This is a genomic window from Pseudomonas sp. GM24, assembly GCF_000282235.1.
GTDB lineage: Bacteria > Pseudomonadota > Gammaproteobacteria > Pseudomonadales > Pseudomonadaceae > Aquipseudomonas.
In genome coordinates, this window is the sequence record NZ_AKJR01000016.1 from 1 (window position 1) to 57,671 (window position 57,671).

General features: G+C 55.3%; 49 protein-coding genes, 1 other RNA gene and 3 pseudogenes (1 of these 53 running past the window's edge). 28 read left to right on the plus strand and 25 right to left on the minus strand.

What is annotated here, in order from left to right:
- Positions 1–129 precede the first annotated feature (129 nt).
- From PMI23_RS01730 to PMI23_RS01740, 3 genes are all read left to right on the plus strand, one after another.
- Complete coding sequence (locus tag PMI23_RS01730) at positions 130–1,503, plus strand: DUF1329 domain-containing protein (protein WP_007911539.1); 1,374 nt, start codon at positions 130–132, stop codon at positions 1,501–1,503.
- A 159-nt stretch (positions 1,504–1,662) separates the two neighbouring features.
- A complete protein-coding gene (locus PMI23_RS01735) occupies positions 1,663–2,016 on the plus strand; it encodes a type II toxin-antitoxin system HigB family toxin (RefSeq protein WP_228759094.1) in 354 nt (117 codons plus the stop codon).
- Positions 2,017–2,069: 53 nt separating this feature from the next.
- On the plus strand, positions 2,070–2,543 hold the full coding sequence (locus tag PMI23_RS01740; protein WP_007911534.1) for a helix-turn-helix domain-containing protein: 474 nt from the start codon (positions 2,070–2,072) through the stop codon (positions 2,541–2,543).
- Positions 2,544–2,688: 145 nt separating this feature from the next.
- Here PMI23_RS01740 and PMI23_RS30245 read toward each other — a convergent pair whose 3' ends face one another.
- A complete protein-coding gene (locus PMI23_RS30245; RefSeq protein ID WP_371748303.1) occupies positions 2,689–3,552 on the minus strand; it encodes a methyl-accepting chemotaxis protein in 864 nt (287 codons plus the stop codon).
- Positions 3,547–4,608 (minus strand): annotated as a pseudogene (locus PMI23_RS30250) (methyl-accepting chemotaxis protein); the annotation flags it as partial. The gene PMI23_RS30245 and the pseudogene PMI23_RS30250, both read right to left, overlap by 6 nt.
- 253 nt (positions 4,609–4,861) lie before the next feature.
- Here PMI23_RS30250 and PMI23_RS01750 point away from each other — a divergent pair.
- On the plus strand, positions 4,862–5,533 hold the full coding sequence (locus tag PMI23_RS01750) for a histidine phosphatase family protein (protein WP_042704871.1): 672 nt from the start codon (positions 4,862–4,864) through the stop codon (positions 5,531–5,533).
- Positions 5,530–6,351, plus strand: coding sequence for a phosphatase PAP2 family protein (locus PMI23_RS01755; RefSeq protein ID WP_007911528.1), 822 nt, complete (start codon positions 5,530–5,532; stop codon positions 6,349–6,351). The genes PMI23_RS01750 and PMI23_RS01755 overlap by 4 nt, the downstream gene beginning before the upstream one ends.
- Before the next feature lie 62 nt (positions 6,352–6,413).
- Here the strand turns inward: PMI23_RS01755 and PMI23_RS01760 are convergent, their stop codons facing one another.
- The 4 genes from PMI23_RS01760 to PMI23_RS01775 form a co-directional block, all read right to left on the minus strand.
- Positions 6,414–7,853 carry an ArnT family glycosyltransferase gene (locus tag PMI23_RS01760; protein ID WP_177321036.1) on the minus strand — a complete coding sequence of 480 codons (1,440 nt, stop codon included), beginning with the start codon at positions 7,851–7,853 and terminating at the stop codon, positions 6,414–6,416.
- 68 nt (positions 7,854–7,921) lie between these two features.
- Entirely contained in the window at positions 7,922–8,509 is a 588-nt protein-coding gene (rimJ, locus tag PMI23_RS01765) for a ribosomal protein S5-alanine N-acetyltransferase (RefSeq protein ID WP_007915144.1), read from the minus strand.
- 248 nt (positions 8,510–8,757) lie between these two features.
- The gene (locus tag PMI23_RS01770) at positions 8,758–9,132 is read right to left on the minus strand and encodes a DUF6124 family protein (protein ID WP_007915146.1); all 375 of its coding nucleotides are present in this window, start codon (positions 9,130–9,132) and stop codon (positions 8,758–8,760) included.
- A gap of 239 nt (positions 9,133–9,371) precedes the next feature.
- A complete protein-coding gene (locus PMI23_RS01775; RefSeq protein WP_007915148.1) occupies positions 9,372–10,295 on the minus strand; it encodes a hypothetical protein in 924 nt (307 codons plus the stop codon).
- Between the two features lie 216 nt (positions 10,296–10,511).
- Between PMI23_RS01775 and PMI23_RS01780 the strand changes: the two genes are divergently transcribed.
- The 6 genes from PMI23_RS01780 (at position 10,512) to PMI23_RS01800 (ending at position 17,539) form a co-directional block, all read left to right on the plus strand.
- Positions 10,512–11,552: a DMT family transporter gene (locus tag PMI23_RS01780; protein ID WP_042704870.1), complete on the plus strand. Its 1,041-nt coding sequence runs from the start codon at positions 10,512–10,514 to the stop codon at positions 11,550–11,552.
- 1,098 nt (positions 11,553–12,650) lie between these two features.
- Positions 12,651–12,860, plus strand: coding sequence for a hypothetical protein (locus tag PMI23_RS01785; RefSeq protein ID WP_007915155.1), 210 nt, complete (start codon positions 12,651–12,653; stop codon positions 12,858–12,860).
- On the plus strand, positions 12,853–14,928 hold the full coding sequence (locus PMI23_RS01790) for a DEAD/DEAH box helicase family protein (protein WP_007915156.1): 2,076 nt from the start codon (positions 12,853–12,855) through the stop codon (positions 14,926–14,928). Before PMI23_RS01785 ends, PMI23_RS01790 begins: the two co-directional genes overlap by 8 nt.
- A 1-nt stretch (position 14,929) precedes the next feature.
- Positions 14,930–15,103, plus strand: coding sequence for a hypothetical protein (locus PMI23_RS29830; protein WP_007915158.1), 174 nt, complete (start codon positions 14,930–14,932; stop codon positions 15,101–15,103).
- Positions 15,100–17,109 carry an AAA family ATPase gene (locus PMI23_RS01795; protein ID WP_007915160.1) on the plus strand — a complete coding sequence of 670 codons (2,010 nt, stop codon included), beginning with the start codon at positions 15,100–15,102 and terminating at the stop codon, positions 17,107–17,109. The genes PMI23_RS29830 and PMI23_RS01795 overlap by 4 nt, the downstream gene beginning before the upstream one ends.
- Complete coding sequence (locus tag PMI23_RS01800) at positions 17,102–17,539, plus strand: DNA phosphorothioation-associated protein 4 (protein WP_007915165.1); 438 nt, start codon at positions 17,102–17,104, stop codon at positions 17,537–17,539. The genes PMI23_RS01795 and PMI23_RS01800 overlap by 8 nt, the downstream gene beginning before the upstream one ends.
- Positions 17,540–17,815: 276 nt before the next feature.
- On the opposite strand, the gene PMI23_RS01805 is transcribed toward PMI23_RS01800, so the two are convergent.
- From PMI23_RS01805 to dndB, 4 genes are read right to left on the minus strand one after another with little or no spacing between them, the layout of a single operon-like run.
- Positions 17,816–18,181: a DndE family protein gene (locus PMI23_RS01805; protein WP_007915167.1), complete on the minus strand. Its 366-nt coding sequence runs from the start codon at positions 18,179–18,181 to the stop codon at positions 17,816–17,818.
- The gene (gene dndD, locus PMI23_RS01810; RefSeq protein WP_007915169.1) at positions 18,178–20,190 is read right to left on the minus strand and encodes a DNA sulfur modification protein DndD; all 2,013 of its coding nucleotides are present in this window, start codon (positions 20,188–20,190) and stop codon (positions 18,178–18,180) included. Before dndD ends, PMI23_RS01805 begins: the two co-directional genes overlap by 4 nt.
- A complete protein-coding gene (dndC, locus tag PMI23_RS01815) occupies positions 20,187–21,713 on the minus strand; it encodes a DNA phosphorothioation system sulfurtransferase DndC (protein ID WP_007915171.1) in 1,527 nt (508 codons plus the stop codon). The genes dndD and dndC overlap by 4 nt, the downstream gene beginning before the upstream one ends.
- Positions 21,710–22,792, minus strand: a complete 1,083-nt coding sequence (dndB, locus tag PMI23_RS01820; RefSeq protein WP_007915173.1) for a DNA sulfur modification protein DndB — start codon at positions 22,790–22,792, stop codon at positions 21,710–21,712. Before dndB ends, dndC begins: the two co-directional genes overlap by 4 nt.
- Before the next feature lie 750 nt (positions 22,793–23,542).
- Between dndB and PMI23_RS30255 the strand changes: the two genes are divergently transcribed.
- Entirely contained in the window at positions 23,543–23,785 is a 243-nt protein-coding gene (locus PMI23_RS30255) for an integrase core domain-containing protein (RefSeq protein WP_157279728.1), read from the plus strand.
- A gap of 66 nt (positions 23,786–23,851) precedes the next feature.
- Here the strand turns inward: PMI23_RS30255 and PMI23_RS01830 are convergent, their stop codons facing one another.
- The 4 genes and pseudogenes from PMI23_RS01830 to PMI23_RS29130 all read right to left on the minus strand — a co-directional run.
- Positions 23,852–25,447, minus strand: coding sequence for an ATP-dependent nuclease (locus PMI23_RS01830; protein WP_007915175.1), 1,596 nt, complete (start codon positions 25,445–25,447; stop codon positions 23,852–23,854).
- Complete coding sequence (locus PMI23_RS01835) at positions 25,444–26,643, minus strand: DUF262 domain-containing protein (protein ID WP_007915178.1); 1,200 nt, start codon at positions 26,641–26,643, stop codon at positions 25,444–25,446. The genes PMI23_RS01830 and PMI23_RS01835 overlap by 4 nt, the downstream gene beginning before the upstream one ends.
- A gap of 50 nt (positions 26,644–26,693) precedes the next feature.
- On the minus strand, positions 26,694–27,521 hold the full coding sequence (locus PMI23_RS01840) for a restriction endonuclease (protein WP_007915179.1): 828 nt from the start codon (positions 27,519–27,521) through the stop codon (positions 26,694–26,696).
- Positions 27,522–27,812: 291 nt separating this feature from the next.
- Positions 27,813–28,189 (minus strand): annotated as a pseudogene (locus PMI23_RS29130) (conjugal transfer nickase/helicase domain-containing protein); the annotation flags it as partial.
- A gap of 168 nt (positions 28,190–28,357) precedes the next feature.
- Between PMI23_RS29130 and PMI23_RS01845 the strand changes: the two are divergent.
- The 6 genes and pseudogenes from PMI23_RS01845 (at position 28,358) to PMI23_RS01870 (ending at position 35,117) form a co-directional block, all read left to right on the plus strand.
- A pseudogene (locus PMI23_RS01845) lies at positions 28,358–29,778 on the plus strand (IS1182 family transposase).
- A gap of 759 nt (positions 29,779–30,537) precedes the next feature.
- Complete coding sequence (locus tag PMI23_RS01850) at positions 30,538–31,074, plus strand: LasR-specific antiactivator QslA (RefSeq protein WP_007915182.1); 537 nt, start codon at positions 30,538–30,540, stop codon at positions 31,072–31,074.
- A 1,066-nt stretch (positions 31,075–32,140) separates the two neighbouring features.
- On the plus strand, positions 32,141–33,541 hold the full coding sequence (locus PMI23_RS01855; protein ID WP_007915183.1) for a YfjI family protein: 1,401 nt from the start codon (positions 32,141–32,143) through the stop codon (positions 33,539–33,541).
- Positions 33,534–33,887: a hypothetical protein gene (locus tag PMI23_RS01860; RefSeq protein WP_007915184.1), complete on the plus strand. Its 354-nt coding sequence runs from the start codon at positions 33,534–33,536 to the stop codon at positions 33,885–33,887. Before PMI23_RS01855 ends, PMI23_RS01860 begins: the two co-directional genes overlap by 8 nt.
- Positions 33,871–34,851: an integrase domain-containing protein gene (locus PMI23_RS01865; protein WP_007915186.1), complete on the plus strand. Its 981-nt coding sequence runs from the start codon at positions 33,871–33,873 to the stop codon at positions 34,849–34,851. Before PMI23_RS01860 ends, PMI23_RS01865 begins: the two co-directional genes overlap by 17 nt.
- Positions 34,848–35,117, plus strand: coding sequence for a hypothetical protein (locus tag PMI23_RS01870; RefSeq protein WP_007915187.1), 270 nt, complete (start codon positions 34,848–34,850; stop codon positions 35,115–35,117). Before PMI23_RS01865 ends, PMI23_RS01870 begins: the two co-directional genes overlap by 4 nt.
- A 146-nt stretch (positions 35,118–35,263) precedes the next feature.
- Here the strand turns inward: PMI23_RS01870 and PMI23_RS01875 are convergent, their stop codons facing one another.
- From PMI23_RS01875 to PMI23_RS01905, 8 genes are all read right to left on the minus strand, one after another.
- Entirely contained in the window at positions 35,264–36,520 is a 1,257-nt protein-coding gene (locus tag PMI23_RS01875; protein ID WP_007915189.1) for an integrase domain-containing protein, read from the minus strand.
- 187 nt (positions 36,521–36,707) lie between these two features.
- Positions 36,708–37,096, minus strand: a transfer-messenger RNA (tmRNA) gene (gene ssrA / locus PMI23_RS29140).
- Positions 37,097–37,191: 95 nt separating this feature from the next.
- The gene (locus tag PMI23_RS01880) at positions 37,192–37,470 is read right to left on the minus strand and encodes a hypothetical protein (protein ID WP_007915191.1); all 279 of its coding nucleotides are present in this window, start codon (positions 37,468–37,470) and stop codon (positions 37,192–37,194) included.
- Between the two features lie 130 nt (positions 37,471–37,600).
- The gene (locus PMI23_RS01885) at positions 37,601–40,411 is read right to left on the minus strand and encodes an FAD-binding and (Fe-S)-binding domain-containing protein (RefSeq protein WP_007915192.1); all 2,811 of its coding nucleotides are present in this window, start codon (positions 40,409–40,411) and stop codon (positions 37,601–37,603) included.
- Entirely contained in the window at positions 40,408–41,079 is a 672-nt protein-coding gene (locus PMI23_RS01890) for a LutC/YkgG family protein (RefSeq protein WP_007949611.1), read from the minus strand. Before PMI23_RS01890 ends, PMI23_RS01885 begins: the two co-directional genes overlap by 4 nt.
- The gene (locus PMI23_RS01895) at positions 41,079–42,533 is read right to left on the minus strand and encodes a LutB/LldF family L-lactate oxidation iron-sulfur protein (RefSeq protein WP_007915200.1); all 1,455 of its coding nucleotides are present in this window, start codon (positions 42,531–42,533) and stop codon (positions 41,079–41,081) included. Before PMI23_RS01895 ends, PMI23_RS01890 begins: the two co-directional genes overlap by 1 nt.
- Positions 42,530–43,354, minus strand: a complete 825-nt coding sequence (locus tag PMI23_RS01900; protein WP_007915202.1) for a (Fe-S)-binding protein — start codon at positions 43,352–43,354, stop codon at positions 42,530–42,532. The genes PMI23_RS01895 and PMI23_RS01900 overlap by 4 nt, the downstream gene beginning before the upstream one ends.
- Before the next feature lie 150 nt (positions 43,355–43,504).
- Positions 43,505–45,199 carry a lactate permease LctP family transporter gene (locus PMI23_RS01905; protein WP_007915204.1) on the minus strand — a complete coding sequence of 565 codons (1,695 nt, stop codon included), beginning with the start codon at positions 45,197–45,199 and terminating at the stop codon, positions 43,505–43,507.
- 262 nt (positions 45,200–45,461) lie between these two features.
- Here PMI23_RS01905 and PMI23_RS01910 point away from each other — a divergent pair, with 262 nt between their 5' ends.
- Positions 45,462–46,229 (plus strand): FCD domain-containing protein, encoded by a 768-nt coding sequence (locus PMI23_RS01910; RefSeq protein ID WP_007915207.1) that lies wholly within the window; start codon positions 45,462–45,464, stop codon positions 46,227–46,229.
- Between the two features lie 120 nt (positions 46,230–46,349).
- Here PMI23_RS01910 and smpB read toward each other — a convergent pair whose 3' ends face one another.
- Positions 46,350–46,832, minus strand: coding sequence for an SsrA-binding protein SmpB (smpB, locus tag PMI23_RS01915; RefSeq protein ID WP_007915208.1), 483 nt, complete (start codon positions 46,830–46,832; stop codon positions 46,350–46,352).
- Positions 46,833–46,951: 119 nt separating this feature from the next.
- Here smpB and PMI23_RS01920 point away from each other — a divergent pair, with 119 nt between their 5' ends.
- The 3 genes from PMI23_RS01920 to PMI23_RS01930 are packed head-to-tail and all read left to right on the plus strand — an operon-like array spanning position 46,952 to position 49,104.
- Complete coding sequence (locus PMI23_RS01920) at positions 46,952–48,355, plus strand: sodium-dependent transporter (RefSeq protein WP_007915211.1); 1,404 nt, start codon at positions 46,952–46,954, stop codon at positions 48,353–48,355.
- A gap of 7 nt (positions 48,356–48,362) precedes the next feature.
- Positions 48,363–48,797 carry a type II toxin-antitoxin system RatA family toxin gene (locus tag PMI23_RS01925; RefSeq protein ID WP_007915213.1) on the plus strand — a complete coding sequence of 145 codons (435 nt, stop codon included), beginning with the start codon at positions 48,363–48,365 and terminating at the stop codon, positions 48,795–48,797.
- Positions 48,790–49,104: an RnfH family protein gene (locus PMI23_RS01930; protein ID WP_007915214.1), complete on the plus strand. Its 315-nt coding sequence runs from the start codon at positions 48,790–48,792 to the stop codon at positions 49,102–49,104. The genes PMI23_RS01925 and PMI23_RS01930 overlap by 8 nt, the downstream gene beginning before the upstream one ends.
- Positions 49,105–49,164: 60 nt before the next feature.
- Here the strand turns inward: PMI23_RS01930 and PMI23_RS01935 are convergent, their stop codons facing one another.
- A complete protein-coding gene (locus PMI23_RS01935; protein ID WP_007915215.1) occupies positions 49,165–49,692 on the minus strand; it encodes an outer membrane protein assembly factor BamE in 528 nt (175 codons plus the stop codon).
- Positions 49,693–49,789: 97 nt separating this feature from the next.
- Here PMI23_RS01935 and fur point away from each other — a divergent pair, with 97 nt between their 5' ends.
- Positions 49,790–50,194 (plus strand): ferric iron uptake transcriptional regulator, encoded by a 405-nt coding sequence (fur, locus tag PMI23_RS01940; RefSeq protein WP_007915216.1) that lies wholly within the window; start codon positions 49,790–49,792, stop codon positions 50,192–50,194.
- Between the two features lie 75 nt (positions 50,195–50,269).
- On the opposite strand, the gene recN is transcribed toward fur, so the two are convergent.
- Positions 50,270–51,943, minus strand: coding sequence for a DNA repair protein RecN (gene recN, locus PMI23_RS01945; RefSeq protein WP_007915217.1), 1,674 nt, complete (start codon positions 51,941–51,943; stop codon positions 50,270–50,272).
- Positions 51,944–52,184: 241 nt separating this feature from the next.
- On the opposite strand from recN, the gene grpE reads away from it, so the two are divergent.
- The 5 genes from grpE to carA form a co-directional block, all read left to right on the plus strand.
- Positions 52,185–52,751, plus strand: coding sequence for a nucleotide exchange factor GrpE (grpE, locus tag PMI23_RS01950; protein ID WP_007915219.1), 567 nt, complete (start codon positions 52,185–52,187; stop codon positions 52,749–52,751).
- A 102-nt stretch (positions 52,752–52,853) separates the two neighbouring features.
- Positions 52,854–54,770, plus strand: coding sequence for a molecular chaperone DnaK (dnaK, locus tag PMI23_RS01955; protein WP_007915221.1), 1,917 nt, complete (start codon positions 52,854–52,856; stop codon positions 54,768–54,770).
- 297 nt (positions 54,771–55,067) lie between these two features.
- Positions 55,068–56,192: a molecular chaperone DnaJ gene (gene dnaJ, locus PMI23_RS01960; protein WP_007915222.1), complete on the plus strand. Its 1,125-nt coding sequence runs from the start codon at positions 55,068–55,070 to the stop codon at positions 56,190–56,192.
- A gap of 9 nt (positions 56,193–56,201) precedes the next feature.
- A complete protein-coding gene (gene dapB / locus PMI23_RS01965) occupies positions 56,202–57,008 on the plus strand; it encodes a 4-hydroxy-tetrahydrodipicolinate reductase (protein WP_007915223.1) in 807 nt (268 codons plus the stop codon).
- Between the two features lie 257 nt (positions 57,009–57,265).
- Positions 57,266–57,671, plus strand: partial view of a glutamine-hydrolyzing carbamoyl-phosphate synthase small subunit gene (gene carA, locus PMI23_RS01970; protein WP_007915228.1) — the beginning only. Its footprint extends 731 nt past the window's final position; 406 of the gene's 1,137 nt are visible here — the first part of the coding sequence; the start codon lies at positions 57,266–57,268; the stop codon falls past the right edge of the window.

The window sequence follows — 57,671 nt, forward strand, 5'->3', positions numbered from 1 at the left end:
AGCCTGCTCGCGATAGCGAATTTTCAGTCGCTGTAGGTGTTGTCTGACACACCGCTATCGCGAGCAGGCTCACTCCTACAGGGGATCTACGGTGATTTTCAGACCTCACTCCCGTTTCGGAGATCGATCATGTTTCACACTTCAAGATTGACCAAAGCTTCGCTAGGGCTTGTTTTAGGCCTTGCCGCCAGCACCGCTCTGGCCGCCATCACCCCACAACAAGCCGAACAACTGAAAACCACCCTGACTCCGATGGGCGCCGAGCGCGCGGGTAACGCCGCCGGCACTATTCCCGCGTGGACCGGCGGCATCACCCAGGTGCCTGCCGGCTACAAACCGGGCCAGCATCACCCCGATCCATACGCGGCCGACAAACCGCTGTTCACTATCACCAAAGCCAACCTCGACCAGTACAAGGCCCACCTCAGCCCCGGTCAGATCGCCCTGTTCAACAGCTACCCCGACACCTTTCAGATGCCGGTCTACCCGTCCCGCCGCTCCGGCTCAGCACCGCAATGGCTGTACGACAACACCCTGAAAAACGCCACCTCAGCAAAATTGCTCGAAGGCGGCAGCGGCTTCTCCGATGCCTACGGCGGCGTACCTTTTCCGGTGCCCAAGGATGGCGTTGAAGTGTTGTGGAACCACATCACTCGCTATCGCGGCATCTACGTCGTGCGCCGCGCCTCCGAAGCACCGGTGCAGCGCAATGGCAGCTTCGCGCTGGTGACGTCGCAGCAGGAAGCGCTGTTCAACTACTACCGCCCGAACGGCCAGTTCGCCGACCTGAAAAACATCCTGTTCTACTACCTCGCCTTCGTGAAAAGCCCGGCACGGCTGGCCGGCGGTGCCGCACTGGTGCACGAAACCCTCGATCAACTCAAGGACGCACGCCAGGCCTGGATCTACGACGCCGGCCAACGCCGCGTGCGCCGCGCACCGAACCTCGCTTACGACACGCCGATCGCTTCATCCGATGGCCTGCGCACCGCCGACGACACCGACCTGTTCAACGGCTCACCGGATCGCTACGAGTGGAAGCTCAAGGGCAAACAGGAAATCTACATCCCCTACAACAACTACAAAGTCGCCAGCCCCGAGGTGAAATACGCGCAGTTGCTGACCCCCGGCCACCTCAATCCGCAATACACCCGCTACGAGTTGCACCGGGTCTGGGTGGTGGAAGGCAACCTGAAACCCGGGTCGCGGCACATCTATTCCAAGCGTGTGCTGTTTCTCGATGAAGACAGCTGGGGCGCGGCACTGGTTGATCAATACGACGGGCGAGGGGAGTTGTGGCGGGTGTCGATGGCTTACCTGAAAAACTTTTATGACCTGCCGACGACGTGGAGTGCGCTGGATGTTTTCCACGATTTGCAGGCGCGGCGTTACTACGTGCAGAACCTTGATAACGAAGAAGCGGAGACTGTCGATTTCGCGCAACCGGTGCCGGAGGATGCGTATTTTATGCCGTCGGCGTTGCGGCAGCGTGGGACGCGGTGATGGCTGAAGTTTAAGTCCGCACCACTGACAGAAAAAAGCCCGAAGCCACTGATACATTTGGCTTCGGGTTTGTTCTGTGGAGCTAAATATATCTACTTTACAGATATCTGTATTTGAGATAATTTGGGCGCATGTAGGGATACCAGAACCGAAAATTGTATGAGAGTGATCACAAAAGCGGCGGTTGCGCGGGCCATTGAGACTCATGGCCAGTGGAGAGATCCTCTCACCTTGTGGCTAACCATCTTCGACAGAGCATCGCTGCGCTTCGAGTCGTTTGAGAAGCTTCGTCAAGACTGGGCCAGCGCCTCAGGTTGGAACGTTGATCGTATCCCTCACTCGAAGCTGAGGCTGACGAGCAAGAAAGGTCCGCTTGATATTTACGTTTTTGATATCAAGAAAAACGAGTGCCGTGTCATTACGTGGATCAACACGAAGACTGGCACTATCTATATCAAGGACATTCTTCCCCATGCCGGATATGACAAATGGTGGAAGGGTGATGTCAAGTAGTTGGCCAGAATGAAATACGCTATTTATGTTTAACGAAAATAAAGGTGATCTCAATGAAGCGTAATAAAGTCGAAGCGACAGGACTGGATTCCTTCATAGCCGATATTTCACCCATGCTTGAGGGGCTGGGCGATCAGCTAGCGACTTTGTCCAAGTTGTTGTCTGCCTGCCATGATCCGATAAAAAATGATGACGATCTGCAAGTGCGAATGGCCCTGATTGATGAGCTTTATTCCCACGCGAACACCGAGGATCATGCTGCGGCACGGTTTGCGGAGTTTGTGGCTGATCGGGTTTATGAGTACGAAAATGAAACGGTGTTGATTGCTTATTCGTCCCAATCTGAAGCGCTGGCGTTTCTGCTGTCGGAAAGAGGCGTTAAACAGAAGGACTTGTCTGAGATCGCAACTCAGAGTGCTGTTTCAGAGATATTGAATAACAAGCGAAAAATGACCGTTGCTCAGATAAAGGGATTCGCCGAGTTCTTTAAAGTGCCAGTCGAGTTTTTTATGCACGGTGTGGTTTGACGCTAAGCGGTGAAAGGCCTGACGCAATCGCGGGCAAGCCCGCTCCCACAGGTCATGAGTCGAACACAATATCTGTGAACGACCGAAAAATCTGTGGGAGCGGGCTTGCCCGCGATTGGTTTTTTGCTTCAACGCTGTACGAAGATCAAACGCGGAAGTGGCTGACCATCTGCTGCAACTGACCACCCAAACGCGCCAGTTCAACGCTCGACGCTGCCGTCTCATCACTCGCCGCTGCGGTCTGTTCCGACACGTCGCGTACGTTGATGATGCTGCGGCTGATCTCTTCGGCCACGGCGCTCTGCTGTTCAGCCGCTGCGGCGATCTGCTGGTTCATCGACTGGATGTTCGACACCGTGCGGGTGATGTTTTCCAGTGAGGCGCCAGCCTTGCGGGTCAGGGCCACGCTGCTGTCGGTCAGGGCGCGGCTGTTGCTCATTACCGCTGAAACCTGCTGGGTGCCGTTCTGCAGACCGGCGACCAGGCCTTCGATTTCCTCGGTGGATTTCTGCGTACGCTGCGCCAGGCCACGCACTTCATCGGCGACCACGGCGAAACCACGACCGGCTTCACCGGCACGCGCGGCTTCGATTGCAGCGTTGAGGGCCAGCAGGTTGGTCTGTTCGGCAACAGCCTTGATCACGTCCATGACGCTGCCGATCTTGTCGCTTTCCTGTTGCAGCACGCTCATGGCTTCGGTGGAACGCACCACTTCGCTGGCCAGACGTTCGATCTGCGCGATGGCTTCGTTGACCACTTTGTCACCTTCACGGGCTTCGCCGTCAGCGGCGGCGGCCGCTTGCGAGGCTTCTTCGGCGTTGCGCGCGACTTCCTGCACGGTGGCGGTCATCTCGTGCATGGCGGTGGCGACCTGATCGGTCTCGACTTTCTGGCTGTTTACACCGGCGCTGGTCTGCTCGGTGACGGCCGACAGTTCTTCAGCGGCGCTGGCAATCTGGGTGACGCCGTCGCGGATACCGCTGATCAAGTCACGCAGGGTCACACCCATGCGCGCGATGCCTTGTTGCAGCACGCCGAGTTCGTCGCGGCGGGTGACGGTGACGTTCTGGGTCAGGTCGCCGCTGGCGATGCGCTCGACCACGGCCAGGGTTTCCTGCAACGGACGGGTGATCTGACGGGTGATGATTACCGCAGCAATCACGCCAACCAGCAGGGCGAGCAGGGTGCTGATCAACTGGAAGGTACGCGCCTGGGCGCTTTCCGCGTCACGGCGATCGAGCTGGATCTGATACAGCTGCTCGCTCAGGGCGACGATGGTGGTGCCCTGGTCGGTCATTTCCTTACGCGCCTGCACGGCATCGGTGTTGGCGTTCTTGTACGCCATCAACGCGCTGCGATAGCTGGTCAACGCAGATTCCAATTGGCGCAAGGCATCCTGCTGAGTCGCAGCAAATTGCGCATTCAATGACTTGAGGCTGGCGATGGCCGCGTCGATCTGGCCGACGGCTTTCTGTTCGGTTTCGGCGTTGGTGGTGGCGGTGTAACCGCGCACTTCGTAGCGCGCGAGGATGAACGCTTCCTTGGCGGCGGTGATCGCCTGGAACTGTTCGAAACGCTGCTCGCTCATGTCCATCTGCTGCACGCGTTTGCTGATCGATTCGATCTGGTTGTATGCGGTCTCGGCACTCACGCTCATGCTGTCGCGGGCGCTGTTGCCGGTGCGATAGGCGTTACGCATTTTGTTCAGCGACGTCTGGTATTCAGCGATGGTCGCTGCCTGCTCCTTGAGCAGTTTGACGTTTTCCGGGCTCTTGAAGCTGTTGATCAGCTTCTGTTGCTGCGCGGCGAAGCTTTCGAGGGTGGTCTGCACATTCTGCGCGGCGGTTTCATCGCCATTGGTCAGCATGTACTGCAGGCGCACCACGCGTAGTTTGGTCAGACCGGCATTGAGCTGGGTGATATCGCTCATCCAGTTGCTGCGGTCGATCAGGCCACCGAGGCTGGTCCAGCCTGTCAGGGCCAGCACGCAGGTCAGGGCCAGCACCAGGCCGAAGCCCAGGCCTAATTTCATGTTCACGCTGATGTTGCCGAACCAGCTATTCATCAAAAATCCTCCAGAAACGTTGGGTTTCTTGTCGTCAGTTAGGCTGGAAGATTGTTGTTTTTTTGAGCCAGCAAGGGTGTTAGCAGGTTTGTATCGGCCGCATTTCCCAGAGCTGAAAGGATTTTGTCCTACGGAATTTGTAACATCGGATCCCAAGACTTTTTTCACATGGGTTTCACTGGCTGCCCACGCCCGCCTCTGTACCTTCGCCGCATCGAATGAACCCGTGATGCAGAGTGGCGAGGCGGTTTTTGTGGAATTGAGACTGAGTCTGTTCGGCGTCAAACGCTCGATCGATCTGAGCTTTTTGGCGCGTTTTCGCAACACTTGGGTGGTGTTGGCGGCATCGGTATTGGTGATGCCACTGACCCTGTGGTTGCTGGCGCCGGCGGCGGTGCCGGACCTGGCCCACGGCAACGTGGCGGGTGCGCAAGCGTTGGCGACGGGCTGGGCCAAGGGCGACATGATCGTTCTGGTGCGGCACGTTGAACGTTGCGATCACTCCAAAGCCGCGTGCCTGAGTGGCAATGACGGCATCACCGATCGCTCGCGCAGTGTCGCGGTGGCGGTCGGTGCACAGTTCGAACAACTGGGCCTGAACAACGCCGACATTTATAACAGCCCGTCGATGCGCACGGTGCAGACCGCCGGTTACATGTTCAACCATGCCGCCAGCGGTGACGATTGGTTGATCAACTGCCGTGGGCGCATGTTGCAGGATGCGCTGGCCCACAAGCTGCCCGGTCGCAATCTGGTCCTGGTGACCCACAGCGAATGCATGGCGCAAATCGAGAAAGACCTCAAAGTGCCGACCTCGGACGTGGGTTACGGCTCGTCATTGTTTGTTTCCGCTGCCAGCCCAGCGGCTCCCAAGATGCTCGGCTTCATTGAAGCCTCCGACTGGCGCACGGTGAATAGCCGATGAAATCCCGCTTCTACGCTTACAACTTTGGTATTCCGCTCGCCTGTGCGGCGCTGGTGTTCCTGATGTTCGACATGACCAAGATCGACATCGCCTTCAGCAACCTGCTGTTCGATCCGCTGACGCAGACCTTCCCACTCGACAAAATCCACTTTTTTGAAAAGCTCACCCACAAATGGGCGCGGATCATTCCCAACTGGACGGCAGAAATCGCCCTGATCGGCGCGCTGTTATCGCTGGTCTGGCCGTTGGTCAATCCGCAGAAACGTCCGCGACTCGGCACAATGCTTGAGCGCAGTAAAGTCGCGCCAGTGCTGCGATTTGCCGCTGATCATCGTAGGGATTTTCTGTTTGTGGTGGTCGCATTTGCGGTCTGCACCGGGGTGATTCATTTCCTTAAGTCCCACACCAGCGTTTACTGCCCGATCGAGACCACGCTGTACGGCGGGAAAATGGCCCACATTGAGTGGTACAGCAATTTTCAACTGTTCCACGAAGCCGGAAGTGGCCGGTGCTGGCCAGGTGGTCATGCGTCGGGTGGCTTCACCATGCTGGCGCTGTATTTCGTGGCGCGGCGCTATCAATGGCGCTTTTCCAGTGCCATCTTGTGGGGCTCGCTGTTGCTGGGGGTCGTTTATGGCACTACTCGCGTCCTGCAAGGCTGGCACTACATGTCCCACACGTTCTGGGCCGGAATCTTCGTGTGGCTGGCGTGTTTACTGACGGCGTTGGCCTTCTACGGACGCGCGCGGCTGGATGTGCCGGTGCTGGGCAAGCGCAAACAGAAAGCTTTCAGTGCGCAGCCTGAGGTTTCTCTCTGAACCCGTTCAAATGAAATGAAAACCCGCCATCACGGCGGGTTTTTTATGGGCCTGCGCAGGTCTCAATAGCCGACGAAGTAATACGCCTGTCGTCCGACCATCATGGTCTTGAGCACTTTCAGTGGGGCGGCGGGTTCGCTGTCGCCGGCCATCACCACGACATGGGATGGCGAGGCCGCGAGGAAATCTCGCAACTGCACTTCGGTATCCAGGCCTTTGAGCACTTGCTGGGTATAGAAGACCGTAGCGCCACCGACCCGCTCATTGGCCTGAAACAGCGCGACTTGATGCCCAGCGGTTTGCAGCGTCTGAATTTCAGCGCTCAACGGCAGGAACGAAAGCTTTTTATCGGCATGAGGCAGTGCCCACTGCGCGGCCGCGAGGTAACTGCCGATCACCAGCGTGAGCACACCGACTGCCAGTGTCTGACGCTGCCGGGCGATTCGGCCTACGAATCCATTACCGGATTCATACTGCTTCAAGCGCTCGAACAGCACGCCTGCATACTCCGCTGCGATCACCGCGGCGGCCGGTGTCATCGACATCAGGTACACCGTGCGTTTGCTCGACGCCAACGTCAGCATGATGAACTGCGCCACGATCCACAGGCTGAAAAGCAGCAGGTAACGATTGGCCTTCAGGTGTTTGCGGAAATGCCAGAGCCCCAGGTACACCAGAATATTCCACGGCAGGAAGGCTTCCGGCAGTTTGGCCAAGTAGTAATAGAACGGTTCATAGTGCCCAGCCTCGACGAACGAACCGCTGAAGCGCCCGACGCTGTTGGTCAGCAGCACCTCTTTGACGGCCTGCGCACCGCCGTGCTGGAAGAGGATGACGAGCCAGATCAGCAGCGGAATCAAACCGACCAGTGTCAGTAAACCCGGGCGTAACCAGTCGGCGATTTTCAGGCGCTTGTCCATCAGGTTGTCGGCCAGCAGATAGGCGAAAATCACCACGCCCGGCATGGCCAGCCCCAGCACACCCTTGCTCAACGTGGCGATGGCGATCCCGACGACAAACAGCAGCGAGTTGCCCAGAGTCGATGCCCGCTGCGCCTGATAAAAGGCCAGCAGCGCGGTGGTCACGCCGAGTGCGAGTAATGCATCCTCACCGACCCCGCGCACGTTGCTCCAGTAACTGGCCATGGTCGCGAGCAGAATGCCTGCGGTCCAGGCAATCATTTTCGGCCGCTCGAAACGCCGCAACATGCCGTACAGCAGCATCACGCTGAGCAACCCGGCAACTGCCGACGCCAGCCGCACGGCCCACGGTGAAACGCCGAACACACGCATGGCGCCCGCATCCAGCCACAGGCTCAGCGGTGGTTTTTCCAGAAACGGTTCGCCGAACAAGCGAGGTGTCACCCAGTCGTCGTCCAGATGCATCTCCATGGCGATGCCAGCCACGCGGGCCTCGGTGGAGCCTTGCAATTGATGGCCGCCCAATGCGAAGAAAAACAGCAGGACGGCAAGCAGAAACAGCGAAGTGACGGCACGTGACATGGGGTTCAGGCAACCGGAAGGGACGGGAGGCCTGAGCATACGTCGGCAATCCTGAACAAATTGTGAAGCTAGGCCAGTTGTCGTGACCAACGCTTCTCCGGCGTTTCGAACAGCGGATTGACCAGCGCCGTCAGCACATGATCCTGCCAGCGTCCGGCAATGTTCAGATACGCCTTGGCGTAACCCTCGCGCTCGAAGCCCAGGCGTTCAAGCAAGCGCTCACTGCGCTCGTTGCCGGGAATGTAGTTGGCCATGATCCTGTGCAGGTTCTGTGTGTCGAACATGTAACCGATACCCGTCTCTAGCGCTTCCTGCATCAAGCCCTGACCCTGTTGGGCCTCATCGATGTGATAACCCAGATAACACGCCTGAAAGGCACCACGAATGATGCCGCTGAAGTTGCACGCGCCGATCATCTGCTGGCCATCCGGCGTCAACAGCGCAAAATGCATGGCCAGCCCGGCCTCGAATGCGCTGGCCTGTATTTCAAGGCGCCGGCGAATCTGCTCGGTGGAAAAATATTCAGTGGTGCGGATCGGAGACCATGGCGCGAGGTGGCGCTGGTTGCGTCGGTAGAACTCGCTTTCCAGCTCGGCCTGCTCCGGTGAAAGTATCGCGAGCGTCAGGCGTTGGCAGGGCAGGGTCAACAGCGGCATCGGGCGCTCCGGCTTGTGGGATCTGCAGGCAGAGTCGCGCAATCACCGGGGTTACGGCAAGTCGTGGCGAAGACAGGACTTTGTTTCAGGCAAAAAAAAGCCCGCAGGAGCGCGGGCGAACCGTAGTTTCTTGAATGAGCGAGCGGACTGTACAAGGGTTGGCCGCGCAGCTGCAGTGAAGAAAAATTCATCTCGATGGGCGGCCCCAATGCAGTCCGATGCGCAACCGAGCGCCGGGGTTTCGCCCGTCAATGGCGGGTTTCAGGCCCGGTAGTGTTCTGTGGTTTCCGCGGATCAAGATTGTCCCGTGCCCGACAAATCAGGATCTCGGCCAGTGCGCTCAATTGCTTCATGGCCACCGCCACATGGCGTTTTGAGCCGTCGAACTCATCGGCAAAAGTTGCGCTGATGGCCGCGAGGGAATCGAGGATCTCGCTGGCGTGGGTGAGCAGGGTCAGGGTGTCGACATCGTCGCGCACCCTGATGAGTTGATTGAGCGGGATGCTACGGCGCCGTTTGTGCGCTTCGCTGTGTGCGCTGTTATTCGATTGCGGTTGGGTGCTGGACGTTGGCGCGTCGGACGGTGCCGGGCCAACCAGCGAAAGACGGGGGATTTTCTTCATGACGTAGCTCCGTGGAGTGAACATTCACTGCAATTGCGGCTGCCAAACCGTCCGCTGGATGGCAGTGGTCGTGGAGCGTAACGCCCTGAGGAACTGTGCACCAGTTCATCAAAGTCGACGCGTGTTGCAGGAATTTTCCTAGGACGTTCGATGTGGGAAGGCGGGCGTAGCGATAAAACCAAACGGCAGTCGCGGTGATCACGGATAGTCCTTTCAAGACGTGTGGTCCGGACGGGAACTCAATACTCCGCCACCTTATCTTCGCGCAGAACCCACCCGGCCTCGCCCGTCACCAACGTGTATTGAACCTGGCGCATCTTCCCCGTGCGGCCTGCGCCTGCATCAGTGCTGTCATACACCGGGAAGCGCTGCACCAAGGCGTTTTCCACCACCGCAAACGAATCCTCGCCCTGATAGCCCTCGGCGATTTTCGGATTGTCGCTGACCGGGCGCAGGTAGATTTCGCTCAGGGATTTCTTGTTGTTGGCTGAATAGGCAATCAGCTCGCCCGGCATGCCGCGTCCGGGAATGCGGGTGAAAACGTAGATTTCGGGCGAGCCGTCGTTGTTCAGGTCGGCAATCTCGGCGCGAACGATATCGCCCTTGAGCGGCCGGGTGATCGCGCTGTTGTCGATTTCCAGGCCTTTGGGCTCAATGCGCAAAACGGCTTGGCCATCGCCCTGTTCACGGCTGACGTGAAAGCGGATGCCCTGCAATTCCAATGTCTGCTCGAACGGTTTCGTCCCGTCCGCCGCATCAGCAGTGGCGAGCCTCAGAGACAACGCATAGTTGGCGACTTCGTTGCGCCGTGCCGCATTGCGCATGAGGTATACCTGAACGGTGTACTCGCCATCGGAAGGTAAGGTGCCGGAAAAGTGATTGCCCATGATCGAGCCGTTGAACAGTGCGTAATCCGCGCCCTTGGCAGTAATGTTGAAGTAAGCGGAGGTGTTGGATGGTTTGAAATCGACGGTGAGCATCTGGCCGGTCCTGGCGTTGAATCGGTACTCCGCCGTTTGGTCACCCTTGATCGACTGTTTGCGCTGGACACTGTCGGCGCTGGTTGTGAAAGCGATCGGTTCGACGCGCACAGCGCCAGCATCTGCTGCGTGGACAGGCAGGGAAATCAGTGCCGCCAGTGTGGCGGCGATCCAGATCTTCATCTTCAACTCCATTCATCTCGATGTTTGCAGCATAGAGGCTGCGTCGAGCCAGCGTCCTGGATTGCGCGGATTAAATGTTGCTGGATTTGAGCGTGTGCTTGAAGGGGCGGCCAGCGTTGGATGTTCGATCCATCAGGAAACCGTTCACATAATTCTCACCTGAGTTCTGCCATGATTATCACCGGCATTCCATCAGCCCGAGCGAGTGATTCCGTCATGAATGTGAGCGTGCTTTACGCGTTGGTTGCGGCAGCATTGTTTGGCGCCAGTACGCCACTCGCCAAGCTGTTGGGGGTGCAGATTTCACCGATTCTATTGGCCGGGTTGCTCTATCTGGGCAGCGGGCTGGGTCTGACCGTCCTGCGTTTTGCCCGCGATCGAGGCTGGCAGCGCTCCGGACTCGGCACCGACGAATGGCCGTGGCTGATCGGAGCCATCGGCTTCGGCGGTGTACTGGCGCCAGTGGCATTGATGTTCGGTTTGACCAGAACGTCCGGCGCGAGCGCGTCACTGATGCTCAATCTGGAATCAGTGCTCACGGCACTGCTGGCGTGGGTCGTGTTCAAGGAAAATGCCGATCGGCGAATCGTGATCGGCATGCTCGCCATCGTGGCCGGCGGTGTCGTGTTGTCATGGCCGCAGGAGGCCGTGTCGGCGCAGGACTGGACAGGGCCGCTCGCCGTCGCCTTCGCCTGCTTTTGCTGGGCCATCGACAACAACCTGACGCGTAAGGTGTCTGCCTCGGATGCACTGTTTATCGCGGGCAGCAAAGGTCTTGTGGCGGGAGTGGTCAACTGCGGCCTCGCCTTGTTAATCGGCAAACAACTGCCCGCAGCTGACTCGCTGGTGCCCATCCTGCTGGTCGGGTTTCTTGGCTACGGCGTCAGCTTGGTGATGTTCGTCCTCGCCCTGCGCGGGCTGGGCAGTGCGCGCACCGGCGCGTACTTTTCCACCGCGCCGTTTCTGGGCGCAGCGATCTCGATTCTGCTACTAGGCGAGTCGGTATCGCTGATGTTCCTGCTCGCAGCAGCGTTGATGGCCGTGGGGGTATGGATTCATCTGATGGAGAACCATACGCATGAGCATCAGCATGAACGGCTCGAGCATGATCATCGCCACACACACGACGAGCATCACCAGCATACGCACGGGTTTGAGTGGGATGGTAGGGAGCCGCACAGTCATTCGCATGTGCATGTGCCGATGCGGCATAGCCACGCGCATTTTCCGGATGTGCATCATCGGCATGAGCATTGAGGTGTGCGAGAAGGGATTGGTTTTTGGCGGTAGGGGCTGGATGGGACGGCCAGATGCGACAAAGCCCGCACTTGGCGGGCTTTGTCGTTGAGAATTGGTGGGCCGGAGTAATCTGAATTGGTGTTGTATCGAATTGAAATAGCTAAACAATATAAAATTACTTTTCTTGCTGGAATACCAAATGGAATACCGTTGAGCTGAAAACTCAACGCTTAGGTTTTTTAGAATTACAAGTGCCTATTTCACGAAGAAAAACTTGGTGAAGTAAATTTTTTTGCCTGTCGACCGTTGCAAAAGTCGATTTGGGGCTATTCCATCTCAGCAGACCGACACCTACGGTGGATGGATCGTCGCGATGCAGGCAGGTTGGTCGCTGAATGCCGATGATCCCGACTGCAGCTTCTATTTTCTGAAGCTGCACTTGGGCGCTTGACCTTCCCCGACTTTCTTCACCAACACCTGCAAAGGCGAGCGGCTGCAAAAGGCACAGGCACGTTTGAAATCATTAGTCCATTTTTGCCGCGAAGCCCCAGTGGGAGCGCCCAGGAGCTGATGAGCGAGTTCTCGACTGTATCGTTATAAGTTTGCGAGATATGAGACTATGCTATCCATTACTGGCACTGTGCCATTTTCTGTGAGGTGCAAGCAAGTATGGGACGGGTCCGTAGAGGCGACGGGGTTGGCTGGTCAAACTGGCTGCCTTAAACCTGCATTGGAACGCCAACCCGAATACCGGAGACAACAAGGCGATGGTGCACGAGGGCGTGACCTTGCTTGGTGCTGAAGAGCGTAAGCATATTATCGAGGCCTGCCTGGCGTGGAGGGCTCAGCCTGTGTGAGGCAATGCGGCGGCGTGCTGGCCTGTTGATGGGAGCTGGCTGGTGAGTAAAGGGCGCGTCTGGCTTTACCTACGATTCGTCAGTGGATATGTTGTCAGGCATCGTAAAATGGCAGATTGCGGTATACCAGGGATGGCCCTTCGAATGTGCTGCGCAACCGCCGCATACCTCCGTGCCACCCTCCGACCCCGTCTTAATTGCCACACCAGTTTGAATTGGGCTGGCCCGCACTATAGCAGGCGGTTGCGGAGTGCTGTGCATGAATGAGTTGAAGCAGGCCCTTCCGGACATCGTCTTAGAGCGGGATTGTGTGCGCTTTGATGGAATGGGTGCGGAGATTGAGCGCTACTACGCCATCGGCGAGCCAACCACCTTATGGCAACTGGATTATCGTAACCATACGGAAGAAAAGTCTATTGATACGGGCGTTCTGGATGCATTGAAAAAGGAGTTCGATCTGTATGTTTGAAGAACTCGATCTTCCGCTGTCGATCAATACTTCTTCCGAAGACCCCAGCGCGACCTTCTTTGACCCGGTTCTAAAGAGAGCAGTCACCTACGACGTAGGTGTGGGGTATTTTACCTCCGGCTGGATTGCGGATACCGCTCAGGGTATCTCGCAGTTCGCCCGGTCCCGGGGTAAAGGTCGATGGATTGTCGGCCACGAGTTGCAGGAGAAGGACTTAGACTGCATCGTGAATTCGAAAACGATGGCGGATAAGGAGTTTCAGGCCAAACGGATTTTTGAGGAAGAGGTGGATGAGCTGTTGTCGGTGCTCAAAGAGGACGCCCGTCTAGCGCTGGCTTGGCTGATCAGGGATGGCATTGTTGAGTTGAAAGTGGCAGTGCCCACCAATAAGCTGAGTGGGATTTACCATGCGAAAAATGGCATTTTTTCGGACGGGGCGGGCAACGATATCGCCTTCAGCGGTTCGTACAATTTGACTTCCAGAGCCTCGTCCAACTGGGAAACCATTGACATTTATCGGTCGTGGACCAGCGAGGAAGGTCGCCTGCGGTGCGAAAAGAAGAAGCACGAATTCGAGAGCACCTGGCAAGGTAGAGACCCCAATCTCCTGATCTTTACACCCACATCCACGACGCTGGATAAAATCAAAGCTTATGCCACTACGGGCTCTCGCCCTTACAGCTTGCCATCTGGCCGCCCGGCCGTCCCCCAAGCCATTCAGAATGACGAGGGGAAGATCCGGGGGTACCAGGAAAAAGCCATCAAAGCCTGGTTTGCTCAGAATGGGCAAGGGCTGTTCTGTATGGCCACCGGGGCCGGCAAAACCATCACCGCCCTGACCGCGGCCACTCGGCTACTGGACTACTTCCGCACTCAACAAGCCAAGCTCGTCATCGTTATCACCGTCCCCTACTTGCACTTAGGGGAGCAGTGGGCGGATGAAGCGGCGTTCTTTGGCTACGACGCGATTAAATGCTACGGGGGGAAAGACAAGTGGTTGGGTACGCTGCAGTCCGCCTACAATCAGCTGCTGTCCGGGGACCGTGACCATATCGTGGCCATTGCGGTCAATGACACTTTCAAGAACAGCCAGTTCCAGTCTTTCCTTAATGGTGTCCGGACCAACTTGTTGTTGGTGTCGGACGAGGTGCATAACATGGGCGCTGAGAACATTGCCCAGAAGCTGCCCCAACAGGCGCGATTCCGAATTGGATTGTCGGCCACACCCATTCGCCACAACGACCCCTTTGGCACCAAGGCCATCTTTGACTACTTCGGTGAGCCGGTAATTGAGTTTGACATCAAGGACGCCATCGACGCTGGTTTTCTGTGCAAATACAACTATTACCCGATCGTCTGTGAGTTGGATCCGGAGGAGCTGGACGAATACATCCGATTGAGCAAAAAGATTGCCCGGCTCATGGCCATGGGGGATAAAGACGATTTTTCCACCAGCGTAAAGCTCGAGCTCATCAAGCGCGCCAAACTCACCGGCAGCAGTGCGGACAAAAAACGCAAACTGAAACAACTGCTGAGCGACAGTCAGGACCGACAACACACCCTGATCTATTCCAGTGAGGCCATCAACGACGGCAAACGGGATATCGACCGGATTGTTCAGATTGTTGGGAGGGACTGCCAATGGCGCGTGGCCAAGTTCACGGCCGAAGAAAGCAAAGATCAACGCGCAGAGATTCTGGGCAGCTTTAGGGCCGGCGACATAGACGCCATTGTTGCCATTAAGTGCCTCGATGAGGGGGTCGACATCCCGCAAACGAAAACCGCTTACATCTTGGCTTCCTCGACCAACCCCCGTCAGTTCATTCAACGACGGGGACGGGTACTGCGTCAGTACGATGGTAAGGGCCATGCTTCCATCTATGACTTTATCGCGATTCCTCCCCTAGACAAGTTGGGGGAGGATGAAGAAACGTTCAATATCGAAAAGAGCATGGTTGAGCGTGAGCTTGATCGAATTAATGAGTTTGCCGAGATTTCCGAAAACTACGGACACACCCTTTCCACCTTACGCGACATCCGAAAAAAACTGAAACTGTTAGGTGCTTAATATGAAGAAGCCCAATGAGGTCATCGAAGCTGCTTCTCCGGAAGTCCTGTCGGTCATCAACCAGGTCTTGAAAATTCATCAAGAAGGCAAGCATTACAGAAATCTTCCAGGAGATATGGAGCGGGACTTCTGCGACCGCATCATCAAGGTGATCAAGGACGAAGTGAAGGTATGAAATTAAAAAAACTAACCATCAGGAATTTTCGGCAGTTCTATGGCGAGGTCTCCATCAGTTTTTCAACCGATGCCAAGGCCAGCGTCACGGTCATCCACGGAGAAAACGGTGCTGGCAAAACGTCCCTGTTGAACGCTTTTAAGTGGGTGCTCTACGGAACCACCGACTTTGATACCAACAACGAAAACCTCCTCAGTGAAAAGGCCATCGCCGAAGCGGTCCAGGACACCACGATCGTCATGTCGGTGACGTTGGAGTTTGAAGATGACGGCGCCACCTACACCGCACACCGGGAGCAAAAATTTGCGAAGGGCGAAGGCATGCATGCGGAGTCCTTGGCCCCCTCCCTACCGTTGCTCACTTGGATTAATTCCGCAGGCCTGTCCGGCCGTTCTTCGAACCCTGAAAGTCAGCTGAATCAAATCTTGCCGGAAGACATGCACGGCTATTTCTTCTTTAACGGGGAACGCATCGAAAAGTTAGCCTACAACAGTGCCTCCACTCAGGTACGAGAGGCCATTAAGTGCCTGATGGGCATGAATATTCTGGAACGTGCCGAAAAGCAGCTAAAAGGTCCGGTGATCCGGCATTTCAACAAAGAAGCCAAAGAGAGTTCTTCTGGCAATATGACAGTGCTGTTGGAAGAGCAATTGAGGTTGACGGATCAAATCCAGCAAAAAGAAGACGAGATCAAGGACTGGAAAAACACCCTGAGTGAAATTGATCTAGAGATCGAAGCCATCGATAAACGGTTGCAGTCGATCGAGGCGATCGCTGAAAAGCAAAAGCGGCGAAAGGTGCTTGAGGAGCAGCTCGAGCAAATCAAAATAGATAAAGCTGACGCCTCGGCTGCGCTCAACAAAAACGTTACAGAACGGGGCTTCTTGGCGTTTATTGAGTCGCAAATGACTGGGGTAAAACAGTATCTGGATGAAATTCGGATCCGTGGGGAAATTCCCAGCAAGATAAAAGCGACCTTTATCGATGATTTGATCGGTCTGGGTAAATGCATCTGCGGGCAGCCGCTGGAGCCGGGAAGTGATTGTGTGAAGACCCTGGAGTCGTACAAAACCACCCTCAAGGATAATGGCGTTGAAGAACAGTTCATGGTGCTGTTTGGTGTCATGTCCCATTTGCAGTCCGAACGTAAAGCATTGTTCGCCAACGTCAATGAGTCGATGACTAAATTGACCGAGCTGGCCGACCGGCGAAATAATTTTCTGGGTCAAATTGATGAGCTGGGCGAAAAGATTAAGGGTGTTGAGGATTCCGCCGATTTGGAGGAGCGGCGGGTGGGATTAAAGGCGGTTAGCCAAGAACTCAACGCCAACTGCGCTATCGGCGAGCACATGAAATCCGCTTGGGAAGACCAGCTCAAAGATAAGGACAAGGAAATTGAAAAAGAACTCGCCAATTCCAACCAGGCGGATTTAAGTCAGCGCAGAAAACAGCTGGCTAAGGAAGTGGCGGGGACTATTGGCGAATTACACGAAGCCATGGCCCACCAGGTTCGCTCAGATTTGTCGAAAAAAGTCGATGACACCTTCCGGAAAATCATGAGGAAAGATTATTGGGCGGAGATCGATGAGGACTTTACGCTCAAAATCTTTAAGAATATCGAAGGGCACGGTAAACAGCCGGTGTGGGAGAAGTCCACCGGTGAGAACCAGGTTACAAGCCTTTGTTTTATTAGCAGCATCGTTAACAGCGCCAAAGAGCGGGCCAGTAAATCGGGTGTGTTTCAAAAGGGCGGCATCTACCCTATCGTAATGGACTCGCCGTTTGGTGCGTTGGACCCTGAGTATCGCCAAAAAGTGGCGACCTTCATTCCGGCACTGGCCGATCAGGTCATCGTCATGGTGTCGAAATCTCAGTGGCGCGGCGAGGTGGAAAGCGAGTTGTCCAAACGCCTGGGTAAGCAATACACGCTCAAATACCATAAGCCTGACCAAGGCAGTGATGAGAAGTTCGAGTACACAAACTTGGAGGAAGGGTTCTATGGTTGATCGCGTCCGGAGACCAGCTAAACATACCGACACCTTAAGCTATCTGAAGGATCACGTGGGTGTCTTCGCCTCCTTTAAGGACATCATGGTGTTTGCCGCGGCCCTGGGTTTTTCCAGAAAGAAGTCGGTGGCGTTCGACAAGTCCAGCGAGCCCATCCCCTTGTCGGTGTTTCGGGGGGAGTACGACGAAGCCTTTATGAACGTGCTTGCCCTGTTCGAGCATCAGGATTCCGGTTACCTGGAGCCTCAGGGCGATAAATTTGACGCCAAAATCAAGCTCTTCGAAGAATACGCCTGCGGCGGTTTGGATATTATCAAAAGCACTATCATCGACCCGGGGCTGGATGCCCAAAGTGCCATCATCAGCCTGATTCTCGATGAGCAGGCCGAGCACACGATCATAGATGATATTACGGCGCTGGGCGCCTAAAGGTCCGGCATCGGTACGGAGGCAGGGACGCCTCCGGCTCCAAAACTGCAGAGTGCAGTGCGGCTTGCCGGTGACGTGGGAATGACGTAGGGAAAATTTTCAAAAGATTTGGCTGGACGAAGTGTAAATCAATGGTTGAACACGATAGTCAGAAAATCAGAATCATAAATGATATTCGGAAAGCACCCATTAGAATGCAGTTTTAGTGTTTTTCAATTGAGCTTAACGCCAATAGGCTCGTTAACGGTTGAGCCCACCGCTGAAGGTGGGCTCTTTTTATTTACTTCCTATCAGCAAGGCTACGTCTTTCAGGGAGCGTACATGTCCCATTTTATGCAAGCCTACCTCGATGAGAGAAGCGACATGCCTGACGGGATCCCACTCTAGAGCACTTTGATGCGTGAACTGCCTGAGTAGTGCTTCGTAGATATCCAAGTGCTCGCCAAATAGAGTTGGGGCGTTGAATTCCTGGCCATCCAGGTCTGACACACTTGCATTGCCAAGCCCATTCTCGTCAGCGAGTGCAAGCGCGATCGCAAATCTACTCAAAATATTGGGCGTCAGGCCTGTCTTCGATTTAAGGTACTTCAGCTTCGCAGTGGATGAGGCTGATATTTTAAATTTGTGCGGAAATACGTTCATGCGTTTTGTGCCCACCGCCAGAAATAGCCTTCCTCTGCTTGAGTGGACCGAGTTTCTGGGTTGTATACCAGATGATAAGAGTGCGAAATACTTCCCTGTAGGCCTTCATAGAAGGCGTAATCAATTTCGGTATCCGTCGAGAGAATGATGACTTGGTGACTTGTCTTAGGGAAATAATTTACCACGAGCTTTTTCCGATGAACCGAGTCCAGTCGACCTAGCGGTGTGTCGATCACAACTGGCAGGCTTCGCCCTGAAGTGCGGGCCAGCGCTTCCAAGATAGAGATCGCAAAGATTTGCTTCTCGCCGGCTGACAGTTCTTCTTTACGAAGTATTACGCCTTCATCGTCGATCAGTACGACCTCGAAGGTGTTTGGATCGATCTGAATGCTGAGATTCCTATCTTCTTTGCGAGCCAGGCCATTGAATGAGGTGTAAAACTGCGACTCGAGCTCTTTGAGTTTTTCAATTCGAGCGCGAGTAGAGAACTCTTTCAATACATCTTTGGCATTCTGTGCAAGACCGGTCAGGCGCTCATCTTCCTGGGACTCCGCTATTTCGGTGTAGAGATCGTCTAACTGGCGTGCAGCCACCGACAGACGTGCGAGGAGGGCCTTTGCTTCTTCAGCCATTACCGATTTCTGCTCCTCAAGAGCGGAAAGCCGTCCTTGTAGCTGCCCTTGTTCGTTAAATAGTGGGATCAGTACTTTTTCGTCGGGCGCTCTAGCGATATTTTCCCGGGCGGATTCGATCTGGCTATCGGTTTCCTGAAGCGTCATCACTAAGTCAGCAGCACGCTGTTGGAGCGAGCCAACATCGTTCTGTAGGCGATGAGTGATGCTGAATCGTTGAGTATCCGAGAGCTCATGTACTGGAGCTTCTTGTTCAGCGCTGTTCGCGACCTCTGATCCGAATGTCCTCAGAAAAATATCTTGAAGGGCAGGGAGTTGATCCTTTGTCATAGCGAAGGCAGATTCGACTTCTGCTAGAAAATTGCTCTGCTGACGTTGCAAGTATTCGGAGAGTACCTGTGCTTTTTCTGCGCGTTGCTCAGCGTCAATTTGCGCTAGCAGTTTCTCGTTGAGACTTTGAGTTATAGCGAAAGGTAGCAGGCCGCTGAGCATGTCATGCAGGGTGTGCTCTATGGCTTTTTTGTCGCTAACCAATGCATCGAGGTTGACCGTTTCCTCTTGCCTGGAGGCGCTCCAGGCGCCACCGCGTGCATTGATGCTCGCTTCGATGTTGCCAAGGTTCTTGTTGGCCTCGACAGTATTCACGCGCATGAGGAGAAGCTTTTCGCGTACTTCTGCCAGCTGCTCGTTCAGATCGTTATATGTCCGTTCTGCTTCAGCAATTTTTTGCTTGCGATCTTCAGAAGCCTTTTTGATCGAGCGCCCTCTAATGATAACGGAGAGGTCGGAGTGCAATCTATCGATGAGATCCAAGCCCAAAAGCTTGTTGATCGATTCACGCAAAGCATCTCCGGATGTTTCTTCGGCAAGGCTCGCGATTTTTTCGCCGTCGAAGAAAAACAGCTCAGAGACGCCGATCGGGATCAGCTCGTTGAGAAATGCTTGTGCCTGATCATAGGAAAGCTCGGTCAGAGGGTGCCCGTCCCTTGAAATGATCAGGCCTTCTTTTACCTTTCCAGCATGGTCAACAAACCAATCGCGCGTCAGTTGATAGCTCGAAATAACACCATATTGTGCATAGCGAAAAGTCAGCTCGACAGCCGATCGCGTAGGCTTGGCGATGCTGTTGTGAGCTCTGTGTATGCATTCACGAAGATACTGATGGTACTCGGCAACCGTTGCACCGGAGCCCAGTACGCCTTTACCGTACAAGGCAAGCTTCAGCGCGCTCAGAATGGTCGTTTTGCCGCCGCCGTTTAGGCCGCCAAACAAAACAATAGGCGCGTTTTTGCCTCTTTTGATCTTCGGAACCAGGTCAAAATTGTGGGCTCCGCTAAACACGCGGAAATCTAGTACTGAAAGAGAGTCAATAATCATTGCAGCAAGCCATCTATGTCGGCTTTCAGAGATTCGAAAGCAGTCTTGTACGTATCGGTAACTTTAGGTACGGCGCGTCGTTCCATCGCCTCGTCCAATCCACCCCAGTCTTGCTCCAGGACTTTCTGCAGCTCGTCCAGAATGCCTTTTCGGCGTGAAAGCCCTGAGAATGACAACTCTGTATCGATGAGTTTCATGATCAGCACTGCTGGAACGCCGCGCTCAGCCTCGAGAGCGTTGAGAATGGCCGCATCAGGTTCAGTAAACGCGCCGGCATCATTTTTGATCCACTCGACTGTATCTTCGGGGTAAACCTCTCCGTAGATTTTAGGAAGCGAATCAATCCAGTCCGGTTCGTTTGGATCCTTGAGCCACTGTTGGCGAATCACTTGCAGCTCGTCACGGCCGATCAGCTCAATCTCGCGATCAGTCTCACGAATACCCTTCTCAATTTCCAAAAGTAGCTTCAGCCACTCTCGACGATATTTCATCCAGTACGGGCCAGGCACGTGCTTGGCGGCGGTATTGGAGTCGTCATCGATAGCCCCTCTTGCGAAGGTCACTTTCCCGGTACGACGTTTGTAGTTACGGAATTCAGTCTTATTTTCGGGCAGCGAGCTGGCGTGCAGTTGGTTGCGGAACTGGAGCAGCGGTAGCATCCAGTCCTCTCCGCTGTTTACGAGTCCTTCGATCGCTTTGTCGTGTGTCACTACAGTGCAGGTCCAGCATCCGAAACGCGAGTTTCCGCATGATGGTGTATTGGTATCGATGACGAGCGGGCACTCTCCAGCATTGGAGTCTTTGTAGAGCTCAAACAGTACTCGGTTGGAGCCACCCCAAGGCCTTGCAGCGCTCATGAGGTATTCCCACACATCATCAGCGTGCCAAAGCTCAATGGGCATATAGGTATACGCATTGTGCAATGTCGTGTGTCGACCTAGTGCAGAACCATCGATTTTGTGGCGTGTGATTACCTGGGCACGCGTGGAGCTTTCTTCTCGCCTGGAGCCAAGCACAACCACGACTTCACCGAAGCGAGCTACCTTGTCCTTGATAAACTCGCTCACAGGGTCAATTTTCATCCGCTCAGTACACCAACGGAATGCTTTGGTTGGGGCAGGGTAGCCTTTGCCCAGCAGGTTGGCCCAAAACGTCTCGCCGACTTCAGGAGTGACAGAGTGTGCTGTCATGGGTAGTTGATCCTGAATCGCCTGGGCGTTCACCGAATCAAGCACCTGGCGGATCATGTCGACGACTACAGGGGTTTCCACTCGAGTGTCGGAGGAGACCACGTACACGTGCTTATGGCGTTCCTCAGGCGGCAACATCTTCAAGGCGTAGTATGTGAGCGAGAGAATCACGGTGGAGTCTTTACCACCGCTGAACCCTACCACCCAAGGGCGATTATCTGCCTTGTAAATGCTCTGAAGCTCGCGGACAGCGTCCGCTAATGGTCTACCAGCAATGATCGCTTCCTGAACGAAGTCATCGTGTGATGGATAGAGAAATTGATCATTACTCATTTTTGAGGAAACCTGTTTTCTAACTCGCGTTCAACCGTGGACAGCGGGACACCAAGTTTCTTCTTGATGAGACTGGCGGTGAGTGCAACGTTCGTTGTGGCTTTGGAGATCCGGCCGTGAACCATGGCCCGGCCGTCCCATTCAGGATTGGCTCTGGACCAGTCGATGCTGCGCAGTTGGCTGATGGTTTTTTTCCACTCGGATTCTTTGCGGATAATCAGCTCAGCACCGACGAGTCCCATCGCTTGCAGCATCACGCCGTGGGCGTGGATGTAGTTGTCACGTAGCTCAGACGTCGACAGCTCTTTGTTTTTGGCCCTTATCCAATCGGGCATCTGTAGAGATACCTCTTCCCAGAAAGATTTTGCGAGCTCTCTCTCGTTTTGCGCGATGAGATCACCTTTCCCTTTTTTCAAGAGGACACGGGACGCATTTTTGATGGCGCTGAGAGTAAAGAGCTTGGAACTGCGAGGGGAGAGACTGGACTTCTCCAGCTCAGTCATCCTGGAAAAGACGTCTACATTTTTTGCCAGATACCTGGCCAGATCAGAAATCTGATCGCGGTGGTCGTAAAGGGTGCTGATTGAGTTGCTCGGCCGTACGGCATGCTTGTTGAGGTCGGCGAACATTTGCTGGCTGCGATTGAGCCCTTCATCAATAAAGAAAAGGACTGGGATGTTGTCGTGGCCAAGCTCTGGATTCTCACGAATTGCTTGCTCGATGGCTGCGCGCCGATGCTGGCCGTCGTTGATCAGGATCGGAGCTTCCATGGGAATTGTGAGCGTTCCAATGCTTTGCCCCAAGCCTGTGTCGGAAGCAGGGGTGAACTGGACAACGCCGTCAACAGATGCAGTGATCGCGGATAGGGTGTAATCGTCGCGATTGTCAATCAGGTACGCTGATATCTCTGGGACCCTAGCAAGGTTCAATGTGCGCTGGGCGCGTAGGTCGGGTGGCACATTTTCTTCATTAAACATGAATATTTTTGGCACAAGGCGCATCGGGCACATCGCGATATAGCATGGCCGCCCGGCCTGTATGCCCCTAACGCATGGGAATGAGTGGACGAAAATATTCATGGCTCAGGACGTGTTTTTTCTATGAGTATGTTATTTTACATATTTTTAACATACACACAAGGTGGGTCGACAGAATGGTTAGGTCCGGCTGTCGGCTTGTGGGGCGCGGTTAGTAAATCGCCCGGCTTCTATAAGCCAACAGTCAACGTTCCGTAGCTGGCGGTATCCCATCGCCCAAGGGCAGGGTGGAGCTGCTGCAGCACCGTGTAGCTTGTAGTCCCAGGCATAGTAGCTAAATCGGTATGGTTAATTCAGAGCGCCGTGCCAGGGGGTAAAGTTCACCATTCTGATACTCCGCCTGAAGATTGACGGCGATCGTACCAGTGTCATGGTGCTGAGCCCTGTAGGCAATGGAGACGCTACTGACATCAGCCTTGCCGCCTGGTCTCACGGTGCCGTACCACTGAGGAGGAGGACCGGTGCAGCATAAAGCTCATGCCACCAGTTCCATTCCGCGATCGAGCATGCCCTCAGGCTATGCATCGTGGAGGCTTTCGCTGGACGGTGTTGCTACAGATAGTTGGCATAGCTACGAATCCGTTCGAGGTCGCGTTGGTCGAATGACAGATGGGAAAGCGCAATGTATTGCCATCCCCTCTCGAGTTAGCTTTTCGGGCGGCCGGCAGTGAGCTGAGTTTCTACGTCAGATCGTGCAGGCGTTACCGTACAAGATCCACACCATCCGGACTGATAACGGCGTAGCATTCACCGAGCAGCCCTGGTATCGCAACGGCGCGACCAACAGGTTCGGTGAGTGCATTTTTTGATCGCGTCTCCCATGAGCAAGCCATCAAACATCGACTGATCCATGTGTACCACCCGTGTACCAATGGCCACGTTGAGCATATGCACCGGACGGTCAAAGACGCCACAATCAAGGTCTTCCAGTATCCTGACTTCGCTGCACTGAAGGCGGATGTGCTGGCCTTCGTTACGGCTTACAAAGTCAACAGATATCTCAAGGTCTTGCGATCCATTCAAGGGGATCGGTGAGGCTTGGACGAATAGTCCAGAGTGATTCACTATTAATACACAGCATCTCATTCCGGGGCCGTATACCTAATTAGCCAGAGTTAAAATCATTTTTTGAAGCTCAGCGCTATGAACTAATTTTCCGTTGTGATGACCTGATGGGAATGAGTCAAATTTATCTTCAAGTTGGTATTTAAGGTTTTCTCCAACTATTCCATAACGGAGTGGTTCGCCAGTAGTCTTCTCTAGAACGTTGATGCTTAGGGTATGGCTGAAATTGTTTATTTCGAAAATAAACTGATTTATAAGTATTGGGTTAAGCTCCATCCATAGCGTTATGGCGATCTGTTTCAACAACCCTAGATTGATGAACTCACCCAGGTCTTTGCACTCTTTTGCTAAGTCTATGAAGAATTCATGTGAGTCAGAAGATATTCTGTTGGTGATCGCATGAAAATCATCATGGTCGCCTCGGAAATTTATAAGCTCTGCTAGTCTGCGTGCATGTGGTTTAATAGACTTAATTACTTCTTTCTCGGGTGGAAGTTTCTCTGCAGAAGGTAGGAATATTTTGGGGATGTTTGGGTGGAAGTCGTCTGCTTGTACAATCTGATCGGCGTCATACACGGCGATGTAATTCAGTCCAGATATTCCCTTGTAGTGCTTGGATAACATCTGGATATTAGACTCGCCTTCAAGTACATGGATGTGGCTTTTAAGATAGACGCCTGGCGCCCTGTCTTTTAAAATTGCCTCAAGAACTAGCTTGGCGAATGCATCTTCGACTAACAATACTGACTTTTTTTCCGGCGTCAAGCCTAAGGCTGTCAGTGCTTTGAGATGGTCTGTGGCAATCTTTCGCTTGGCTCCGAGGTACATAACATTTATTGATGATACTCCTTGCTCCTTTAGTATGTGTTCGGAGTGAGTAGACATTAATATATTAATTTTTTTATCGTTTGCTATAGTTGCAATGAATTCCATTAATCTAAATTGACTGACTGGGCAGATAAAGGATTCAGGCTCCTCCATTATCAGTATGCTATCTTTTTCAAGGCTCATAAATCGCCAAGCTGTTACGAGTATTTTATGCTCTCCTTGACCCATGTCTTCTGTGCGGTATGTGTTTGAGTCGCTGCAAACCTCAAAATATGGAAACGTTGTGTCTTCAATTATGTGGCTTACTTCGCTCACGGTGATGCGCTGATAGGCCTTGCCTGTTATCCGTCCAATCCAAAGCAGGCTTTCTTCGTCCAGTTCATATTTTGCTGACCCATTCATCCAGCCATTTTTGTCTACATCGCGCTTGTACTCTTCGATAATTTTTAATGCAAAAGTAGATGGGTCGAAGTAGAACGTGTTTGGGATCTTGGTTTCGTCATTAGGGCTAATGTCAATCTCGTTTCCGCGTCGCATTAATTTAATTCTCAACTTGCTAGCGTCGCTGTCGCGAAATACTCCGAGCCCTAAATCTTCCTTTGTCAGCGTTTTGTAAATTAACTTCAGTAGGGATGTTTTCCCTACGCCATTTCTTCCGCAAATAGATGTCAGTGCTGATGTAAAATTTAGGGTGATATCCTCAATCTCATCAATGCCGCATATTGTGATTTGCTTTATATATAGGGTGAATTTTTTGAATTGATCGAGGTGTCTGCGGCAATCCTTTAATGCAGCTTGCTTCATAATGCGTACTCCCAAATTGAGTCATCAGCAAATTCTTCGAGAACTGCAGCGGTGGGTTTCTCGTCATCACTTAGGAGGATGATTAATTTGCGCACTGCCTTCGCCTTCTCTGGCTCAAGTTTTCGTATCGAGGCAGGGTAGTAGAGGTAAAAGAATAGAGATATAATTATGTCCCGAATTATGAGTGAGCTAGTAGTTGTAACTCGTGAAGTAGAACGTACGCCGAATATGGAAAACAGCTCGCCTAAAGTCTCGTCGGTTAATTTCAAACCTCTGCTTGGAGGCTTGCTAAACCGACGGAAGTAAGCCCGGTCGGTTTCGAATTTTACAAAAATTTCTGAAAATTCTCTTTCTGAAAAAATGCTTGCGGTCAATTTTTGACTTGCTATAAAGTAAAGCCAGGTGTTAATTGAGGCTTTTGTAACGTGGATGTCGATTTGGGAGCGATCCAGGTCATTTTTTGCAACTCCCAAAATTTTAATGGCTTCATTTATTGCGTTGATAATATTCGCTGAGAAGGGCTTGTCATCTCGAGCTCTGTCGTTGAGCTGTTTTTCGGTGTATGAAGCTATCAGTGAGCCGCACTCCAACATATAGCATAATTTAATGAAGAGGTCGTGATAAGCCATGCGTTGGTTGCTGAACCCCAAGAATCTGCGATCCAGGCCGTTTTTGTCGAGCTCTTCCACAAGTTTTTTGATTTGAGTTCGAAGTTTGCCAACGTACGCATTACGTTTTTCGGCTGAGGTGAGCTTCAGTGACTCGTTTAGTCTATTGAATAGCTCACCAGGTTCTCCCTGGTTGTACTCAAGGATCTCGAAGACTCGTACTGCATAACGATCAAGTCTATTTTTAACTTTGCTTGGAAGCTGGGAGTAACTCAGACCGTTTAGTTCCTGCAGGTCGTCGTCTAACGGTTCAATATGGCCGTCGATTCTAAATTTGTTGTCAATGAAGTCCCTGATGGCGCTCAAGCGTTGCTGTCCATCCAATACTTCTTGAATCATTGTGTCTTCATTTAGAATTACGTGCACTGGCGGTACTTGCCAGTCGCGAAGTATGGTGTCAATAAGAAGTTTTTTTTTCGGTGTTTTCCAGACTTCGGCCCTTTGGAAGTCGGGTTGCAGGTCCAAGCTTCCATCTTTAATTCTTGAGTATATAGTGGCTAGATCTGGGTCGGTCGCCTTTATTTTCACTTCTCTATTCCTATATGGTGATTAGGGTTTTTATTTTGGTAGTATAACTGTTAATCGTCGCTGAAAAAGTTTCGGTCGATTTCATAAACTGGGTAAGTAAATATTCTGTCAATACCCATTTCGTGCTGTACTAAATAGTCGCAAAGTAAAGATCCATTAATAAGAGTGATGTTCATTCCTTGAGCTTGTGAGGCATGCTTGGTTGCTTGAGTGGTAAAGTTTGAAGAGGTAAAGAAAACTCCTTTCCTGGCACCTTTTACAGACATTGCGCCAATGAAATCTCTAATTTCGCTTGGAGTGACTGAGTTTAGTTTGTAGCGTTTTGCTTGGATATAAATTTTTTCTAATCCAAGCTTGTCTTCATAGATAACCCCATCGATGCCCTCATCCCCCCTGCCTCCTGTTACCTGAGCAGCCAATGAACTATCCCAGCCATATCCCATTTTTAGCAATAAGTCCACAACTATTCGTTCGAAAAATGAGGGGTCTGAAGATTTAATGCAGTCAAGTAGCTGGTTTTTTATGCTTGAAATATGCTCTTTGTGACTTGAAAATAATACTTCCTCGGATGTTAAGTCTTTGCTGGTGTTGATTTTGGTTATTTGTTCTGGTCCAGGCATAACTCCATTCCATAGCGTATAGCGCACCATGGAGTCGCCGGAGGTCTGTTTTGCTATGGAAAATAGCTTGCGCGGGCTAGCACTCGGAAAATCTAGATCGATACAATGTTTCCTTATTTTGTTCCTGACAAGAGAAATAGGATCTTTTGCGCCAAAAATATAAAGTTGGTTTGCGATGATTTGCTCATAGATTTCTCGATGTGTGAGAGGTCGATCAACTAATTCGAGAGTTTTCTTTATTGCTCCAACGATTGTCACAACTTGACTCCGATGCAGGTATTCACACTGCTAGGATAGCGTCGGTCCAGGTCAAGGTAAAGATAGTAGGTATGTTTTTATTGTGCCCTGTTTTTCTGCTTGGATCCTCGTCTGTCAAGTCCCACAAAGGTTTGGTATGCCACTCTGGTCGATATCTAGATTTTGCAAATATTACTGATGGTTGTTGGGAATTGTTACTCACCATTTAATTGTTTTATTGGGAGTGTTAGAAGAAATTGTCAGGAAGGAGCATGCTTGTAATTTTGCTAGCTTTGCATAGCAGATAGCCATTCAGTCCTCAATCGCGAGAAATGGGTTGTCTGACGGCATCTGATCTAAAAGCGACATAGGATCTGCAATCAAGTATCCCCTCAAAGTAGCTTTCTTTCTGGGACCTTGCACTTTACAAGACCAGATATTCAGTCCGTCACCACGCTTCCTGTGGACTTTGAGTTTTCGAATTGTTTTTGCAGTGATCGCCAATCTTCAGTGCCTTGATTGACAGCGTTGGATATGCTCGGGAACTCTTGGGCATAACGTTGGAAAATACCCGGGCTCACGAGAAACACCGTACCACTCACCGTGTGGATTTTGGCCTCGCTGTCATTGATGGTCAGCTTGTGATTCTGAACGCCTTCTTTGACCCAATTTAGAAAGGCCAGCCCAGGGGCTTGCTTGGCAGCCTCTTGGATGCGAGTCCAAAAAATTGAAATAATGGCGCGATTAACAGCCTCCGAGCCTTGGTTCTGCAGCGGCTGCTTTTGGCCCAGGGTGTGTAAAAACGCCTTCGTGAACCCTTGCTATGATTTCTGAGGATTTCATAGCAAGGATCGCCCATGAAGCGCTTTATCCAAGGTGAACATCGAGGCCAAGGCACCTTACTTCCCGAGAGTCTCGACGACTACGTCAGCGATACCAACCCGGTGCGCGTAGTTGACGTCTTCGTCGATGAACTTGACCTGGTCAAACTGGGTTTTGACGGTGCCATTCCAGCCGACACTGGCCGGCCTGCTTACCATCCGTCGGTCTTGTTGAAAATCTACATATACGGTTATCTCAACCGCATCCAGTCGAGCCGGCGCCTGGAGCGAGAAGCCCAACGCAACGTCGAACTGATGTGGTTGACCGGGCGCTTGATGCCGGACTTCAAGACCATCGCCAACTTCCGAAAAGACAACAGAAAAGCCATCCGAGGCGTCTGCCGACAGTTCGTCGTGTTGTGTCAGCAGTTGGGACTGTTCGGAGAACATCTGGTCGCCATCGATGGCAGCAAATTTAAAGCCGTCAACAACCGCGACCGCAATTTCACCAGCGCCAAACTGAAGCGGCGAATGGAAGAAATTGAATCGAACATCAACCGTTACCTGACGGCACTCGATGCTGGTGATCGACAAGAACCAACAGCTACCGAGCCCAGCGCCGTGCGGCTGGAAGAGAAAATCGCCAAGCTCAAAATTCAAATGAAAGAGCTTCAGGCGATCGAAATTCAGCTCAATGAATCACCGGATAAACAGGTCTCACTGACCGATCCAGACAGCCGATCCATGATGACGCGCGGCACGGGAATTGTTGGCTATAACGTGCAGACAGCGGTCGATACGCAGCATCATTTGATCGTTGCGCATGAGGTGACCAACGTAGGTTCCGACCGCGATCAACTCAGCTCGATGGCTAAACAAGCCCGCGAGGCGATGGCGTCAGATGCGTTGTCGGTAGTGGCTGACCGAGGTTACTTCAAAAGCGAACAAATCCTCGCTTGTCACGATGCCGGTATCACTGCCTATGTGCCCAAACCGATGACCTCTGGAGCCAAGGCTGACGGGCGTTTCAATAACGACGCCTTCATCTATGACGCGGCAAAAAACCAATACATTTGCCCCGCTGGCGAGGCGCTGATCTGGCACTACTCATACGTTGAAAAAGGCCTGAAATTGCATCGTTACTGGAGTTCGAAATGCCAGGGCTGCGCGTTGAAGTCGCAATGCACCCCGAGCACGGAACGACGGGTTCGACGCTGGGAGCATGAAGCTGTATTGGAGGAAATGCAGCTTCGGCTGAGCAAAGCACCGGAGATGATGCGCGTCCGAAAACGGACGGTTGAGCATCCCTTCGGGACGCTCAAACAATGGATGGGGCGACACACTTCCTGACGCGAAAGCTGGCCGGAGTGAGTGCGGAGATGAGCTTGAATGTACTTGCCTACACCTTGAAACGGGTCATGAAAATCATCGGTGCCAACGGTTTGATGAAGCGCTGACGGCCTGAAAAGGCTGATTTTGGCCCATTCCAGAGGCTGTAAAAACAGCGTTGGCGTGTTCCAGGCTACGACTGATATGGCCCGTGATATGACCGTGCGATCGCTCAGTCAACGAACGTCAATCCTCCACGACGATGAAGTCCATGAGCGTTTTTACACACTCTGGGCCGGTTTCTGCTCGTCGCGACTCAGCGCTGCAGAGGAGGGCTGGCGTTCAATTATGCCTTGAAACGTGGAACGTTAGTTTTGAAGCCTGCGAACAGCTACTGTGATTGAGGTTAAGGCCTCACACCATAAGAGTCGGTTGCGCGTTAGCTGGCTTCCCATAGTCTCTAGATTCCGACGAGCGTCAGTTCTGTCATGAGCTTTCGTTCGAATGCGGCGCTTATTTACACTCATGCTTGTGTTGTCGCCGCTTCACATTTACGCTTTGTTCCGTTGCGGTCAATCCCGCGACCGGGCGTCAGAACCTGAATCAAAACCAAGGCGCGGTTTCTTCCATTCCGCACAGCCAGTGCTTTGTGCGCTAGCTGCTGCTTTTCTATGGCGGACCGTGCGGGGCAGGCTTCGGCCTGGCCGGTTCCTTGGTTTCCGGTTTCTGACCCCCGTACGGTTTGCCACCCTATGCCGCGTCAGAACGGTGGATGGCAATCCTTAATCAAACCAAGGAGATAAGGAAAATGGCATGCCCACCTTTTAAGCTCGTGCGCCGCCCTGGCCCAATGGTTCAAGCTGCAAACTATCTCGGAGGATTCCGCGATGTTTGATCTTTCGCTTCTCATCGGTCTCCCCAAACCCAACAGCATCGATACTTCATCGCTTACCCCTGAAGATTCAGCGATTAAACTGCGGCAGGCTGCCACTCTACGGCTTAACGGAGCCCAGAGTATTCTGCTTCATTTTCCGAAAGACGTTGAGCTGGCAGTAGAGCTGTTGGATGACGCCGCCGTGTTGTACGACAAGGCATTCCGAAATTTAACTGGTATCCCAGCTCAAAGCGTTCATCAGCAGATCCATGAGTATGTCTCTGTCCCATCCGCTGAAGGCTCTCCTGCGATCCAAACCCCGTGGGGCGACGAGTTCGCTCCGATAATTAAGGACGGTGTTCGTTGCGCAGAGACTTGGCTTGAAGGCTCATCATTACCGTTATGGTGGGCGCTGTCTCAGAATCGAAAACGTCATCGTCCAGGTGATCCACAAGAGGCATTTGAAGCAGGTTTTCTGCTGCGGTTGCAGCAGACATTGATCATGCGACGTAAGGCAGTCACCTCCCAACCAACCCGCTTTGATGCCTGAGTCTGTAATTGACGTTTAAGGTTTGCTTTTCCCGCCAGACCCTCCGATCAAGCGATCTTTGATCGCGCCGATCGGAGGGTTCATTCGGTTTTTCTCGCAGCGACCTCGCTCCACACTCCCGTTTTCAGATTTGATTAGCACCACGTTTGCTTTCGCCCGTCAGTAATTCCCCGCGATTTCCATCAAGCGCAGCGCCATTCAATGTGCGCGAATCTTTTCGTTGGGCATGGATGTAGGTGTGGCGACAGCGGCGACGCCGGCGACAACCCACGTAGAGCGTGGCCTGGAGCATGGCGACAAAAGTGGCGACAGTCGCCACTTTCTGAGCACTTCGACTGTGACGCTTGACCCCCTTTTCGAGAGGGTATAAAAATTGGCGCACGGATCGCTGTCGTTGACAGCACCAGCCCAGGTAGCCAGAACCTTTAAGGCTACGCCACTTGTGTGGTGGTTCTTCCGAAGTGCGATTAGCGTCCGGCGGCTCGCACGGTCACTCCCCAAGAGTGATGGATGCCTACTCGACTGATCTGCCCACTGCGGCAGACGATGGACCTTCCTCGCTGCACTGCAGCAACCTCACCTCTCGGCACACTTCGCTGCGCCAGACTGCGCCCGTCTCTTTCTCCTGGAAAGAGACGGGCGCTCGTACCATTGCTGCAAGCCACGTCGCAAAAGGGATTGCCGCATCTCTCCTCGTGACAATCGGCCTGACAAATCCGATTCGTCGCAATCCGTAACGACACAGGCGTCGGTGCCGCAGCCTATGGAAAGGCTGCACCTGACTGACAGTCAGGCATGCCCCAGGTGTCGATGTTGTTGCCTTCTCCCGCTCAGGATCTCCAGGTGTCGAACTCGTCAGTCGGCACAGCCTCCACCCGCCCGCATCTTCGGATGCGTCTAAGGAGGTCAGATTCATGGGGTCATGCCCTTGCTCCCGGTCGTAAGGAGCCGTTCGTTCCACGTCAGTGAACACCTCACAGGCTGCAGGGGCCTTGATCCCTGATAACACTCAACATCCGCGGCGGTACTACGTGAGGGCAACCAGCAATGGACGAGGAGAGGGCCCATGCAGCAGTTAGATCCGAAGCTTGAACTACCGCAACCACCTCGACCGCTGATTGAGTCGAATCCCGTGGCCCAGCCTTATCCGGTGCAGGCACTGGGTGGGATTCTTGGGCCTGCGGTAGAGCGAATGGCCGAGGTCATCGGCGTGCCCCAGGCACTGGCCGCGCAATCAGTGTTGGCTGCCTCGGCGCTGGCCACTCAAGGTCATGCGGGCTTACAGCTCGACGGGAGAAATTATCCCCTGTCGCTGTACCTGATCACGGTGGCCGCGTCAGGTGATCGCAAAACAGCGGCGGATCGATGTGCATTGCTGCCTGCCCGGCAGTGGGAGCGTGAACAGTGGCAGCGTTACCGCGAACAGCTTGCACGGCACAGTGTTGCACAGCGGGAAGCGCAGCGTATCAAGCCAGCCGATTCTGAGTCCGCGAACGGGGTGCCACGCGAAGCGGAGCCCTCAGCCCCTAGGCTGATCACCACGGACCCGACTATCGAGGCGCTGATCAAGGGGCTCTGTCATGACTTACCCAGCATGGGGCTGTTTTGCGATGAGGGAGGGCAATTCCTCGGTAGTAGCACCATGAGTCGGGATAACCGTTTGAAAGCGGTCACGACTTTGTCGTCACTCTGGGATGGCAGTCCGATTGATCGTGCTCGCTCTATGGCCGGCGAAAGCCTGCGAGCCTACGACCGACGCCTGAGCCTGCACCTGATGCTGCAACCGTATTTGGCCATGCAGTTACTCAGTGACCCGTTGCTGCAGGGGCAAGGGATCCTTGGTCGCTGCCTGATGACCTGGCCCGCCAGCCTGGCCGGACAGCGCAGCTACCAGGCTGTCGACTTGTCCAAAGATGCCGCTCTAAAGCGCTATCACCATCGCCTCTCTGCCCTGTTTCATCAGCCTTGGTCACTGTCTCCTGATGGTGCTCTGCAGCTATCACCGCTAACCCTCAATCCGTTAGCCCGCCGTCGCTGGATTGATTTGCATGATGCCATCGAAGCTCAGTTGGGGGAGTTTGGCGAGCTGGCCAGCGTACGGCCCAGCGGATCAAAGGCCGCCGATAACCTACTGCGCGTCGCCGGCATTCTGGCAGTTGTGGAGGAGAGCAGCGTCGTTGAGGTCGACCATATCCAGCGGGCCTCCGCTTTAGTCGGCTACTACCTCACCGAGATCCAGCGCCTGACTGAGCAGGAGCCAGTGTGTCGAGTAAAAGAGGAGGCAGACCGGCTGCTGCGATGGCTACAGGTCAAAGATTGGAAGCGTTTCAGTATTCGTGAGTTGAATCGCAACGGTCCCCGCTTTGCCCGCAAGAGCAGTCGTCATGCCGCCAAGCTGCTGGTCGAGTTGATTGATCATCAGTGGTTGAGCACCGATGGCCACACCTTCGAGGTGCGCCATGTTTAATCTTGATGAAGCGTTGCGCAACCATCTGGCTCGGCGACAAAAGGAGCCCAAAGCGCGATTTGTCGCCGCTACTGTCGCCACTTTGTCGCCACGCTCAAAACCAGGCAGGACAAGGGTTGTCGCCGCTGTCGCCAGTGTCGCCACCACCCATAAAGCTATCGCCTCTACGACAGCCATTATTCAATGGTTGAAAGAGGAGGGTGCGCATCTTTACGTCACCGACAACACGCTGTGTTTTCGCCCGACTGATTGGGCTCAGTTCGCGATTGTAAGTGCGCACTGGCGAGCCCTTTTGCATGATCTCGAGGCAGTCGATCAGGAACAGAAAAATGGCTCGGGTCGGTAAGCGAGCGGGGCGCAATTTCGGCTTCGGTCGCCAGCTTAGCTATGCTGGACCGCAAGCACTGAAAGACCTGTTTGGCGAAGGCCATTTTGCTACCGTCAAAGCCCATAGCGATCGGTGGCAGGCCTTCGTGAATTGGTGTCGATCCGATGAAGGACCGAGGGTCAACGACGCGCGCCAGATAGACCGCGAGATCCTCATGCGGTACGCCGCCTATATGAGGAAGCAGGTTGACCAGGGCAACGTCGGCATCGCCACCGCGCAGAACCGACTGTCCAGCGTGAACCGAACGATGGCCGCGCTGCGCGGTGATCAATACGTCAAAATCCCGAGTCCGAGTAAGGCGCTTGGCTTGCAGCGCTCAAGCGTGCGAAGTGAGGCTCCGCAAGGTCAAGACCGTGCGCAGGTCGAGTTGATCGCGCGGGCGCTGTCAGATCGTCAGCAATCGAGGGTGAGTGCCATTGTGCTCCTCGCCCGTGAGGCTGGTATGCGCCTGCGCGAAGCGATCCTAGCCGATCTGCCCCGACTGCAACGTGAGGTTCGGCAACTGGGAAAGATCAACATCCAGGATGGCACCAAAGGTGGTCGATCAGGGGCCTCGGCACCGCGCTGGATTACGGTAACGGATCAAGTTCGCGACGCCCTGGATTGGGCCAGCGCGACCTCACCCAATGGCAGCCGGAATTTGTTGGCGCCCGACGAAAGCTACAGAGACTTTATGCGGGCTGTTGTGCGACCGGCACGGGACATCCTGCATGAGTATGGATTGAAAGGTTTTCATGAACTGCGGGCGGCGTATGCCTGTGAGCGCTATGAACAACTGACCGGCTTCTCCGCGCCCATCAATGGCGGTCTTGGTCAACGAGAGGATCGAGCACTCGATCAGCGTGCACGTCAGCAGATCAGCCACGAGTTGGGGCATAACCGCATCGACGTGGTGAGTGCCTACATCGGAGGTCGTCGATGAAGTCCGAGTTCGATATGGCGTTGTTTCTGAGGCCCGTGCTCAAAGGTGCGCATGCCACGCGGCAGCGGCATATCAGGCAGGCAGAAAGGATGCACGAGGCGATTCGTGAGCGCTGGGGTTGTGCGACCCCTTGGTCCTGGAAGGAAAAGCACACCAGATGGTTTTTAGAGCAATACCTGCGTTGCTCAGCACCAGCGACCATCTTTTACTATGAGTTAACAGCAGGGCTGATCCGCCGCAGAAAGGCGCAACTCGTGGTTGTCTGATAGATCTTTAAGCGTGAGCCCCTAAGTATGGGAATGCGGAGCCTTCCCATACTTAGGGGCTTGGCCGAAGAAGCGCAGGAATGCGGCTGATTTAGCGACAGTAGCCACTTCAGTCGCCCTGCTGCACGGCACGAATTGTCGTCTGCTCAGCGTATAGGTACGACGTTACGGTCCCTGGTTTGATTGATGGCGGATGCCGACAGGCTGCCGGTGGCTGCCTTCTGGATATGATCACTCCACCAGGCCATCATCGGACGCCGGCGTTCGATGTAATCCGCCCGGTTGTAGGCGCTTCGAACTTCGTCTTTATCGACATGCGCCAGCGCGACTTCGATTAGCTCCGGATCCCATCCATGCTCATTCAGAATTGTGCTGGCCATGGAGCGCATGCCGTGGCTGACTAACCGGTCCTGAAAGCCCATCCGTTTCAATGCCATGTTGGCTGTCTGGCTATTCGCGTGGGTGCGCGGATTTCTATCTGACGGGAACACATATTCCCTGTGGCCGCTATGGGGCTTAAGCGTCTCCAATAACGAGAGTGCATGTTCGGTCAGCGGGATTGTGTGCGGACGACGCTTTTTCATTCGCTCTGGAGGGATGGTCCAGATGCGTTTTTCGAAGTCTATGTCTTCCCATCGGGTAGTCGCCGCTTCGGCAGGGCGGGTCATAGTGTGTAGCTGCCATTCGATCAGGCAGCGGGTTGTCCGCTTGATGCTTGCGTTCGCGATTTCCATCATGAGCTCCGGAAGCTCATCTGGTGGTAGCGCTGCCATGTTCTCTTTCTTAGGTTTCTTGAACACCGCTCGAATGCCGCTGAGAGGGTTGGCAAAGATCATTCCGGAATTGACCCCGTAGGTCATGATCTCGTTAAGGCGCTGGCTCACTCGCTTAACTGTCTCGAGGCTGCCTTTGGCCTCAATCGGACGAAGGAGCTTGATGACCATTGGGGCGCTGACTTCGGAGAGAGGCGTTGATTTCATGCTCGGAAAAACATGCAGTGTGAGGGAGCGCCAAATGTCTTCGGCATACGCCGGCGTGACGGAATCCTTCTTCAGCTCAAACCAGGCGGTGGCCACGTTCTCGAAGGTGTGTTCCGTTTCCGCTCGTTTGGCTTCCTGTAGCTCATTGCGCTGAGCTTTTGGATCGATGCCTTGTGCAAGCAGTTCTCTGGCCTCAACGGTTTTCTTCCTCGCTTGCGCAAGAGAAACCTCGGGATAAGAGCCGAGTGCCATGTTGATTCGATTTTTGGTGACGGGATGCCGGTAGTTGAAATTCCACTGCATCGAGCGATTGACCCTGACTCGCAGTTGGAGCCCGTCGCCATCCGTGAGGACGTAGTCCTTGTCTTTCGGTTTGATCGCCTTGAGCTGGCGGTCGGAGAGGCGGGTGGTTTGAGCGCACATGAGAAGTACTCCATGACACCTTTTGGTATTCCCAAGATTAGCGCCGGGGAGCCGGGAATACCATTGGGAATACCAAACTGCCTGGAACTCAGAAAGCCTGGAAAGCCTCCCGTGGTCCTGAAACCCACGTATTTACTGGATTTCAGGCACAAAAAAAGACGTCCGTGGACGTCTTTAGATGATGAAGTGGTGGAGCCGGGGGGATTTGAACCCCCGTCCGCCAGTACTCCGCTGTCGGTACTACATGCGTAGCCGTTTCTATTAAGTTAACCCTCAGCGACCCGAAGGGCAGGGTGCTTTGGGCGAGTTGTGTAAGTTTTAGCCGCTTCGTCCACAACGTACTGCACGGCGATTCTGTTCTATATGACAATCATTTTGGGTTTACAGACATCCCCTGATGATTGCTGGACCCGAAGGTACCAGGAGCATTGTCAGCTGCAATTAAGCAGCGAGAGCAACACCGTATTGGTCGTCATTGGCAACTATAAGTAGTTGCAACAGTGGATTTACGACTTCTGTTACCAAGTCGGCATGCACCTAAAGTTTCGCAACCGGCGTCGAATCCTAAACGGCCCCGAACTCATTGCTCAGTACATCTGTTTGAGCAACAAGCGTGTGCAGTGTACGCCAATCAGCCCACAAGGCCAACCCGAAGGTTGGCCGGGACGTAATCAGTTGTTGGTGCCGGTGGATTTTTGAAGTTCCAAAATGGTCTGCTGGGTTTCTGCAACGCAGTTGTCGATTTGGCCTTTGGCCTTGAGGTCGCGTGCCCTGTTCAGAGTGGCGTCAGCCTGTTGGCTCAGTTCTGGCTTCGCTGACAGCTGAGCCTTCATATTATTGATGGTCTGAATATTGGCATCGCACAGGTCAGCAGGCTTGTCCGCGGCAAACGAAGTGGAAGCCATCATCGATGCAGTAACGAACAGACCTAACAGTACAGAACGTTTCATGTGTATCTCCTTGAACCGAGTGGGTCCAGACTTCGCTGGCCGTCAGGACGGGCAACCGTATGGAAGAAAAACCCCGATCAGTCGGGGTTATTCTGTGGACTACAGTCGAACTCAAGGGTTCTATTTTTCTTCAACAGGCCTTCGCCCGGGTCACGCGATCCACCAGATAGACCAGCCCGTGGTAGTCAATTCCGCCGTGTTGCGTCAGGCCGATCTCACAGGTGCGACTGGTGGAAATCCCCTCGCTGCAATGCTGCACCGCATCCTTTAGCGTGCGCAGCGAGTGGCTGTTCAGCTCCGGCGTGGTGAAGCCTTTGTCGCCGGCAAACCCGCAGCAATGAATGCCTTCCGGGATCACCACGTTGTTGCTGCACTTGCGCGCCAGATCGATCAGCGCCTGGCTTTCGCCCAGATGTTGCGTGCTGCAGGTCACGTGTACCGCGATCGGTGCGTCTTGCGGAGTGAAGTCCAGTCGTTCGAGAAGGTGCGTACGGATGAAGCGCACCGGGTCGTACAGATCCAGACGGGTTTCTCCTACGTCCTGAACCAGTCGCAACGTGCATGGGCTTGTGTCGCAATAGATCGGATCGAGTCCGCCGCGACTGGCTTGCAGCAATGCGCTGATCAACTCCTGACGCTTGTGTTCGGCTTGTTCAGCGTAGCCTTTCGAGGCGAAGGGCTGACCGCAGCAGAGGTTGTCCAGATTGTCCGGGAAGACCACCTGGTAACCGGCCTTTTCCAGCAGTCCACGGGTTTTGTCGTAGAGCGACATTTGCTCTTTATCACCCGCCGCCGGACCCATGACTCGCGAGACACACGCTGCGAGATACACCACACGCGGACGTTCGTCTGAGACGCTGGGGCTGAAGCGAATGGCCTTCTCTGGCTGCGGCATCGCATTCGTCCACAACGGCACTTGGCCCTTGGACAGGCGCGTAATGGTTGCCGAAAGTTTCGCCAGACGCGGTGCGCCAAGCATCATCCGCGCACCGTTGGCCACGTGCAGGGTAAAACGGGCGCCTTGCAGAGTCTTGGCGAAATTTCCTTCAATCCAGTCAGCGGTTTTCTGATGCGTAGCGTGTCGGCCACGCAGCTTTTTCACCAGCTCGCCGGTATTAATTCCTACGGGGCAACGTTGCGCGCACAGACCAGTGGCGGCGCAGGTTTCGATGCCTTGGTATTCGTAAGCTTTTTCCAATTCTGTGGTGTCGACGCCCGCACGCTTTTTCGCCTGAATATCGCGCCAGATCACAATACGCTGGCGCGGACTCAGGGTCAGTCCTTTAGATGGGCAGACCGGTTCGCAGAAACCGCATTCGATGCACTTATCGACAATCTCGTCGGCCGCCGGCAGCGGTTTCAGATGCTTGAGATGGATCTGTGGATCTTCGCTGAGCACCACGTCCGGGTTGAGAATCCCGTTCGGGTCGAGCAGACGTTTGAGCTGCCACATCAGTTGATAGGCGTCGCTGCCCCATTCCAGTTCCACGAACGGCGCCATGTTGCGCCCGGTGCCGTGTTCGGCTTTCAGCGAGCCACCGAATTCCACCGCGACCAGTTGCGCGACGTCGTCCATGAACGCTTGATAGCGCGCGACTTCTTCCGGGTTGTTGAAGCCTTGGGTGAAGACGAAGTGCAGATTGCCTTCCAACGCGTGTCCGAAAAGGATCGCTTCGTCGTAGGCATGTTTGTCGAACAACTCGATCAAGCGGTTCACGCCGATGGCCAGTTGTTCGACGGGGAAAGTCACGTCTTCGATGATCACCGTGGTACCGGTTTTGCGCACCGCGCCGACAGCGGGGAAGGTGTCCTTGCGGATGGCCCAGAGCTTGGCGTTCTCGGCTGGGTCTTCGGTGAAGTCGACCTGCTTTTCCACCGGGAAGCTACTGAGCGACGCCATGATTTGCGCCAGTTGTTCCTGCAACAAAGTAGAAGACGCGGCGCGGGATTCGATGAGCAACGCGCAGGCATTGTTCGACAGCTGCTGTACGAAAGCAGGCATGCCCGGTTTGTCCTGCACCGAACGCAAACTGCGGCGATCCAGCAGTTCTACGGCGGATACCGGTTGGCTCTTCAGTACGGTGACGGCGTTGCAGCAGGTTTCCACATCCGGGAAGACGATCAGCGCCGACGCCTTGTTCGGGTGATCGATCACGGTGTCATAGGTCACCGCGCTGATGAAACCGAGGGTGCCTTCGGAGCCGACCAGCAAGTGGCTCAAGATATCCACAGGCTCATCGAAATCCACCAAGGCGTTGAGTGACAGGCCGGTGGTATTTTTCAGACGGTATTTGTGGCGGATTCGTGCAGCCAGTTCGGCGTTGGCGCGGGTCTCGCGGCCCAGCGTCGCCAGGCGTTCGAGCAGATCACCGTGGCTGGTGTGAAATGCCGCGACACTCGCAGCGTCCTCGGTATCGAGTCGCGTGCCATCGGCCAGTACAAGACGAATCCCGGCCAGTGTGTGATAGGTGTTTTGCGCCGTGCCGCAGCACATGCCGCTGGCGTTGTTTGCAACAATGCCGCCAATTTTACAGGCGTTGATCGATGCCGGATCAGGGCCGATCTTGCGGCCAAACGGTGCGAGCCATGCGTTGGCCTGTGCGCCGATCACACCAGGTTGCAGGCGGATTTGCGTGCCTTGGCCACGAATCTCGCGCGCGTTCCAGTTATCCCCAAGCACGATCAAAACGGAATCGCTGATCGCCTGACCCGACAGACTGGTGCCCGCCGCACGGAAGGTCACTGGAACATGGTCGCGCTGAGCCAGTTTCAGCAGGGCCACGACTTCGTCCTCCGATTCGACGCGGATTACCAGTTGCGGAATCAGTCGATAAAAACTGGCGTCGGTGCCGAAGGCCAGAGTCGATAACGGATCATCAAAGCGGCGCTCCGCCGGAATCAGTTGTTGCGCATCACGCAGAAAATTAGCCGGAAGCGTCATTGGTCCTCCAGGATCAGCACCACCAAGTCTTTCGGGCCGTGGGCGCCGTAGGCCAGCACCTGTTCAATGTCGGCGGTTTTCGACGGGCCGGACACCAGCAACGCGTTGGTCGGCATGCCTTGCGCCCATTCGAATTCCTGCTGCACCTGATAAAAGTTGTCGCGGATTTCACTGGCCTTGAGCAGGGCAAAATGCACCGGTGGCACCAGACTCATCAAACGCGGTTCTTCGCGGGTCGGCCACATGATCAAGCTGCCGGTAGCGGCGATCGCGCCGAGGGTGCCGGTGAGACTCGCCGGAGTGTCGTTGAACAGCTCGGCTTTCCACTCTTCCATCGGCCGGTCGTAGGATTTCAGTGCTGGCAGATCAGGATTGTTCGCCCAGTGCTGTGTGATTTTCTGCCCGTGCGCGGTAGTCGGTGCAATCAACAGGCTCGGCAACTGACGGTCGCGCAGTAATTGCGCAAGCAACGCCGGCCATGCTTCGCCCGAGGTCAGGTGGATTTCGGTGTGCACCGCTTCCATCAATTTGCGCAGTTGCGGGATGCGTTGTTCGGCGGTGTAGGTGTAGGGCTGCGTCACCAGATCGACATCGAAGTTGTCGGCAATCGGCGTGGTGCCAGTCAGACTTTTCCGCAGCTTGCCGAGGATATTTTGCTTGGCGCTCATCAGCGGTCTCCCTGTTTGGCCAGATGCTCGCGGGCCATGTCGTGCAGTGAGCGCGCGGCGGGTTTCGGCGCGCTGTGATTTTGCGTCCACGGGCCGACGTTGCTCGGGGTCAGCGCACGCAGGCGCGTGGCGAAGAAACCGAACAATCGATACAGCGTTGGAGAGCTGTTGAGCCTGGCCCAGGCGTTCCAGATGAAGCGTTCTTTGCGCGAATATTTGCTGCCCTGACCGCGCATCACTTGATTCGGGCTGTCCGGGGCTTTGACGTTCTCTTCGCGCAGACGCCGCAGGATCGCCGGAATCGGAATTTTTACCGGGCACACTTCACCGCAGGCACCGCACAGCGAAGAGGCGCTCGGGTGATCCGGAACCTTGGCCAAGCCAACCATGTGCGGGGTGATGATTTTGCCGATCGGCCCGGGATACACCTCGCCATAGGTGTGGCCACCGACGCGGGTGTAGACCGGGCAATGGTTCATGCAGGCGCCGCAGCGGATGCAGTTCAACGTCTGGCGTAATTCACTGTCGGCGAAAGCCTGGCTGCGACCGTTGTCGAGCAGTACCAGGTGCACTTCCTGGGGGCCGTCGAGTTCGTGTTCCTTGCGCGGGCCGGAGATCATGTTGACGTAAGTGGTGATCGGAATGCCCAGCGCCGAACGCGTCAACAGTGACAGCAGCGGCACCACGTCACGCAGGTTTTCCACGACTTTTTCGATGCCGGTGACGGCGATGTGCACCGGCGGCACGGTGGTGGTCATGCGCCCGTTGCCTTCGTTTTCCACCAGCAGCAGGGTGCCGGTCTCGGCGACGGCGAAGTTGACACCGGAGACGCCGATGTCCGCTTCGAAGAATTTCTGCCGCAGGACTCTGCGACCGATCTGAATGAGTTGGTCAACGTCCTTGGTGTATTCCACGCCAAGTTTGTCGTGGAACAAGGACGCGACCTGACCGGCATTCTTGTGGATCGCCGGCATAATGATGTGTGAAGGCTTCTCGTGGTCGAGCTGGACGATGTACTCCCCCATATCGGACTCCAGACATTCAATGTCCCGAGCCTCGAGGAAATGGTTCATCTCCATCTCTTCGCTGACCATCGATTTGCCCTTGATCACTTGCCGCGCCTCGTGAGCGCGGATGATCGATAAGACGATGCCATTGGCTTCGTCCACCGTTTCCGCCCAGTGCACTGTCACACCGTTGCGGGTCAGGTTCTGTTCCAGTTGCTCGAGCAGGTCGGGCAGCTTGGACAGCGCGCGGGCTTTGATCGAATTGCCCAGTGCGCGCAAATGTTCTCTTTCATGGGCATCACTGAAAGCGGCTGCCCGCTTGACCATCAGTGAGTCCATGGCAGTCCGGAAGTTGTTCCGCAGCTGCTGATCACCCAAGGCGTTGTGTGCCCGGGTGCGGAAATCTTCTTCTACGGCGACCGTAGGAATAATCGCGGAAGTGCTCATTGCGCACCTCCGGTTCGTTGCCACAAGAAGCTGGCGAGATGTTGCCCGCGTAGCGCTTCTTTTTGTTTCTCCAATGCGCCGTTGATGTTCATCAAACAGCCACAGTCGGCGCTCAACACCTTGTGCGCGCCGGAATCCTTCAACGCTTTGGTCTTGTCAGCCACCATCGCGCCGGAAATGTCTGGCATACGGACGCTGAATGTCCCACCGAAGCCACAGCATTCGCTTTCGTGGTCGTGGTTGACCCGTTCCACGTTGCTCAACTGCGCCAACAACTCGCGGCCGTGCAGGTGGGTGTTCATCTCGCGGCGTGCCGAACACGAAGTGTGCAGCGCGACTTTGACCGGCTCGCCGCTGTCCTTGAGCTGCACCTTGCAGACGAACAGCAGAAACTCCGCCAATTCATAGGTTCGGGCCGCAAGGGCCTGAACCTGTTTTAACGTCTCCGGCTCGTCCTTGAACAAGTCGGCGTAATGCTCGCGCAGCATGCCGGCGCAGGAACCCGACGGCACCACCACCGGATAATCTCCGGCAAACAGCGCCAGTTGCGAGCGCGCTACCGTCCGTGCCTGCTCGGTGTAACCCGAGGTGTAGGCCGGCTGGCCGCAGCAACTCTGCCCTTGCGGATACTCGACCCGGATCCCTTCACGCTCCAGCAAGTGGATCGCGTCCATCCCGGCTTCGGGGTAGAACAGGTCGACCACGCACGTGCCAAACAGGTAGACCCGCGACGGTTTCTCGCTGGGATATTGCCGAGGTTCGGGCAGTGGCGGTGCCACGCGGGTCGCGTTTGGCACGGCGTTATAAAAAAGCTCGCTCATCAGGCGTGTCTCCGGGTGGTCCCGGTTATCCGTCCGCTGAGGCTGCTGAATATAGAGAGCGTTGCTTTCAGCAGCCTTACAGACCGGGTTGTGAATTGCTGACGCCGGCATCACGAACCGGCGTCGGTTTTTTCTATGTTTCTTGTAGGTTTAGTGCACCAGCATGCCGGTGAACCAGTAAGCCTGAGCCAAGGTGATCAGACCGACAATCGTTGCAAAGAATAGGCTGTGCTTGAGGGTGAAGCGGAACAGATCCGATTCCTTGCCCACCAGCCCGGTCGCGGCGCAGGCCACGGCGATCGATTGTGGCGAGATCATCTTGCCGGTCACGCCGCCGCTGGTGTTCGCCGCCACCAGCAGGGTGTCGTTGACGCCGATCTGGTGTGCGGTGGTCGCTTGCAGCGAACTGAACAGGGCGTTGGACGAGGTATCCGAGCCGGTGAGGAACACGCCGAGCCAGCCCAGGAACGGCGAGAAGAATGGGAACGCCGCGCCGGTTCCGGCCAATACCAGGGCCATGGTCGAAGACATGCCGGAGTAGTTGGTGACGAAGGCGAACGCCAGCACCATGCCGATCGACAGGATTGGCCAGCGCAGTTCGTAGAAGGTTTCTTTAAAAGTGGTAAGACCAGTTTTGAAATTGATCTTCAGTACCAGCATCGAGATCAGCGCGGAGAAGAAAATTGCCGTGCCGGTCGCGGAAATCGGGTCGAGTTTGAACACCGCGGGTATTGCTGTTGGAGCAGCCACGATCGGTGCGGTTTTGATCACCAGTTGGTCAAGATGCGGGATCGCGAAGTTGAACACCCAGCTGTACATCGAGCCGCCGGCGGCGAACATCGCTTTGAAAGGTTTCAGCGTCCAGATGGTCACCAGCACAGTGAGAATCAGGAACGGCGACCAGGCTTTGAAAATTTCCCCGAGGCTGTAAGGCGACGCCACGGTAGTGCGTTTCTGGCCGAAACCGCCGACGCTGGCGGTCACCACCGAGGCGGAAACGGCACCGGCGATGTGTTGGCCGGCGGCGCGTTTCGGCTGCCAGACTTTCAGGAACAGGGTCAGGGAAATCAGGCTGGCCAGTGCCGAAGTGATGTCTGGCAGCTCTGGGCCGATGAAGTTGGACGTGAAGTACTGAGTGACGGCGAAGCTCAGGCCCGCGACCAATGCAGCCGGCCAGGTTTCACGCACGCCGCGCAGGCCGTCCATCATGAATACCAGCCAGAACGGCACGAACAGCGACAGCAGCGGCAGTTGGCGACCGGTCATGGCGCCGATCTTGAACGCGTCGATGCCGGTGACTTGGCCGGCAACAATGATTGGAATCCCCAAGGCGCCAAACGCCACCGGCGCGGTGTTGGCGATCAGGCACAGGCCGGCGGCGTACAGCGGGTTGAAGCCCAGGCCGACCAGCAGCGCGGCAGTAATCGCCACGGGCGCGCCGAAACCGGCGGCACCTTCCAGGAACGCACCGAAGCAGAAACCGATCAGCAGCACTTGCAGGCGCTGGTCGTCAGTAATCGATAACACCGAACTGCGAATGACCTCGAACTGACCACTTTTCACTGTCAGTTTGTAGAGGAATACCGCTGCGACAATGATCCAGGCAATCGGCCACAGACCGTAGGCAAAGCCATACCCGGCGGCGGCAAAGGCCATGTCGACCGGCATTTGGAACGCGAAGATTGCTACGGCAATCGACAGGGCGAGGGTGATGCTCCCGGCCACGTGGCCTTTGAGGCGGAACACCGCCAGCGCGAGGAAAAAGAAAACGATGGGAATGACGGCCGCAAGTGCGGACACGCCGAGACTGCCGAGCGGGCTGTAGAGCTGTTGCCAGGTTTGCATATGGGGTGGCCCCTAATTGTTGTTGGTCAGGCACTGTCAGCGTTCTTGGATAATTGGTAATACCAATTTACAATCGCTGTTGGCTAGGGTAAAAGCCTTGATGGCGGTGTGTCAATTTGCCGCCCTAAAACTTTTGTCGAACAAGCGGTGCAGATCGCATCTGATCCGGTTTCGGCAACTGGCGTCTGGTAGGTGTCGAGAAGGCGCCGATAGGCCAGAATAGAGAGCCCGGCGAGCGGTCGGGATCGTGGAGAAATGAGTTATGGGGTTTGATCAGATACGTCAGCGCCGTTTGTCTGACGATATTGTCGAGCGACTTGAGGGGATGATCCTTGAGGGCACGCTGAAGTCCGGCGAACGGCTGCCGGCGGAGCGCACGCTGGCCGAACAATTTGGCGTATCACGGCCATCTCTGCGTGAAGCGATTCAGAAACTGGCGGCGAAAGGGCTGCTGGTCAGTCGCCAGGGCGGCGGCAATTATGTAGTGGAAAGCCTCGGGTCGACGTTCAGCGATCCGCTGTTGCAACTGCTTGAAAGCAACCCCGAAGCACAGCGTGATTTGCTCGAGTTTCGGCACACTCTGGAGGCATCGTGCGCCTATTACGCGGCATTGCGCGCAACTGATGTCGATCGTGAAAGGCTCACCGCAGCCTTCGAAGAGTTGCAGGATTGCTACTCGCGCCACGATGAAGTCAGCCGGGCGGAGGAGGGCGCGGCGGATGCGAAATTTCATCTGGCAATTGCCGAAGCCAGCCATAACGCGGTGTTGCTGCACACCATTCGCGGGCTGTTCGATCTGCTCAAGCGCAACGTGGTTACCAACATCGGCGGCATGTACAAGCAGCGCACGGAAACCCGTGACATGCTGATAACCCAGCATCGGGAATTGTATCTGGCGATTATTGAAGGTCGCGCGGAGCAGGCACGGGAAGTCTCCAGCCGACATATTTTGTATGTGCAGGAAGTGCTGGAAGAGGTGCGGCAGGAGGTTCAGCGCATGGCTCGGGCGGAGCGGCGCAAGGGGATGTGATTCTTTAAAGCAAAAGATCGCAGCCTGCGGCAACTCCTACAGGGAAATGCGAATCCCAGTGTAGGAGCTGCCGAAGGCTCGGGCCGCGATCGGACGATCTTTGCTTTCAAGGTCGGAAGATCAGTCTTCCTTGCCCTTATTGCGCACCGCACGCTGCAGTTCACGACCGGCATCGCGCTCGCGCTCGGTATCACGCTTGTCGTATTCCTTCTTGCCCTTGCCCAGAGCAATTTCGCACTTGACCATGTGCTTGCTCCAGTACCAGGACAGGCAGACGCAGGCGTAACCCTTTTGCTGCACGGCGGCAGCGAGCTTTTCCAGCTCGCGGCGGTTGAGCAGCAATTTGCGTGTGCGCACCGGGTCAGCGATGACGTGGGTGCTTGCGGTCATCAGAGGCGTGATGTGGCTGCCGAGCAACCACGCTTCGCCATCCTTGAGCAGGACGTAGCTGTCGACCAGCTGTAGCTTGCTTGCCCGCAGACTTTTTACTTCCCAGCCGGCCAGGACCAGACCAGCCTCGAACTTATGTTCGATGAAGTAATCGTGTCGCGCCTTTTTGTTCTGCGCGATGGTCCCTGTTGGGTGTTTCTTCTGTTTAGCCATAGGGGCGGCATTATATGGAGATAAACGGCTGTCGGCTACGGTGATGCTGCGTGCTTGAGCAGGTTGAGTGAATCCCGGACAATGCGGCCTCTTTTTCTAACGCTTGGGCGTGATAAACGATGTCGACAGACAAGGTTTCTGTCCACGGCAGTTGGGCTAGCCGCTGGGTTTTCATACTCGCCGCGACCGGTTCGGCCGTGGGACTGGGTAGCATCTGGAAGTTCCCCTACATGGTCGGGGTCTACGGCGGCGGCGCCTTTGTGCTGATGTTTCTGGCGTGCATCGCGCTGATCGGCATCCCGGTCATGCTCGCTGAAACCCTGATCGGCCGGCGCGCCCGGCAAAGTCCGGCGAACGCCTTGAAGGTGCTGGCGCTGGAAGCCGGGCACTCGGGCAAGTGGTCGTGGGGGGCATTTGCCGGGATGATCACGGCATTGCTGATCCTGTCTTTCTACAGTGTGGTTGGCGGCTGGTCGCTGGACTACATCGTCGACATGGGTCGCGGCGACTTTCAGGGCGCCACGGCCGATCAGGTCGGTGCTTATTTCGGTAACGTCATCTCCAATCCATGGCGCCTGACACTTTGGCACACGATTTTTATGCTGCTGTCGGCCTTCGTCATCGCCAAAGGCGTGGTCGCCGGGCTTGAGCGCAGCCTGCGCATCATGATGCCGCTGCTGTTCGTGATGATTCTGGTGTTGCTGGGTTACAGCATGACCACCGGGCATTTCATGGAAGGCGTGCATTTCATGTTCGATTTCCACCCGGAAAAAGTCCTCGACGGTTTGTTGCCGGCGATGGGGCACGCGTTCTTCTCGCTGAGCGTCGGTGTCGGTTCGATCATGATCTACGGCGCTTACATGCCGAAGAGTTCGTCGTTGTCCGGCACGGTTGTCGGTGTGGCCCTGCTCGATACCTTTGTTTCGCTGGTCGCCGGTCTAGCTCTGTTCCCGATTGTGTTTGCCGGCGGCCTGAACCCAAGCGAAGGGCCTGGCTTGATGTTCGTCAGCCTGCCATTTGCCTTTGGTAACGTGGCTTTCGGGCAACTGATGGGCGTGGTGTTCTTTGTGCTGGTGGCGATTGCGGCCTGGAGTTCGGCGATTTCGCTTCTGGAGCCGATGGTTGCCTATTTGGTTGAGCGCACGAAAGTCAGTCGCGCGTGGGTGACTTTCTGGCTGGCGTTCATCTGCTGGTTCGTCGGTCTGGGCACGGTGTTCTCCTTTAATATCTGGAAGGAAGCCAAATTTTTCGTGAACGAAGGCGGGATGTTCCACCTCTACCAATGGGGTGCGCAGAGCGGTCTGGACTTCTTTGGCGTGATCGATTTCTTCACCTCGCGGATCATGTTGCCGCTCGGTGGCCTGTGTTTTGTGCTGTTTGCCGGATGGGTGATGGGGCGTGAAGCGGTACGCGACGAGTTGTCGATCCGCAATCCGGCACTGTTCGCCCTGTCTTTGTTTTTGATGCGCTACGTGGCGCCCATCGGCATTCTTGTAGTGTTTGCCGCTCAGCTCTGGAAGTAACGCTCACATGACGACACATATTCAACGATCGGCATTACTGCCGTACCCGGCGCAATTCCTCTACGACCTGGTCAACGACGTGGCGCGTTACCCGGAATTTTTGCCGTGGTGCTCAGCCGCTGAAGTGCTGGAAAGTTCGCCGGAGCATATGCGCGCCAGCGTTGGCGTGGCCAAGGGCGGTCTCAGCCAGCATTTCGTGACGCGTAATACGCTGGTGCCGGGGCAGTCGATCGAGATGAACCTGGAAGAAGGTCCGTTCAATCAATTGCACGGCGTCTGGGTGTTCAAGGCCTTGAATGAGAAGGCCTGCAAGATCAGTCTGGATCTTTCGTTCGATTACGCCGGGCCACTGGTGCGCGCGACGTTGGGGCCGCTGTTCAATCAGGCTGCCAACACGCTGGTGGACGCGTTTTGTCAGCGCGCCAAGCAGATGCATGGTTGAGCCGGTGATTGAGATAGAGGTCGTTTACGCCGCCGTGGACCGTCAGGCTTTACGCACTGTCAGCGTGAAAGAGGGCGCGACGGTTCGCGCTGCGGTTCTGGCGTCAGGTATCGGTAGCGAATTCCCTGAGCTGAATCTGGCGGAGTGCCCGTTGGGTATCTTCGGCAAAGTAGTGGCTGATCCGGATGCGCGGATAATTCAGGCGGGAGATCGCATCGAGATTTACCGCCCATTGCTTGCCGACCCCAAAGAAGTTCGACGTTTGCGTGCTGCCAAGGCTGCGGAAGCCAAGGCTCGAAACGCGTAAAAAGACAAATTGCAGGCAATAAAAAACCCGGAATTTCCGGGTTTTTTATTGCGTCGCAAATTATTGCGGCGAGGTGTCCAGCGGCTCTGGTGTTGGAACCGGAACGGTTTCTACCCCATCGACGTCCTTCTGGATCTGATCCAGCAAGGAACCTGGCTTGACCGGTTTTTCCGGTGTTGGCTTCTCGGCGTTTTCAGCAGGAGCGGTCACCGTAGTGCCACTGTCCTTGCCGAGAATGGCTTCGTCACGGCTTACGCCCGGCATAAAGTCACCGGACAGGCTGACAAGCTGGTCGTTTGAGTTGAAAATAACGCTGATGCGTTCCTGTTGGCGTTCACCGCCACCCGGTTGCAGGCTGTACAGATAATCCCAGCGATCGGCATGGAACGTGTCGACAAGCAGAGGGTTACCCATGATAAACCGTACTTGCGGCCGGGTCATTCCCGGGCGTAACTGGTCTATCATGTCCTGCGTGACGACATTGCCCTGCTGGATGTCGATTTTGTAAACCCCGGGGAATGAACAACCGGCGAGTGCGAGCAGTCCCACAAAGGTGAAACTGGTTAGCAAGAGCTTGGTGTTTTGCATCGGTGGGCGACTTCCACTATCTTGGCTGGGACAACGTAAACGCCGATCATACCCGCATTAAGAGAAGCTGCGAAGCAGCATCGCGAGAAAGCTGACCATGGTTGAAAATAGCGAACTACGCAAAGCCGGCCTTAAAGTGACCCTGCCACGGGTCAAGATCCTGCAAATGCTCGACTCTACAGAGCAGCGTCACATGAGCGCCGAGGACGTCTACAAGGCGTTGATGGAAGCTGGCGAGGACGTCGGTCTGGCCACGGTTTACCGTGTTCTGACCCAGTTCGAAGCGGCTGGCCTCGTGGTCCGTCACAACTTCGACGGCGGCCACGCGGTTTTTGAGTTGGCCGACAGTGGTCACCACGACCACATGGTTAACGTGGAAACCGGTGAGGTTGTCGAATTCGTCAGCCCGGAAATCGAAAAGCTCCAGAAGGCAATTGCCGAGGAGCACGGTGTCGAGTTGGTGGATCACAATCTGGTGCTGTACATCCGCAAGAAAAAGTAAGCATGTCGCGCGAATTTCACATTCGCGAAACGAACGAAGGCGACCCAAGGGTCGCCTTCGTGCTTTCTGTCGTTCCTAAACCTTGGCGGTAACGACCATTTTTTTCGCGTGAGCCAAGGACTCTTTGGTCAGATCGATGCCGCCGAGCATGCGCGCCACTTCTTCTATACGGTCGTTCTTGCTCAGTTTGGAGACGGCGGTGTGCGTTGCCTCTTCACCGCGCACCTTGTGCACGAACAGATGCTGATGACCCTGCGCTGCTACTTGTGGCAAGTGCGTCACGGTCAATACCTGGCCGCGATCGCCGAGACGGCGCAACAGTTGGCCGACAATTTCAGCCGTCGGGCCGCCGATGCCGACGTCCACTTCGTCGAACACCAGTGTCGGAACGCGGGAGGTCTGTGCGGTGATCACCTGAATTGCCAGGCTGATCCGTGACAGCTCACCACCGGAAGCGACTTTTGCCAGTGCCTTCAGCGGCTGGCCCGGGTTGGCGCTGACCAGCAATTCGACCTGTTCCAGCCCGTTGGGCAGCAACTCATCGCTGCTGTTAGCCTTCAATTCGATAGTGAATCGGCCGCCAGGCATGCCCAGTCGCTGAATCTCCTGCTCAACCGCGCTGGCGAGACTGCCGGCAGCCTGATGCCGCAAATCGCTCAGTTCCCGTGCCTTCTCTTGATAGTGGCGGGCATAGGAGGCCAGCTCTTCACCGAGGCGCTCGATGGATTCATCATTGGCGTTGAGGGTTTCGATTTCATCCAGCAACTTCTGCTGCATCTCACCCACTTCGGTCGGCTGGATCCGGTGCTTGCGCGCCAGGGTGTAGATCGCGTCGAGGCGTTCTTCCAGATACTGCAGGCGTGCCGGATCGGCATCGAAGTTATCGAGGAAGCGATTGAGTTCGCCAACGGCCTCTTCGACCTGGATCTGCGCACTGGTCAGCAGGCTGCTGGCTTCGCCCAGTGCGCCGACGGAGTTATTCACGCTCGACAGGCGGTTGAGGCTGGCGGTCAGTGCATTCAATACATTGCCAGAATCGCTTTCGCTGCATTGCTCGACCACTTGCCGGCAAATGCCCAGCAGCGTCTCGGCGTTGGTCAGGTTTTTGTGTTCCTGCTCCAGTTGCTCAAGTTCGTTATCGCCGAGACCGAGATTTTCCAGCTCTTCGAGTTGATAGCTCAGCAATTGGTGGCGCGCGCGTTGTTCGTCGCCGGAATTGGAGAGGCGTTCCAGTTCCTGGCGAGTCTGTCGCCAGCGCTGGGCGGCGAGCTGAACCTGGCGCGCCAGGTCGGTAGCGCCGGCGTACTCGTCCAACAGGCGACGATGGGTATCGGTTTTCAGCAGGGACTGGTGTTCATGCTGGCTGTGGATATCGATCAACAGCTCGCCCAGCGACTTGAGGTCACCGAGTGGGCAAGGGGTGCCGTTGATGTAGCCACGCGAACGACCCTCCGACGTGATCACCCGGCGCAGAATGCACGGGCCATCCGTTTCCAGGTCGCGCTCGGCCAGCCATGCGCTGGCTTCAGGGATGTCCGCCAGATCGAAGGTCGCGAGGATGTCGGCCTTGTCGGCGCCGGGGCGAACCACGCCGCTGTCGGCACGATCACCTAGAGTCAGGCCCAGCGCGTCGAGCATGATCGACTTGCCGGCGCCGGTTTCACCCGTGATCACGCTCATCCCGCGATCAAGTTCGAGATCGAGATGTTCAACGATGGCGTAGTTATGTACGGACAGGTGCACCAGCATAAAAGGCCGCTCCCAAGCTAAAGGTCTGGTTATTTATACAGTGTTTTGTTTCAGGCTGACAATGCCCGTCCTTAGCTCGATTTGCTTGAAGGTCAAATCTGCTTAGCGCATTGAGGAATGAAGATTCGACACTTTTTTGTAGGGTTAATGCTTGAAGGCCCTTGAAGCCTGATTTTGCGGCCCCATATATCGGGGCAGAAGCGCGAGTCAGGCTCGCGGACGAAATTGAAAGGAGAATTCTATGGCTGACGAACAGACAGTAGATACGCAAAACCCAGAAGCCAATCAGGCGCCCGAAGGTTCGGGTGATGACCTGGCGACCCGTGTACAAGTGCTCGAAGAGCAATTGGCCGCCGCGCAGGATCAATCTCTGCGTGTTGCTGCCGATCTGCAGAACGTCCGTCGCCGTGCCGAACAGGACGTCGAGAAGGCGCACAAGTTTGCCCTCGAAAAATTTGCCGGCGACCTGCTGCCGATCGTCGATAGCCTGGAGCGCGGCCTCGAGCTGTCGAACCCGGACGACGAAAGCATCCGTCCGATGCGCGAAGGCATCGAGCTGACGTTGAAAATGTTCCACGACACCCTCAAGCGTTATCAGTTGGAAGCGATCGATCCGCATGGCGAACCGTTCAACGCCGTTCAACATCAGGCGATGGCCATGCAGGAAAGCGCCGACGTAGAACCGAACAGCGTTCTGAAGGTGTTCCAGAAGGGCTACCAGCTCAACGGTCGCCTGTTGCGCCCGGCCATGGTTGTGGTCAGCAAGGCGCCTGCGCCAATTTCGCCTTCGATTGACGAGAAGGCTTGAAATTAGCCGCAAGGCCCCCATTTAGAAGTCAAGCGTTTAAGTATTACCGCAGTCAGCCACCACTGCTGCGGCAAAAAAATCCAAAGTTTCGGGAGAGTTAACATGGGCAAAATTATCGGTATCGACCTGGGGACTACCAACTCCTGCGTCTCCGTGCTGGAAAACGGCAAAGCAAAAGTTATCGAAAACGCTGAAGGCGCGCGTACCACGCCGTCGATCATCGCTTACGCCAACGATGGCGAAATCCTGGTAGGTCAGTCGGCCAAGCGTCAGGCTGTGACCAACCCGCACAACACTCTGTACGCGGTAAAGCGTCTGATCGGTCGTCGTTTCGACGAAGAAGTTGTGCAGAAAGACATCCAGATGGTCCCTTACAAGATCGTCAAGGCTGACAACAACGACGCCTGGGTTGAAGTGAACGGCCAGAAAATGGCACCGCCACAAATCTCGGCTGAAATCCTGAAAAAGATGAAGAAGACCGCCGAAGACTACCTCGGCGAGACCGTGACCGAAGCGGTGATTACCGTTCCGGCCTACTTCAACGACAGCCAGCGTCAGGCGACCAAAGACGCCGGCCGCATCGCCGGTCTGGACGTAAAACGTATCATCAACGAACCAACCGCAGCCGCTCTGGCTTACGGTATGGACAAGGCCAAGGGCGATCACACCGTGATTGTTTATGACCTGGGTGGCGGTACGTTCGACGTTTCCGTGATCGAGATCGCTGAAGTTGATGGCGAGCACCAGTTCGAAGTTCTGGCGACCAACGGTGACACGTTCCTCGGCGGTGAAGACTTTGACATTCGTCTGATCGACTACCTCGTTGACGAATTCAAGAAAGAAAGCGGCATGAACCTCAAAGGTGATCCGCTGGCCATGCAGCGCCTGAAAGAAGCCGCTGAGAAAGCCAAGATCGAGCTGTCTTCCGCTCAGTCGACCGACGTCAACCTGCCGTACATCACTGCAGATGCGACCGGTCCTAAGCACCTGAACGTGAAGATTTCGCGTGCCAAGCTCGAAGCACTGGTTGAAGACCTGGTTCAGCGCACCATCGAACCTTGCCGCATCGCCATGAAAGACGCCGGTCTGGACGTTGGCGCGATCAACGACGTCATTCTGGTCGGTGGTCAGACCCGTATGCCGCTGGTACAGAAGCTGGTTACCGATTTCTTCGGTAAAGAAGCTCGCAAAGACGTTAACCCGGACGAAGCTGTTGCCATGGGTGCTGCGATTCAGGGCGCCGTTCTGGCCGGTGACGTGAAAGACGTTCTGCTGCTCGACGTCAGCCCGCTGACCCTCGGTATCGAAACCATGGGCGGCGTGATGACCGCGCTGATCGAGAAAAACACCACGATTCCTACCAAGAAATCGCAAGTGTTCTCGACTGCTGACGACAACCAGGGCGCTGTGACCATTCACGTGCTGCAGGGCGAGCGTAAGCAAGCCACTCAGAACAAGTCCCTGGGCAAGTTCGACCTGGCCGACATTCCACCAGCTCCACGTGGTGTGCCGCAGATCGAAGTGACCTTCGACATCGACGCTAACGGCATTCTGCACGTTGGTGCGAAAGACAAAGCGACCGGCAAGACCCAGTCGATCGTGATCAAGGCCAACTCCGGTCTGTCCGACGAAGAAATCGAGCGCATGGTGCGTGACGCCGAAGCTAACGCTGAGGAAGACCGCAAGTTCGAAGAGCTGGCCGCTGCCCGTAACCAGGGTGACGCACTGGTTCACTCGACTCGCAAGATGATTGCCGACGCGGGCGACAAAGTCACCGCTGAAGAGAAGACTGCGATCGAAGCTGCTGTGGTTGCTCTGGAAGCCGCTGTCAAAGGCGACGACAAAGCTGCTATCGAAGCCAAGGTTGAGGAGCTGTCGAAAGTCTCCGCTCCGGTTGCTCAGAAGATGTACGCCGAACAGGCTCAGCCAGCTGATGGCGCGGCCCCGCAAGGCGAATCGGCTGAGAAGGCTGACGACGTTGTCGATGCAGAGTTCGAAGAAGTCAAAGACCACAAGTAAGTTGTTGGTCGGCCGGTTGACTGCCTTCAGGCAGTGACTGGTAGGATGTCGCCGCGCGGGAGCTAGCTCCCGCGTTGGCGTATCTGGAATACGCGAATTTTTACAGCATGCGACAAGGTTCGGATGTTGGCGGTATGGCCGGGAATGCTCCTGCTTTTCGTGCCGAAAGTACCGCAAGAAACAAAGACCAGGATCGTTGAATTGACGTGAGTTGGGTCCGGGCCTGTATTGGGGCTCAACGAGTTTGGCCATCCTCAGGAGGGGTTTGCCGAACGTCCTCAAGAGTGCAGAAGACTTATGGCAAAGCGTGACTATTACGAAGTGTTGGGTGTTGAGCGCGGCTCAAGCGATGCGGACCTGAAGAAGGCTTACCGTCGTCTGGCGATGAAGCACCACCCGGACCGTAATCCCGATGACAAAGCGTCGGAAGAAATGTTCAAAGAGGCCAATGAGGCCTACGAAGTGCTGTCCGACTCGAGCAAGCGTGCGGCGTACGATCAGTACGGCCATGCCGGCGTCGACCCGAGCATGGGTGGCGGTGGTGCCGGCTTCGGTGGTCAGAACTTCTCGGATATCTTTGGTGATGTCTTCAGTGACTTCTTCGGTGGCGGTCGCGGCGGTTCCCGTGGCGGCGCTCAGCGTGGCAGCGACTTGCGCTACACCCTGGAGCTGAACCTGGAAGAAGCGGTGCGCGGCACCACCGTGAATATCCGTGTGCCGACGCTGGTCAATTGCAAGCCGTGCGATGGTTCCGGCGCGAAAAAAGGCTCGTCGCCATCGACGTGCCCGACCTGCGGTGGCATCGGTCAGGTGCGCATGCAGCAGGGCTTCTTCTCGGTGCAGCAGACCTGCCCGCGCTGCCATGGCCAAGGCAAGATCATTTCCGATCCGTGCGATTCCTGTCACGGTGACGGTCGCGTTGAAGAGTACAAAACCCTGTCGGTCAAAGTGCCGGCTGGTGTCGATACCGGCGACCGCATTCGTCTGTCCGGCGAAGGCGAGGCGGGTACGCAAGGTGGTCCGACGGGCGACCTGTATGTAGTCATCAACGTCCGCGAGCACGACATTTTCCAGCGCGATGGCAAGCATCTGTTCTGCGAAGTACCGATCAGCTTCGTTGACGCAGCACTGGGTGGTGAGTTGGAAATCCCGACCCTCGACGGTCGCGTCAAACTGAAAATCCCTGAGGGTACTCAGACCGGCAAGCAGTTCCGCGTGCGTGGTAAAGGCGTGGCGCCGGTACGTGGCGGCGGTGCGGGCGATTTGATGTGCCGTGTGGCGGTCGAGACGCCGGTCAATCTGAATCGTCGTCAGCGCGAGCTGCTGGAGGAGTTCCGCAGCTCGCTGGCAGACGACAACAGTCATTCGCCGAAAACCACTGGCTGGTTCGACGGTGTGAAGCGCTTCTTCGGCGATCTCTAAGGAGTCGGCATGCGACGTATAGCTGTGATGGGCGCTGCTGGGCGCATGGGTAAGATTCTGGTCGAGGCCGTGCAGCAGAGTGCGCCGCTGACCGGTTTGACCGCCGCGGTGGTTCGTCCTGGCAGCACGCTGATCGGCGTCGATGCCGGTGAGCTGGCCTCGCTGGGTCGCATCGGCGTGCCGTTGTCCGGGCATGTCGAAGCTGTGGCTGAAGAGTTCGACGTATTGATCGACTTCACGCTGCCGGAAGTGATGCTGAAAAATCTGGCGTTCTGCCGCAAGGCAGGCAAGGCCATGGTTATCGGCACTACTGGGTTGGACGCTGCGCAGAAGCAGTTGCTGGTCGAGGCGGGCAAGGACATTCCTATCGTCTTCGCGGCCAACTTCAGTGTCGGTGTCAATCTGTCGCTGAAGTTGCTCGATATGGCAGCGCGTGTGCTGGGTGATGATGCCGACATCGAAATCATCGAAGCTCATCACCGTCACAAGATCGATGCGCCTTCGGGTACGGCGTTGCGCATGGGTGAAGTGATCGCCGGTGCGCTGGAGCGTGATCTGCAGAAAGTCGCGGTCTACGGTCGTGAGGGTCATACCGGCGCTCGTGAGCGTGAAACCATCGGTTTCGCCACCGTGCGTGGTGGTGATGTGGTGGGTGATCACACCGTGCTGTTCGCCTGCGAAGGTGAGCGTCTGGAGATCACGCACAAGGCGTCGAGCCGCATGACGTTTGCCAAGGGCGCGGTGCGTGCGGCGGTGTGGCTGGATGGTCGCGAGCCTGGCCTGTATGACATGCAAGACGTGCTCGACCTGCGTTGATACACTGCTGAACCCTGCGCAAACGCCCTGTTTGCGCTGGTTTTTCTCCGCTTGGCGACGACCTGTCGCATTCTCCGGCCTTTTAGGCTCTTTAGCGGTGGACCAAAAAAGCCTTTTTCTGTAAGCTACAGCTTTAGTGTGTCCACTAAAAGCGCGCAGAATAATTCAGTGAAGAAGCGGGGTGACGTGTCCATACGTCACTCCGCTTTTTTACAACCTGCGATCGCCCTTTCATGCGTTATTTACGGGAGGTCTTCTTGACTAAGCCAGCCATACTTGCCCTTGCTGATGGCAGCATTTTTCGCGGCGAAGCCATTGGTGCCGACGGTCAAACCGTTGGTGAGGTGGTGTTCAACACCGCAATGACCGGCTATCAGGAAATCCTTACCGATCCTTCCTACGCCCAACAGATCGTTACCCTGACTTACCCGCACATCGGCAACACCGGCACCACGCCGGAAGACGCCGAGTCCGATCGCGTCTGGTCCGCTGGCCTGGTCATCCGTGACCTGCCTCTGGTAGCGAGCAACTGGCGTAACACGATGTCCCTGTCCGACTACCTGAAAGCCAACAACGTTGTGGCAATCGCCGGTATCGACACCCGTCGCCTGACCCGCATCCTGCGTGAAAAAGGCGCACAGAACGGCTGCATCATGGCCGGCG

Bases quoted from the DNA above. Each gene is read 5' to 3' on its own strand.
- PMI23_RS01730 (WP_007911539.1), top strand. From the start codon at position 130: ATGTTTCACACTTCAAGATTGACCAAAGCTTCGCTAGGGCTTGTTTTA.
- PMI23_RS01735 (WP_228759094.1), top strand. From the start codon at position 1,663: ATGAGAGTGATCACAAAAGCGGCGGTTGCGCGGGCCATTGAGACTCAT.
- PMI23_RS01740 (WP_007911534.1), top strand. From the start codon at position 2,070: ATGAAGCGTAATAAAGTCGAAGCGACAGGACTGGATTCCTTCATAGCC.
- PMI23_RS30245 (WP_371748303.1), bottom strand. From the start codon at position 3,552: ATGGGTGTGACCCTGCGTGACTTGATCAGCGGTATCCGCGACGGCGTC.
- PMI23_RS01755 (WP_007911528.1), top strand. From the start codon at position 5,530: ATGAAATCCCGCTTCTACGCTTACAACTTTGGTATTCCGCTCGCCTGT.
- PMI23_RS01760 (WP_177321036.1), bottom strand. From the start codon at position 7,853: ATGTCACGTGCCGTCACTTCGCTGTTTCTGCTTGCCGTCCTGCTGTTT.
- rimJ (WP_007915144.1), bottom strand. From the start codon at position 8,509: ATGCCGCTGTTGACCCTGCCCTGCCAACGCCTGACGCTCGCGATACTT.
- PMI23_RS01770 (WP_007915146.1), bottom strand. From the start codon at position 9,132: ATGAAGAAAATCCCCCGTCTTTCGCTGGTTGGCCCGGCACCGTCCGAC.
- PMI23_RS01775 (WP_007915148.1), bottom strand. From the start codon at position 10,295: ATGAAGATCTGGATCGCCGCCACACTGGCGGCACTGATTTCCCTGCCT.
- PMI23_RS01780 (WP_042704870.1), top strand. From the start codon at position 10,512: ATGAATGTGAGCGTGCTTTACGCGTTGGTTGCGGCAGCATTGTTTGGC.
- PMI23_RS01785 (WP_007915155.1), top strand. From the start codon at position 12,651: ATGAATGAGTTGAAGCAGGCCCTTCCGGACATCGTCTTAGAGCGGGAT.
- PMI23_RS01790 (WP_007915156.1), top strand. From the start codon at position 12,853: ATGTTTGAAGAACTCGATCTTCCGCTGTCGATCAATACTTCTTCCGAA.
- PMI23_RS29830 (WP_007915158.1), top strand. From the start codon at position 14,930: ATGAAGAAGCCCAATGAGGTCATCGAAGCTGCTTCTCCGGAAGTCCTG.
- PMI23_RS01795 (WP_007915160.1), top strand. From the start codon at position 15,100: ATGAAATTAAAAAAACTAACCATCAGGAATTTTCGGCAGTTCTATGGC.
- PMI23_RS01800 (WP_007915165.1), top strand. From the start codon at position 17,102: ATGGTTGATCGCGTCCGGAGACCAGCTAAACATACCGACACCTTAAGC.
- PMI23_RS01805 (WP_007915167.1), bottom strand. From the start codon at position 18,181: ATGAACGTATTTCCGCACAAATTTAAAATATCAGCCTCATCCACTGCG.
- dndD (WP_007915169.1), bottom strand. From the start codon at position 20,190: ATGATTATTGACTCTCTTTCAGTACTAGATTTCCGCGTGTTTAGCGGA.
- dndC (WP_007915171.1), bottom strand. From the start codon at position 21,713: ATGAGTAATGATCAATTTCTCTATCCATCACACGATGACTTCGTTCAG.
- dndB (WP_007915173.1), bottom strand. From the start codon at position 22,792: ATGAATATTTTCGTCCACTCATTCCCATGCGTTAGGGGCATACAGGCC.
- PMI23_RS01830 (WP_007915175.1), bottom strand. From the start codon at position 25,447: ATGAAGCAAGCTGCATTAAAGGATTGCCGCAGACACCTCGATCAATTC.
- PMI23_RS01850 (WP_007915182.1), top strand. From the start codon at position 30,538: ATGTTTGATCTTTCGCTTCTCATCGGTCTCCCCAAACCCAACAGCATC.
- PMI23_RS01855 (WP_007915183.1), top strand. From the start codon at position 32,141: ATGCAGCAGTTAGATCCGAAGCTTGAACTACCGCAACCACCTCGACCG.
- PMI23_RS01860 (WP_007915184.1), top strand. From the start codon at position 33,534: ATGTTTAATCTTGATGAAGCGTTGCGCAACCATCTGGCTCGGCGACAA.
- PMI23_RS01865 (WP_007915186.1), top strand. From the start codon at position 33,871: ATGGCTCGGGTCGGTAAGCGAGCGGGGCGCAATTTCGGCTTCGGTCGC.
- PMI23_RS01870 (WP_007915187.1), top strand. From the start codon at position 34,848: ATGAAGTCCGAGTTCGATATGGCGTTGTTTCTGAGGCCCGTGCTCAAA.
- PMI23_RS01875 (WP_007915189.1), bottom strand. From the start codon at position 36,520: ATGTGCGCTCAAACCACCCGCCTCTCCGACCGCCAGCTCAAGGCGATC.
- PMI23_RS01880 (WP_007915191.1), bottom strand. From the start codon at position 37,470: ATGAAACGTTCTGTACTGTTAGGTCTGTTCGTTACTGCATCGATGATG.
- PMI23_RS01885 (WP_007915192.1), bottom strand. From the start codon at position 40,411: ATGACGCTTCCGGCTAATTTTCTGCGTGATGCGCAACAACTGATTCCG.
- PMI23_RS01890 (WP_007949611.1), bottom strand. From the start codon at position 41,079: ATGAGCGCCAAGCAAAATATCCTCGGCAAGCTGCGGAAAAGTCTGACT.
- PMI23_RS01895 (WP_007915200.1), bottom strand. From the start codon at position 42,533: ATGAGCACTTCCGCGATTATTCCTACGGTCGCCGTAGAAGAAGATTTC.
- PMI23_RS01900 (WP_007915202.1), bottom strand. From the start codon at position 43,354: ATGAGCGAGCTTTTTTATAACGCCGTGCCAAACGCGACCCGCGTGGCA.
- PMI23_RS01905 (WP_007915204.1), bottom strand. From the start codon at position 45,199: ATGCAAACCTGGCAACAGCTCTACAGCCCGCTCGGCAGTCTCGGCGTG.
- PMI23_RS01910 (WP_007915207.1), top strand. From the start codon at position 45,462: ATGGGGTTTGATCAGATACGTCAGCGCCGTTTGTCTGACGATATTGTC.
- smpB (WP_007915208.1), bottom strand. From the start codon at position 46,832: ATGGCTAAACAGAAGAAACACCCAACAGGGACCATCGCGCAGAACAAA.
- PMI23_RS01920 (WP_007915211.1), top strand. From the start codon at position 46,952: ATGTCGACAGACAAGGTTTCTGTCCACGGCAGTTGGGCTAGCCGCTGG.
- PMI23_RS01925 (WP_007915213.1), top strand. From the start codon at position 48,363: ATGACGACACATATTCAACGATCGGCATTACTGCCGTACCCGGCGCAA.
- PMI23_RS01930 (WP_007915214.1), top strand. From the start codon at position 48,790: ATGGTTGAGCCGGTGATTGAGATAGAGGTCGTTTACGCCGCCGTGGAC.
- PMI23_RS01935 (WP_007915215.1), bottom strand. From the start codon at position 49,692: ATGCAAAACACCAAGCTCTTGCTAACCAGTTTCACCTTTGTGGGACTG.
- fur (WP_007915216.1), top strand. From the start codon at position 49,790: ATGGTTGAAAATAGCGAACTACGCAAAGCCGGCCTTAAAGTGACCCTG.
- recN (WP_007915217.1), bottom strand. From the start codon at position 51,943: ATGCTGGTGCACCTGTCCGTACATAACTACGCCATCGTTGAACATCTC.
- grpE (WP_007915219.1), top strand. From the start codon at position 52,185: ATGGCTGACGAACAGACAGTAGATACGCAAAACCCAGAAGCCAATCAG.
- dnaK (WP_007915221.1), top strand. From the start codon at position 52,854: ATGGGCAAAATTATCGGTATCGACCTGGGGACTACCAACTCCTGCGTC.
- dnaJ (WP_007915222.1), top strand. From the start codon at position 55,068: ATGGCAAAGCGTGACTATTACGAAGTGTTGGGTGTTGAGCGCGGCTCA.
- dapB (WP_007915223.1), top strand. From the start codon at position 56,202: ATGCGACGTATAGCTGTGATGGGCGCTGCTGGGCGCATGGGTAAGATT.